Source organism: Melissospora conviva, from assembly GCF_049523535.1.
GTDB classification, from domain to species: Bacteria; Actinomycetota; Actinomycetes; order Mycobacteriales; family Micromonosporaceae; genus Melissospora; species Melissospora conviva.
Genome location: NZ_JBLLDT010000001.1, coordinates 160,180 through 215,446 on the forward strand (window position 1 = coordinate 160,180; position 55,267 = coordinate 215,446).

A 55,267-nucleotide genomic window follows, 5' to 3' on the forward strand; every position below is an offset into this window, starting at 1 on the left:
GGTCTGGCGCCCTGCGCCACTGCTGCTAACCGGCGCTTTCCCCGTCCCCCGCGGCGCCCGCCACCCCCGGGTGGGGGACGCGGCCCGCCCGGGGGGGGGTCGGGCCGCTTCCACGTTTCGTGCCGGGCGTTCTGCGGGCCGGCGTCCGGCTCAGTCGTCGAGCCAGTCCAGCGACCGGCGCGACCGGTCCTGCGGCTGCCCCGGAACGTCGGGGCGGGCCCGCTCACCCTGCGGGGCGCTGCCGTAGTAGCCCGGCTCGTCGTACCCACCGGGCCGCTGCGGTGCGCCGGTCTCTCCGTAACCACCCTGCGGCGGTACGGGGTCGTAGCCGCCCTGCGGTGGTACGGGGTCGTAGCCGCCCTGCGGCGGCGCGGGGTCGTAGCCGCGCGGGCCGTAGCCGGCGGGTTCGCCGTAGCCGCGCGCGGGCGGTGCCGGGTCGTAGCCGGTCGGTTCGCCGTAGCCGCGTTGCGGCGCTGCGGGGTCGTAGCCGCCGCGGGGGTCGTATCCCGTCGGTTCGCTGTAGCCGCCGCGCTGGTCGTAGCCGGCCGGGCTGCCGTAGCCCTCGGCCCGCTGCTCATAGCCGACGGGTTCGCCGTAGCCGCGCGAAGGCGCCGCCGTGTCGTACCCGGCCGCAGGCGCGGGGTCGTAGCCGCCGGCCGACGGTGCCGGGTCGTAGCCGCCGGGCTGGGGTGCGGGGTCGTAGCCGCCGGGTTGGGGTGCCGGGCTGCCGTAGTCGTCGCCGTACCCGCGCTGCGGGCTGCCGTAGCCGCCGCTCTCCGCCTCGCCGTAGCCGCCGCGCTCGCCGTATCCGCCCTGCGGCGTGGTGCTGCCGTACGCGCCGCCCTGGCCGGTGCCGTACGCGCCGCCCGCCGGGCTGCCGTAATCCTTCTCCGCGCCGTAGCCGCCGCGGCCGTACCCGGGCTCCGGGTTGTCGTAGCCGGGCTCCGGCTCGGGGCTGGCGGTGGGCCGGCCGTAGCCGCCCGGCTCCTGGCCGTAGCCCCGGCCGGACTGGCCGGCCGGTTCCTGCAGACCAGTGGCGTACGGGTCGGCGGCCGGGCCGTAGATCTCGGTGTTGGGGCCGTAGCGGCCGGTCGGTTCATCGCCCCGGTCGCCGTAACCACCCGGGGCCGGGGAGCTGTAGCCCCCGCCCGAGGCGGGTGAGTCGCCGTACCCCGCGCCCGAGGCCGGGGTGCTGCTGTAGCCGCTGCCCGAGGCGGGACCGCTGCCGTACTCCTCTTCGCCCCAGGCGCCGCGGGCCTGCTGGCCGTAGCCCTGGTGCTGCACGGGCGGCAGCGGGGCGCCGTACGGGTCGGGGAACTCGTCCTCGACCAGCGGCCGGCTGTGCATCATCGTCGGCGCGTCCGCCAGGGAGGTGCCGCCCACCATCGTCGCGTCCGCCACCGGGGCAGGCCGGACGATGCGGGTCTTGTCGTCGAGCCCGTTGTACGCGCCACGGGAACCCGGCACCGCCGCTGCGCCGCCACCGGCGCCGCCGTTCTTCGGGTCGTCGTCCTCGTCCGCGTCGTCCTCGCCGTTCTTGCGTCGCATCAGCAGCAGCACGATGGTGCCGACGCCGAGCGCCACGAAGAGACCGCCGACGACAATCATCCCGAGCGAGAAGCCGCCGCCACTGCTCTCGGCCGCCGCCTGGTCGTTGGTGGGAACCGCCTGGGTCGGCTCGGCGCTGAACTCCTCCTCCTCGTCGTCCGTGGCCGGCGTGGGGCTGGCCGACGGAGTGGGCGAGGGGGAGGGGGCGACCTGCATCGCCAGGATCACGCCGGTGACGTTCTGGCCGTTGGCGCCGTTGATGGTGGTCGACTTGGTCTTCCCGTCGTGGCTGGCTCCGATCTCGATCGGGCCCGGCGCGATCGGGTTCGAGCGGGAGCCGCGGAAGCTGAAGTTGCCGCTGTCGTTGGTCCCGGTCTCGTAGTTGTTGCCGGCCGAGTCCAGCAGCATGACCATGGCGCCGGGTACACCCGCGCCGGTGGCGATGTCGGTGACCTTGCCGGCGATCCCGCCGACGGTCTGCACCTCGGGGCCCTTGACGGTGATCCGGTGAGTGGCGCTCCCGCCATTCGCGGTGATGCGGATATCGCCGCGGGCGGTCTTCCCGCTGCCGACGGAGGGGGCGGTCAGGGTGACGGAGAAGGACTTGGGTTCACCGGGCGTGAGCTCCTCCGGCTGCCCGCAAGCGCCGGAGCAGGACCAGCCGGATGGCACGTTGACGCCGATGTCGACGTTCACACGCGGCACGGGCATCGGCACGGGCACCTGGCCCGGCGGGTCCTGGTCGTCTGCTGGTGCGGTGACGGAATAGGTCAGCTGGACCTTGCCGCCGGAGGTGACCGTGGTCGGCCCGGTGATGTTGACGGTGGGCTCGGCGGCGAGGGCGGGCGTTGCGGGAGCGGCGAGGAGCGCGCCGGCGATCAGGGCCGCCACCACACCGGCCCGCTGCTTCCAGGATCGGTGTGTTGACACGTCCACCGCCTTCCGGTCCGACCTCCCCGACCTGCCGGACGGCGGTCGGAGATCAAGTCCGTATGTCGAATACACCGCGGGCAACTATGCCTTGCCGACCGGGTCCGGCGCGACCCAGGGCCGCCGCTGGAGAAGGCGGTCACGAGTCGTATTGTCCGGGCATGTCCACTACCGGTAACGACGGGGCGGCGGTGGCCGTAGCGGTTGCGGCGCTCGACGCGGGACGCAGCCCGGACCGGACGCAGCTGCGGGACGCCGTTCGGACGCTGCTGGCTGCGCTTTCGCAGGCGGCGCCCGGCCGATCGGTGGAGGTGCGGGTCCCACCTTACGGTGCAGTTCAGTGCCTCGCCGGGCCGCGGCACACCCGGGGGACCCCGCCGAATGTCGTGGAGACCGAGCCGGTGACCTGGTTGCGGCTGGCGACCGGCCGCCTCGAATGGGGGCAGGCTGTTGCTGACGGGCTGGTACGTACGAGCGGAATCCGGGCGGATCTGGGCGAATTGCTGCCGGTGTGGCCGGACTCAGGGGCAACTTCCACTACGCACAGCGATAGATAAGCTACTATCCGTGCTGGTCGAAGGTCGCGTACACTGACGAAACAAGCAGCGTCCCCGGCGTGCCGACGGACGCGATCTGACCTCGTCAAGCGGTCCAGAGACAGCATTGAGGGAGCAACAGGTGCCCCGAGGCGACGGCCGGCTGAATCACAACCTCGATTCGGAGCAGCCCGGCCCCCAGGACGCATGCGGCGTCTTCGGGGTGTGGGCCCCGAAAGAGGAAGTAGCCAAGCTCACCTACTTCGGTCTCTACGCCCTGCAGCACCGCGGCCAGGAAGCCGCCGGAATGGCAGTGAGCGACGGCTCCGGGGTGGTGGTCTACAAGGACGTCGGCCTGGTCGCCCAGGTCTTCGACGAGCCGACCCTGGCCAGCCTGCGCGGACAGGTCGCCATCGGCCACACCCGGTATTCGACCACCGGCGGCTCGACCTGGGAGAACGCCCAGCCCACCATCCGCTCCAGCAGCTCCGGCACCACCATCGCGCTCGCGCACAACGGCAACCTCGTCAACACCGCCGAGCTGACCCGGGAACTCGCCGGCACCTCGCTCGACTCCGACGGCGCCACCAGTGACACCGCCCTGGTGACGATGCTGCTGGCCAGCCACCCGGACCTCTCCGTCGAGGCCGCCGCGCTGGAGGTGCTGCCGAAGCTGCGGGGCGCGTTCAGCTTCGTCTTCATGGACGAGACCACCCTCTACGCCGCCCGGGACCCGCACGGCGTACGGCCGCTGGTGCTCGGCCGGCTCGAGCGCGGCTGGGTCGTCGCCAGCGAGACCGCCGCGCTGGACATCGTCGGCGCCAGCGTGGTGCGCGAGGTCGAGCCCGGGGAGCTGCTGGCGATCGACGTGGAGGGGCTGCGCTCGTTCCGCTTCGCCACCCCCGAACCCAAGGGCTGCATCTTCGAGTACGTCTACATCGCCCGCCCGGACGCCACCATCGCCGGCCGCAACGTCTACGCCACCCGGGTCGAGATCGGCCGCCGCCTCGCCGAGGAACACCCTGTCGACGCGGACCTGGTCATCGGCGTCCCGGAGTCCGGCATCCCCGCCGCCATCGGCTACGCCGAGGCCTCCGGCATCCCGTACGGCTCCGGGCTGATGAAGAACCCGTACGTCGGGCGGACCTTCATCCAGCCGTCGCAGACCCTGCGCCAGCTCGGCATCCGTCTCAAGCTCAACCCGCTGCGCGAGAACGTGCGCGGCAAGCGGCTGGTCGTGGTCGACGACTCGATCGTGCGCGGCAACACCCAGCGGGCGATCGTGCGGATGCTGCGCGAGGCCGGGGCGCTGGAGGTGCACGTACGCATCTCCTCCCCGCCGGTCAACTGGCCCTGCTTCTACGGCATCGACTTCGCCACCCGCGCCGAGTTGCTCGCCAACGGTCTCGACAACGAGGGCATCCGCCGGTCGATCGGCGCCGACACCCTCGGGTACGTCTCCGTCGACGGACTGATCGCCGCGACCGAGCAGCCGAAGTCGCGGCTCTGCCGGGCCTGCTTCGACGGTGAGTACCCGATCGACCTGCCGGCGGAGAACCTGATCGGCAAGCACGTGCTCGAGGGGGTGGGCCGCCGGGTCGCTGTCAAGCCCGGCGCCGGTAAACCCGCGGAGCCCGTCAGCACCGCGGCCCTCGCAGCCAGCCTGGGCGTCAGCACCACACCGAACCGGCCGTAGCACCACGATCCGATGTGGGCCAGGACGGCAACCGCCGTCTCATGCCACCGGCGGGATCCGCACCGGAGTACCGAGACAAGCAAGGGGATTACCGTGACGCACGTGACTGAGCGCAATGGGGCAGCGAGCGGTCCCGCCGATGGTCCGGCCGGTGGCGACCGGCAGCCGTGGACCGGCGGCGCCGGCCGTGGCACCCGCAAGCGCTCCGCGTCGTACGCGGACGCCGGTGTCTCGATCGAGGCGGGCGACCGGGCGGTCGAGCTGCTGAAGTCGAAGGTGCGCCAGACCCGGCGACCCGAGGTGCTGGGTGACCTGGGCGGTTTCGCCGGCCTCTTCCGGCTGGACACCAAGAAGTACCGCAACCCGATCCTCGCCTCCTCCACCGACGGCGTCGGCACCAAGCTGGTCATCGCCCAGCAGCTCGACATCCACGACACCGTCGGTATCGACCTGGTCGCGATGGTCGTCGACGACCTGGTCGCCTGCGGCGCCGAGCCGCTCTTCCTGCTGGACTACATCGCCACCGGCGAGGTCGTGCCGGACAAGGTCGCCGAGATCGGCGCCGGGATCGCCGACGGCTGCCGCTACGCCGGCTGCGCCCTGCTCGGCGGCGAGACCGCCGAGCACCCCGGTGTGCTGCGCCCCGACGAGTACGACATCTCCGCCACCGGCGTCGGCGTGGTCGAGGAGAGCGACATCCTCAGCCGCGAGCGGGTCGAGGTCGGCGACGTCGTCATCGCGATGAAGTCCTCCGGCCTGCACTCCAACGGCTACTCGCTGGTGCGTCACGTGCTGCTGGGCGTTGCCCGGATGCGGCTGGACACCGTCATCGAGGACTTCGGCCGGCAGCGCACCCTCGGCGAGGAACTGCTCACCCCGACCCGGATCTACGCCAAGGACTGCCTGAAGCTGATCGCCGAGGCGGAGGTGCGGGCGCTGGCCCACGTCACCGGCGGCGGCATCCCCGGCAACCTGGTCCGCATCCTGCCGGAGAACGTCGACGCCATCGTCAACCGCGCCACCTGGAAGCCGCAGCCGGTCTTCGACCTGATCCAGGCCAAGGGGCGCATCGAGGACGCCGAGATGGAGTCGACATTCAACATGGGTGTCGGCATGTTCGCCATCGTCTCGGCCGAGGACGCCGACCGCGCGCTGGCCTGCCTGACCGGCTCCGGTGTCGAGGCGTGGCAGGCCGGCGAGATCATCGAGGGCTCCGGCAACGTGCAGATGGTCGGCCAGCACACCCGGGGCTGATTACTCTGCGTTGATCGGTAGAACACCTGATCAGGGGTTCACCCGGACGGTCGTCCCCGCCTAGCCTGAAGGGACACTTTCGCCGCTGGCGGGAAGGAGGGCTGGGTGGGTATTCCCGCACAGCGGGCCGCCGGGATGAACGGGCTGTCCACCGTCCCCTCGTACGTCGTGATGCAGCCAACCACGCTCTGCAACATGGACTGTGGTTACTGCTACCTGCCGCTGCGTGCGCAGGACCGCCGGATGCCGGTGGCGGTGGCGCAGGCGGTGGCCACCTCGGTCAACCCGTGGGCCCGGCGTGGCCGCTTCTCGGTCGTCTGGCACGGCGGGGAGCCGCTGGCGGCCGGCCGGAAGCATCTGGGCGAGCTGCTGGCGCCCTTCGGGCCCGAGGTGGAGCACCACGTACAGACCAACGCGACGCTGATCGACGACGAGTGGTGCGAGTTCTTCGTGGCGCACTCGATGCGGGTGAGCATCAGCGTCGACGGCCCCCGCGAGCGCAACACCGACCGGGTCGACCGGGCCGGGCGCCCGGCGTACGACAAGATCCGGCGCGGGGTGGACGCCCTGCGCCGGCACGGCCTGCCCTTCTCGGCGCTGGCGGTGGTCGGCCGCCCCGAACCGGGGCTCGCCACCGAGCTGTACGACTACTTCCTCGACCTCGGTTGTGAGGTGCTCGGCATCAACATCGAGGAGATGGAGGGGACGAACACCCGCGACAACGGGCACTCCGCCGAGTCGGTGCGTGGCTTCTGGGCGGAGCTGGTGGGCGCGTGGCGTCGTGATCCCCGGATCCACCTGCGCGAAATCGAATGGTCGATGCGGTACGCGGCGGCGGTGCTCGACGGCACCGCCGGCGAGTTGCTGCCGCGGCGGCTGGATCCGATCCCCACCATCGGTTACGACGGTTCGGTCGTGGTCCTCTCACCCGAGCTGGCGGGCTTCGACGATCCCCGGCACGGGGATTTCAGCAGTGGCAATGTGCTGCGGTCGCCGTTGGCGGAGATCCTCGACGGTGCGGCCGGCACCGGCTGGGTACGGGAGTTCCTCGGCGGGGTGGAGGCCTGCCGCTCTGGTTGTGGCTACTTCGGCTTCTGCGGGGGCGGGCACGCCGCCAACCGGTACTTCGAGCACGGGCGCTTCGACGGCACGGAGACCAATCACTGCCGCAACAGCAAGATCCACCTACTGGAGGGAGTGTTGGAGCATGCCCGAGAGCATCAGTGTGATCACGACGGGGCCCGTTGAGGCGTACGCCCCGGGCACGGTCGAGGAGCGGGTACGCAGTGCCGGCGCCGGACTGACGGCGCTGCTCGGCGAGGCCGAAGTCGCCCGCCGGCTCCGGGCGGAGGTGGCCGGCGGTGAGGAGACCGGCGCGGTCTGCGCCTGGAACCACTTCGAGAACATTCCGACGTTCTACAACTGGAACAACCGTCCGCGGTAGCTGTAAATGATCAGGGACCCGGAGCGACCGGCAGTTTCGCCGGCAACTCCGGGTCCCTGATCATTGTCGTCAGGTCATCCCCTGATCGGACATGCTGCGAGCACGCGGTCCTTACCGCGTGCTCGCAGAAGCCGAAGGGTCAACGTGCCGGAGACGGCCAGGATTTCGGCTCGTCGTCCGCGTCGTGATCCTCGTCGTCGTCGTCTACGTAATCTTTGTAGTCGTCGACGAAGTCGTGGTCAGACTTGCCGCTGCCGCCGAGTTCTCGCTGCAAGGCGGCGAGGTCGGTGTTCGGGGTCTGGTATTTCAGCTCCCGGGCCACCTTTGTCTGCTTGGCCTTAGCACGGCCGCGCCCCATGGCTCGACCCCCTCGCACAGAATTCGGGGCAGCCCGAAGGCGGGCCCCGATGACGTCAGGCATCTCTCGTGGCTCTTACGGTACATGGGAGGGCCCACCTTCGGCACCTCGGGTTACCGCCGACCGGCCCCCCGCGTCGCAGTGGTCCGGCCGGCACCGAGTCTACCCGGTAAGGAGCGCTGCTCCGGGCTGGCCGTAACGCATCTTGGCGACGCGAGGAGCGGCGGAAAGGCTCCCCGACGACACTCTACCGATAACCCACGATCAACGGTGCTAAGGCGCGGAACAGTTCGAACCGGGACAGAATCCGCCGACCCGACCCGACCCGACCCGACCCGACCCGACCCGACCCGACCCGACCCGCGCTCGCCGGAGCCGGCTCGTGTTCAGCCGACCCGGATGGTGCGCAGCCGCCCGACCTCCGCCATCCGCTGCTCCGCGAGCCGGTCCGCGGCCGCCGCCGGGGGCACCCCCTCGGCCTCGGCGCGCTGCAGGATCCGGCGGGTGGTCTCGAAGATCCCGCTCGCCTGCAGCTTGGCGCGGTCGAAGTTGAAGCCCTTGATCTCGTCGGCGACCTGGATGACCCCGCCGGCGTTGATCACGTAGTCCGGCGCGTAGAGGATGCCGCGTTCGGTGAGGAGCTTCCCGATGCCGGCGTGGGCGAGCTGGTTGTTCGCCGCACCCGCGACGATCCTGGCGCGCAGCACCGGCACGGTGGAGTCGTTGAGGGCGCCGCCGAGGGCGCAGGGGGCGTAGACGTCGATGTCGGAGGTGATCAGCGCGGTGACGTCCGCGACCAGGTCCATCTCGGGGTGGTTGCGCCGGGCCCAGTCCAGCGCCTTCTCGCTGACGTCGGTCGCCACCACCGAGGCGCCGTCGTCGAGCAGGTGCGCGACCAGGTAGCGGCCGACCTTGCCCAGTCCGGCGACGCCGACGCGGCGGCCGGCCAGGCTCGGTGTGCCCCAGGCGTGCTCGGCGGCGGCCCGCATCCCCTGGAAGACACCCCAGGCGGTCAGGATCGACGAGTCGCCCGCACCGCCGTACTCGACGCTGCGGCCGGTGACGTACCGGGTCTCGCGGCCGACCAGGTCCATGTCCGGCACGTACGTGCCGACGTCGCAGGCGGTGTAGTAGCGCCCGCCGAGCGTCTCGACGAAGCGGCCGTAGGCGCGCAGCAGCGCCTCGCTCTTGTCCTGCTCGGGGTCGCCCCAGATGACGGCCTTGCCGCCGCCGAGGTCCAGGCCGGCCATGGCGTTCTTGTACGCCATGCCGCGGGAGAGGTCCAGCACGTCCGCGAGGGCCTCGGCCTCGGTCGCGTACGGGTAGAAGCGGGTGCCGCCGAGGGCGGGACCGAGCGCGGTGGAGTAGATGGCGATGACTGCCTTGAGGCCGCTGCGCCGGTCCTGGCAGAAGACAACCTGCTCGTGCCCGGCGGTGGCCGGGTCGTCGGGGGTGGCGAATACGCCCATGACGTGCTCCTGGGGGTCGGGGGTGCGCCCTTGTGGGTGCGCGGGACCTGACGGACGAAACCGGCGGGGTGTTGCCGGCTGAGTCCGAGCCTAGTATCGGTGGCGACCCCGCCGGGGTCCGCGTGTGTCGGTATTCGATCTGATCAGCGGCGCTGCGGGCGGCCGGATTCCGTTTCGTGGGAGGATCACCCGGTGCCGCCGCTCTTCGCTTCATACCTGCGGGTGTACGAGCCGTTGACCGCCTTCGATCGTGACCGGCAGCAGTACTGGCGCCGGTACGTCGAACAGGGGCGGGCGGTGGCGCCTGCCGAAGGGCCGGGCCGGCAGCGGACCGCGGTGATCGAGGCGCTCGGCGCGGGCTGGACCCGGCTGCCCGACCCGCCCGAGGACGCGTATGTCCTGGAAACCGACGACACTCTTCTTGTCTGTCCCTGGAACCTGCGGGTGCGGGTCGCCGAGGCCGCGTTGAACGCGCGCGAGGGCGTGCCGCCGGTGCTCGCCGACGCGTTCGTGCCGCCGGTGCTCGCCGGCCAGGCCAAGGTGGTGGTCGACGACTGGCGCAGCGGTGCCCGGGTGCTGGAGCAGGGCGTGCCGCGGGTGCACGAGCAGGTCGCCACCTGGGGTGTTCCGCTGCGCTGGTTCGTCTTCTTCGACATCGGCGAGCGGGACCTGCAGCTGCATCCCGGGCGCCGGGCGCTGCGCTACCGCACCGAGATCTCCAAGGCCCGGCGGCGGGGGTCGCGGGCGCTGTCGGTGCTGCGCAAGTCCGTCGGCGACGCGCCGATCACCGAGGTGGTCGAGGAGGCGGCGCGCTGGCTGGAGGAGTTCCACCCGCGGTCGGTGGTGGAGCTCGACTACGGCGGTGTGGTGGCGCTGCTCGACGACGAGCGGTTGCGCGACGACGACTCGGTGCAGCTGGTCGGTGAGGCGCTGGCGGGGCTCTCCGACGGGGACCCGGATGTCGCCACCGGGGCTTACGAGCGGCTCGTCAGCCGGTGGCGCGCGGTCCAGTTGCTGGAACGTGCGAACTGAAACACCGTTTCCTGATGGGGAACCCGAGAAGGGCAAATCCGCCCGGAACTGCAAAAATTGTTCGTGGGCGAGTGGTCACCCAGCGTGTAAAGTCGTCCAAATAACGCCAGTTCTGGGCGTAAAAGCGCGATAATTCGGGCATTGTTCATCCGTCCATCCAATGACCTTCGGCCGTTCGGGCCATGTCGGACATCGGGGACTAGCCGGACCATGGGAGTCGCGTCGGCCGGCGGGACCCCGGCCGATGTCTTTAGGTACCTGTGGAGGAGTGACCGATGGCATCGCGAACGCACGAACCAGAGCCGCTACTCACGCCGGCCGAGGTGGCGTCGATGTTCCGTGTCGACCCGAAGACCGTGACCCGGTGGGCGAAGGCGGGCAAGCTCAGTGCGATCCGGACTCTGGGCGGCCACCGGCGCTACCGCGAGTCGGAGGTTCGCGCCCTGCTGCAGGGGCAGATTCCCCAGCAGCGCCAGGGCGACTGACGAACTGGTCGAGCCTCGTTCAGGGGGCGGTCACCGCGACATCCGTCGCGAGGACCGCCCCCTGAATCGTCTTCGTCAGCAGTGCAGTTGCCTGCCGGTCAGTCAGCCGGCTGCTCGTCGGCGCCGGTCAGCTCGATCCTGACGCCCACCGTGCCGGCGGAGCCGCGCCGCAGTTTGCTGCCGAGCAGCGACAGTCGGCCCAGCAGGCCGTACTTGCGCTTCAGCAACGCCTTGACCTCCTCGGTGCCGGCGGCGTCCAGCAGCTGCGCCCGGCCCGGCACCGCCGCGCCGTGGGTGCGGCCGCGGGCGTCGCAGGGCGCCACGGTCACCTGGGTGTTACGGCGCAGCCGCTTCACCTTTCCGGAGTCGGCGGCGGTCCAGACCGCGAGCGCGTCCCCGTCGCGCACCATCCAGACGGGGGTGGCCACCGCCCGGCCGTCACGCCGGTAGGTGGTGAGTGAGATGTACTTCTCGGGCGCAAGACGGTCGAGGTCGGTCACCAGGCCAGGATACGGGCCCTGTCGCCGACACGCCGGTGACAGGGCCCTCGCCATCCGTCAGACCGTGGTCGTCGGCGGCAGGTCGCTGGGCGTGTGCCCGCCGTCGCCGTCGACAACCTCGTCCGGGGTGCCGTCCTCGTCGCGGTCCACCATGGTGATGTCCACTTTGCCGTCACCGTCGGTGTCGAACTGGTACAGGTCGGGCTTGCCGTCGCCGTCGGTGTCCACCACCCAGACGTCGGTACGGCCGTCGCCGGTGGTGTCGGCCCGGAGCAGATCCACGTGCTCGTCGCCCCTGGTCTCGACGACCTCGTCCGGGTTCTGGGTTGCCTCGCTCATGGGATGTCGCCTCTCGCCTCTCCACGCGCCGCCACTGCGGCGTACCCGCCTACCGTAGGGCCCGGCGGCGATCACGGCGACCGGGACGGCGACCCGGTTCACGGCGCCCTGCCCGCCTGCGGCGGCACGGGCTAGGGTCGGCGCCATGGATGATCGATTCGTTGTCGTCGGGGCCGGCACGATGGGCCTCGGCATCGCCTACACGGCCGCCGGAGCGGGCTTCGCCGTCGACCTGGTGGAGGTCGACCCGGACCGGGCGCGGGCCGCCGGGACACGTCTGGACGAGCTCTGCGCCGAAGCCGTACGCCGCGGCAAGCTCGACGTCGACGCGGGACGTGCCCAGCGCGACCGGGTGACGCTGCGCGCCGGACTCGACCAGTGCGACCCCGAGCCGGCGGTGCTGGTCGAGGCGGTGCCCGAGCAGCGCGATCTGAAGAGGACGGTGCTCGAACGGGCCGAAGGGCTGCGGCCGGCGCTGCTGGCGAGCAACACCTCCAGCATCGCCATCGCCGACCTGGCCGCCGGGCTCGCCGCCGGTGACCGCTTCATCGGTCTGCACTTCTTCAACCCGGTCTGGGCGATGTCCCTGCTGGAGATCGTCGTCGGCGCGGCGACCGCGCCCGCGACCACCGACAGCGCCCTCGCGCTCGCCGCCCGCCTCGGCAAGGACCCGGTGGTCGTACGGGACCTGCCCGGCTTCGCCACCAGCCGCCTCGGGGTGACCCTCGGGCTGGAGGCGATCCGGATGGTCGCCGACGGGGTGGCCGCACCCGCCGACATCGACAAGGCCATGGTGCTCGGCTACCGGCACCCGGTCGGCCCGCTGGAGCTGACCGACCTGGTCGGGCTCGACGTCCGGCTGGACATCGCCCGGACCCTGCAGGCCGCGTACGGCGAGCGCTTCGCCCCGCCGCCGCTGCTGGAGCAGATGGTGGCCGACGGGCATCTCGGAAAGAAGTCCGGCCAGGGCTTCTACCGCTGGGAAGGCGGGCGGCGGCAGTGAGCGCGACGAGCGGACTGCAGGTCGAGGAGCTGCCGGACCGGGTCGTTGCCACGCTCGCCCGGCCGGAGAAGCGCAACGCCATCGACGCCGACCTGGTGGCCGCGCTGCACGCGCTCTGCGCCGAACTCGAAGCCCGCCCCCGGCTACTGCTGCTCACCGGCGGGGCCGAGGGCATCTTCGCCGCCGGAGCCGACATCGCACAGCTGCGCGACCGCGACCGCCTCGACGCGCTGGCCGCGATCAACGCGGGGATCTTCGCTCGGATCCGGGCGCTGCCGATGCCGAGCGTGGCGGCCGTCGACGGGCCCGCGCTCGGTGGCGGCGCAGAGCTGTCGTACGCCTGCGATCTGCGCGTCTGCACCGAGCGGGCGGTCTTCGGCCAGCCGGAGGTCCGGCTCGGCATCATCGCCGGCGCCGGCGCGACCCACCGGCTGCCGGCGCTGATCGGTGAGGCGCGGGCCAAGGAGCTGCTCTACACCGGACGGCGGATGGACGCCGCCGAGGCGCTGCGCGTGGGCCTGGTCAACCAGGTGGTCGCGGACCCGGCGGCGCTGCTGCCGACCGCGCACGGCCTGCTGGACGAGATGGCGAAGGCATCGCCGCTGGCGTTGCGGCTGACCAAGCTCGCGGTGGACGCGCCCGCCGCGGCCCACCCGGCGCTGGACCTGGCCGCCCAGGCGGTCCTCTTCGAAGACGAGGAGAAGCGGGAGCGGATGACCCGCTTCCTGGACCGCCGCGACCGGCGCTGAGCCGCCACGCGGTTGCGTGGCGGCCTCGGCGTCACTTGCCGAGCGCCACGCCCAGGCGGTCGAGCGCCAGGATGACCTCGGCGGACTCGGCGAAGCCGATGATCAGTACGGCGTCGGCGCCGAACTGCGTGATTTCCCGGGCCTGGTCGTCGAAGCTGATGGTCGCCTCGTCCTCGGTCACCTCGTAGGTGAGGAGCTTGACCTGGGCCGGGTCGATGCCGGCGTTCTCCAGTTCACTGCGGACGTTCTCCTGCAGGCCGGTGCCGTAGGAGTCGTTGCGGGCCACGATGGCGATCTTGTCGGAGCCGTCGCGGATGAGGACGTCGGCCAGTGCCCGTCCCTGCAGGTAGTCCGAGGGGGCGGTGCGGAAGTAGCGGCCCTTGTCGTCGAGCGAGGTGAACCCGGCATCGGTGTTGGCGGGCGAGAAGAGGATCAGCCCGGCCGCGATGACGTCCGGCAGCACCTCGCGGGAGATGCTCGACGCGCCCGCGCCGATGATCACGTGGACGCCGGCCGCGACGTGGCTGGCGACGGTCTGCTTGGCGACCGCAACGCTCGTGCCGTCGTCACCGTCGACCCAGACGACCTTCTCGCCGAGCACCCCACCCGCGGCGTTGATCTCCTTGATCGCCAGGGTGGCGCCGGCGGCGAGCGGCGGGTACGCGATGGCGAGGTCACCGGTCTTGGGCAGCAGCCCGCCGATCTTCAGCGGCGCGCCGGTCTGGGCCTTGCTCAGCCCGTCCTGCTTCGCGGGCCGGGGGGCCCGGGCGCTGCTGGCGTCCGACTCGTTGCCGGCACCGACGAATTCGCTCTTGGCGTCGTTGATGCGGCCGTTGTCGAAGTGCAGGGTGGCGTAGCTGGCGGTCGAGGGCTCGCCGACATCGGTGAAGCCCGCCCGCTGCATCGACACCCCACGGTAGGCGATGTCGGTGCCGCGCCGGGCCAGGGCCAGGCACTCCTCGACCGAGTCGCAGCGGGTTCCCCCGTTGGTCGCCGCCACTATCTGCTCGGCGATGCGGTCCGGGTCGGTGCTCCCCGCCAGCTGCGCCGCGAGGGCGCTGATCGCGACCGCGTCGTACGACTCGGCGGCGTAGAGGTAGTCGGCGACTTTCGAGTCCATCGACAGGACCCGGTTCTTGAACTCCCCGGAGAGTGGGGTCAGGGGCGTGGTGCCCTTCATCCCGTCGAGCAGTCCGGCCTTCTCCTTGAACGCCGATATGAAGGAGTTCTGCATGTTGCCGTCTGTGCCGTAGAGCCGGATGTGCTGCGGCTCGTCCGATTCGGTCTCATCCGTACCGCAGGCACTGACGGTCAGCAACAGCGCGGCGCACAGGGCTGCTGTGGCACCGCGGAAGCCGCGTGATGTGAACATGGTCGTCCTTCCTCCCCGAAGGTCCGTTGCGCACACTAGCGCGCCGACGGGCTCATGTGGGCCGGGGATGCGCATCAATGCGCAGGCAGCAGGGATCCATTACGGAGCGTGGTGGAATCGTCGTGCGGGACGAGGTTGACCCTCCCGCCTACGCTGCCGGTGTGGCGGACTCACCTGAGCAGGTCATGAACGACGCGATGGCGGTGCTCCAGGGCGCGTTGAGCGGCGACGGCGATGCGGTCGCCGGGACCTTCGACGCCGTCGTGGACCGGTCCGGAGTGGTCGGCGCGTACGACGTGGCCTGGTGCCTGGCCGCGACGATGGTGGGGCAGGAGGCGCCGCCGGGTGCCTGTGCGCTGGAGTTCCCCGGCATCGACGAGGCGGCGTACGACACCCGCTGGGTGGCCCGGTTCGTCAGCGCGTACGCCAATCACGATGCCGACACCGGCGAGGCGCTCTTCACCGCGGCGCTGGCCGACGGCCGGCTCAGTGACTGCCTGCTGACCCTGGCCGGTTCGACGATCGCCACCCTGCGGGACCGCACCGACTGACCGCCGCGACAGGAGGCGCTGTCGGCCTGGGCGATCATCGCCGCGACCGCGCCGACTGAGCGGTCAGCCGTGGTGGGTGGTGGGGCGGGTCGCGACCTCGGCGTAGCGGCTGAGCAGCTCCTCCCAGCCGGCGGTCAGCGCGGCCCGGTACTCCTGGGCGGCGGCGCCGTGCCGGTCGAAGTGCCGGTGCTCGACGCGTACCTCGGTGTGGCCCTGGACCGGGTGGAAGTGCGCCTCGACCTCGCTGGACCGGCCCGGGTCCGGCACCGGCGTGCGGTCCGGGCCGATCTGCCAGGTGAAGCGCAACCGGTACGGCGGCTCCCAGTCGAGCACCCGCCCCCAGTCCATTCGGAACCCGTGCGGCCCGATCTCGTAGAACATGCCGTCGGCGCGGGGCTCGACACCGAGCGCGACCAGCAGCTGACGGCCGGACCAGGTGTACTCCCGGACCCACCAGTCGCCGAGCCGGTCGGTGAAGGCGGCGAACGCCTCCTCGGCCGGCACCCGGAGCCGCACGGAGGTGGAGATTGCGTACGGCGACATCTGCTGGGTGTGGATGTTGCGGCTCTCCTGTCCCATGGTCCGGACCATACCGGCAGCGGACTCAGCGTGCATCAGTACGACGCGCTGCGTGATCACGAGGGCTCACTGCCGATGTGGGAGGTCGGGGTCGGGGGATGGATTTGGCCGTCCACATGAGCACCTACGGTTCGAGGACCGACGAGTACGAAAGCTGGGGAGGCATCAGGGTCTCCGAGCAAAGTGGCGCCGTCGGTGCGGGGTCAGCCGGATCCGTCTGGATGGCTCGCCACGGCAGATCAGCGGTCTTTCGTGCGATGCGGGGGCGGACATGGGGGCATTCCGGGGTCAACCAGGGGCAGACCGGATCCGCCGAGCCAGCGGGTACAAAGCAAAGCGCCGACCCGCGTTTCCGCTGATCGGCGTTGCTGTAGCCCGGCGAAAGGCTATGTGGCCAGAGGCGGGGTCGAACCGCCGACCTTCCGATTTTCAGTCGGACGCTCGTACCAACTGAGCTATCTGGCCGTGTTACCCAGGTCATGTTACCCGCTCGGCGAGGTTGTCACCGAGGAGGGGCGAACCTGGAACGCAGAACGCCGCGCGGATCACGCGCGGCGCTCGGCGCTGGCGGTCCTGACGGGACTTGAACCCGCGACCTCCGCCTTGACAGGGCGGCGAGCACTCCAACTGCTCCACAGGACCTTGCTCTTGCTCCGACTCGCGCCGGTACTGCTTCCGGCTTGCGCCGGTCGTGCCCCCAACGGGATTCGAACCCGTGCTACCGCCTTGAAAGGGCGGCGTCCTAGGCCGCTAGACGATGAGGGCGGCCCCGCAATCATTGCACATGCGTCTCGCTCACTTGCACGTGGCAACTCTGTGCGGACTTGCTCCCATCCGGCCCCGCCGGAGGCTTGGAAAGCATACGTGATCGAAGGCCAGCCCACAAAACCGGTACGCCGGTGGGCTCCGGCACGGCCTCTACCAGGCAAAACGCGCTCGGATCAGCGGCTTGTGCCCAGGATGTCGCCGATCATGGCGAGCGCCTGGCTCAGGCGGGCCGGGTGGAGCACGCCGCTGGGCAGCGCCGGGACGTCCCAGCCGGGGCCGGCGGCGAGCAGCAGCACGGGACGCCGTGGCACGTCCAGGACCGCGCGCAGCTGGGCCGGGTCGGCCGTGAACGGCGCGTGCGACCAGAGCATCACCACCTCCGGCCCGGTGCGGTTCACCGCGTCGACCAGGGCGACGAGGGGCACCCGGGCGCCGAGCAGCCGGCAGGGCGCCCCGGCCTCGGCGAGCGCGGCGGCGAGCGCCTCCAGTGGCAGGCTGTGCTGCTCCTCCTCGGCGCAGGCGAGCAGGACGCGCGGCACGCCGTCGGGGGCGGCGGCCCGGGTCGCGGCGGCGAGCGCCTCCGAGACACAGCGGGAGAGCAGGTGCTCGACCTCGACCAGCACCCCGGAGGCGGCGTGCCGCTCGCCGATGGCGATCAGCACGGGGCAGAGCAGCCCCTCCCAAGCGGCGACGACCCCGTCGGTCTCCAGCGCGTCACCGATGAGCCGGACCATCGCCATCGAGTCCATCCGCATCGCCGCTCGCGCCAGCCCCCGCCCCGAGGGGCCTGCGGCGCCGACCGGCAGGGTGTGCCGGCCGCCGTCGCGGACCACCTCCGGGCGTACAAGAGTCGGGGCGAGCAGGTCGTCGGCGAGCGCCGGCGGGGCCTCCCGGGCCCAGCGGGCCGCCTCGGCCGGCGGGAGCCCGTCGGCGGTGAGGCGGCGCATCACCTCCAGACGGGCGAGGTCCTCGCCGGTGTAGCGGCGGTGCCGTCCGGGCGCGTGTCGACTGGGGCCGAGGCCGTAGCGCTGGTGCCAGCTGCGCAGGGTGGTGACCGCCACCCCCAGCCGGCGCGCCACGGCCCCGGCGCTCAGTTCGTCATCGTCCAACCGGCCGCTCCGGTGCCTGTGCGGGGAGACCGGTGGTGGGGTGCAGCAGCCGGTCGAGCACGCCCGCCAGCCACGGCGCGTACCGCTGGGGTTCCCGCTCCAGGTCGGTGAGCAGGTCGTCCGGGGCGATCCAGCGCAGGTCGGCGACCTCGGTCGGGTCCGGGGAGATCGGAGCGTCCGGGGCGTAGGTGGCGCGCAGCACGTGGTCGTACTCGTGCTCGATGCGCCCGGTGTCCGGGTCGGCAGCCTGGTAGAGGTGCACGCCCACCTCAGTGAGCTCCAGCGGCGCCACGCCGAGCTCCTCGCCGAGCCGGAGGTTGGCGGCCTCGGCGAGCGGCTGGCCGGGCAGCGGGTGGCCGCAGCAGGCGTTCGCCCAGCGCAGCGGGAAGCGGGTCTTCACGGCGGCCCGCTGCTGGAGCAGGATCCGGCCGTCCGGGGCGACCAGCAGCACGGAGAAGGCGCGGTGCAGCCGGCCGGGGGAGCGGTGCGAGTCGGCGACGCTGGCCTCGCCCACGGCGTTGCCGGTGACGTCGACCAGCTCGACGAGGTGGGACTCCCGAACGCTCATCGCTGCCCCCCGGTGACCCGCGCCGCCGCCAGCTTTCCAGAGATCAGCACCATCGGAACTCCCACCCCCGGCTGCGTGCCGGATCCGGTGAACACCACATTGGACAAGGTTCGATGCAGGTTAGCCGGGCGGAACGGGCCCGTCTGGAAGAGGTTGTGGGCGGCGGCGAAGGGCGTGCCGGCGGCCATGCCCTGGTCGGCCCAGTCCGCCGGGGTCACGATCCGCGACACCTCCACACCGTCGGCGAACCCGACGTAGCCGCGCTGCTCAAGGGTGCGCATCAGGTCGTCGGCGTACGTGCGGGCCAGGTCACCGCGCCAGTCCAGGGCAGCTCGTTCCAGGTTCGGGGTGGGGGCGAGGACATAGTAGGTGTGGCGGCCGTCCGGGGCGACGGTGGCGTCGCTGCGGCTGGGGTTGCAGACCAGCAGCGACGGGTCGCTCATCAGCTCGCCGCGGCGGATCACCTCGTCGAAGGTGCCCTTCCAGGCGCGGCCGAAGTGGATGTTGTGGTGGGCGATCTGCTGATAGCCCTGCTTCGAGCCGATGTGCAGCACCACGCAGGAGGGGGAGTAGCGCAGCTTGCGCTGCCGGGTCGGCGGCAGCAGATCCCGGTAGGCCACGGGCAGGTCCGGGTTGAGGACCACCACGTCCGCGCCGATCCGCTCCCCCTCGGTGGTGATCACCCCGGTGGCCCGGCCGTACGCGGTCTCGACCTGCTCCACCGTGGTGCCGTACCGGAACTGCACGCCGTGCTTTTCGGCGGCGTCGGCCAGCGCACGGGAGACGGCGTGGATGCCGCCGCGCGGGAAGTAGACCCCGGCGACCGAGTCGAGGTACGAGATCACGGTGTAGATGGCGAGCGCGTCGTGCGGGGCCATCCCGGCGTACATGGCCTGGAAGGAGAAGATCCGCCGGGTACGCGGGTCGCGGAAGAACTGGTCGATCTTGGTCTGCAGACGGCGCAGGCCGCCGGCGGCGATCAGGCGTACCAGGTTGGCGGTGAGTAGATCGGTGGGGGCGTCGAGGTTGCGGTCGATGAAGTCGTTGCGCTCCAGCTGCCAGAGGTGGCGGGCGTAGTCGACGAAACGCAGGTAACCGTCGGCCTCGCGGGGACCGCAGACGCGGGAGACCTCGGCGGCCATCCGCATCGGGTCGGTGAGCACATCCAGGGTGGAGCCGTCCGGGTAGTACGCCCGGTACGCCGGGTCGAGCGGTTCGAGCTCCACCCAGTCGGTGAGCTTCTCACCGACCGCGCCCAGTGCCTCGTCGATCAGCTCCGGCATCGTCAGCACCGTGGGGCCGGTGTCGAAGGAGTACCCGTCGACGCTGAGCCGGCCGGCGCGTCCGCCCGGCAGCAGTTCGCGCTCGACGACGGTGACCTGACGGCCCTGGCCGGCCAGGTGCAGCGCGCACGCCAGGCCGCCGAGCCCGGCGCCGACGACCACCACGTGGTCGGTGGGTCCCTGCACGGTTCGCACTGAATCGTCTCCTCGGTTTGCAGCCGTGGCGGCCCACGTCTTCCCGCCCGCGTCGGGTCCGGATTCTCCCGCCGCCGTCGGCCCACCTTCCCGGCGCGGGGGCGCCGGTACGGCCCACGTCGCGTCGTTTCGGTGGCCTGGTGGGCGAGCATACCCTAGGCTGAAGCTGTTGCGTCGATTCTTGCGTCGTTTCTGAAGGGGAGTGTGTCGTGGCGGACGACCTCAACGCGGCCTACGAATACTGTCGTGAGCTGCACAAACGACACGGGCGCACCTACTATCTCGCGACCCGGCTGCTGCCCGCCTGGAAACGCCGACACGTGCACGCCCTCTACGGCTTCGCCCGCTACGCCGACGAGATCGTCGACCGCACCGGCGAGCTGAGCCCGGCGCGGCGGGCCCACCTGCTGCACGACTGGTCGGCCCGCTTCACCACCGGCCTGCACGGCGCACCGATCGACGATCCGCTGCTGCCGGCGGTGCTGCACACCATCGCGGTCTTCAACCTCGACCGCAGCGACTTCACCCTCTTTCTGCGCAGCATGGAGATGGACCTGACCATCCGGTCGTACCGGACCTACGACGACCTGCTCGATTACATGGAGGGCTCGGCGGCGGTGATCGGCACGATGATGCTGCCGATCCTCGGCAGCGACGACCTGGCCGCCGCCCGGGAGCCGGCCCGGCAGCTCGGCCTGGCCTTCCAGCTGACCAACTTCATCCGCGACGTCGCCGAGGACCTGGAGCGCGAGCGGGTCTACCTGCCGGAGGAGGACCTGGACCGGTTCGGGCTGACCGCCGCGGACCTCTTCGCCGCCGCCCGCGACGGCGCCACCCCGCCGGCGGTGCGGGACCTGATCGCGTACGAGGTGGGGCGGGCCCGCAGCCACTACGCCGCCGCGGCCGCCGGGGTCACCCTGCTCACCCCGGCCTCGCAGGCCTGCATCCGCACCGCGTACCTGCTCTACGGCGGCATCCTCGACGAGGTCGCCGCCCAGGGCTACGACGTCTTCGGCCGACGGGCCGTGGTGCCGAACGCACGGCGGCTCGCGGTGGCGGCCCGAGCCCTGGTCACCCCGGCCGGCACTCCGGTCACGGTGCCCGGTCCCGGCGCGCCGGTTCCTGGTTAAAAGTCGGGTTTTCGGCTATTGCCCCATTAGCCTTGGCCAATGGCCGGAATGCATCGTTCGGCGCGGCCGAGCCGGTTCCCGCTCCCCTACCGGCTCCTGCTCGGCCTGCTGCTCGCCCTGGTGATCGCCGTCAGCGCGACCTGGTACCTCGGCGCGCCGCGACCACCCCGGCCGGCCGACACCGCCGGCAGCACCTCGACCGAGACCGGCGGCAGCTCCGCCGACACCGGAGCCGACGCCGGAGCCGACGCCGGAGCCGACGCCGGAGCCCCGGTCGCGGCCGCGACGACCCCGGCTACCGCCACCGCCCAGCCCGGGACGGCCGACCCGACGGACGCCGACCGCCGGATCAGCATCCTCGCCGCCGGTGACGTCCTGGTCCACCCGCCGGTCTGGGAGCAGGCACTGGCCGACGGCCGGAACGACCGGCCCGACTTCGCGCCGATCTTCGCCGGCCTGCGCCCGGCCGTCGGCGGCGCGGACCTCGCGCTCTGCCACCTGGAGACCCCGCTCGCCCCGCCCGGCGGGCCGTACCAGGGATATCCGAGCTTCGCCGCCCCGCAGGAGGTCCTCGGCGGAATCCGCAGCGCCGGCTACGACGGTTGCTCCGTGGCCTCCAACCACACCCTCGACCAGGGGTACGACGGCGTCGTGCGCACCGTCGACGCCGTCGAGCGCGCCGGACTGGGCCACAGCGGGGCGTACCGCAACGCTGCCGAGGCCGGCCGCCCCACCATCTACCGCATCAAGCAGGTGCCGATCGCGCACCTGAGCTACACCGAGAGCCTCAACGGCCTGCGGCCGCCACCGGAGGCGCCCTGGCTGGTCAACCGGATCGACCCGGAGCGCATCCGCCGCGACGCCGCCGCCGCCCGCGACGCCGGCGCCCAGATCGTCATCGCCAGCCTGCACTGGGGCACCGAGTACGCCCACCAGCCCGACGACCGGCAGCAGGAAGTCGCCAGACAGCTCGCCGCCCTCGGCGCCGTCGACCTGGTCGTCGGCCACCACGCCCACGCCGTGCAGCCCGTCGAACGCGTGAACGGCACCTGGATCGCGTACGGGCTCGGCAACCAGCTCGCCCGGCACGCCGAACCGGCCGACGCCAACCGGGACGGCGCGATGATCGAGGCGAGCTTCGCGCCGTCGGGCCGGGACGGCCGCTGGGAGGTCGCCGGACTGCGGGCGCTCCCCACCTTCGTCGAACTCGACCCGCGGCTGCGGCTGATCGACCTGAGCCGGGCCCTCGCCGACCCGGCGCTGACCGACGACCAGCGCCGGCGCTACAGCGCCGCGCTCGACCGGATCAGCGGACACCTGCTCGGCCGCGGCGGCGCGCGGGCCGGCCTCGAGATCGCCGGTGACGGCAGCCAGTGACGCCGCCGTCACCGTTCGCCGGTTTTGAAGGCCGCTTACGGGGAATCCTCGCCGTATGTCCGTCTTGACGAAGATCGAACAGGCCAAGGGCCTGGACCGGATCAGTGATCGACTGCAGCAGCGGGTTCTCGGCGTGATCCGCTCGCGCAAGGTGCGGGACGCGCTGCACGGCGTGTGGCTGGGCCATGCCCTGCACCCGGCGCTCGTCCAGCTGCCGGTCGGCGCCTGGGCGTCCAGTGTGATCCTCGACCTCCTGCCGGCCCGCAAACCACAGGCCTCCGGCCAGCGGCACGCCGCGACCGTGCTCGTCGGCGTCGGCGTCGCCAGCGCCGTGCCCGCCGCGCTGACCGGCACCAACGACTGGTCCCATCTGAACTCCGAGCAGCGCCGCGTCGGCCTGGTGCACGCGGTCGCCAACAGCATCGGCCTCGTCTGCTACACCGGGTCACTGGTCGCGCGCCTGACCGGACGGCACCGCCTCGGCCGTACGCTCGGCTTCGTCGGGTTCTCCTCCGTCAGCGCCGGGGCGTACGTCGGCGGGCACCTGGTCTACAAGCAGGGTGCCCAGGTCAACCAGAGCATCGCCGAGCTGAACCGGATCGACGAGGGCTGGCACCCGGTCATCGACCTGGCCGACCTGCCGGAGCGGACGATGGTCACCCGGGAGGTCGACGGCGTATCGGTGATCGTCTACCACGACGGCGACGACATCACCGTGATGCTGGAGCGCTGCCCGCACGAGAGCGGCCCGCTCGGCGAGGGAGACGTCGTCGAGATCGACGGCAACCCCTGCGTGGTCTGCCCCTGGCACGGCAGCACCTTCCGCCTCGGCGGCGGCGAGATCGTGCACGGCCCGGCGAGCACCGACCAGCAGGTGCTCAGCACCCGCGTCGTGGACGGCATGCTCCAGGCTCGCGTCTGAGCGTCAGTCTCGTCGCGGCCGCTGGCGGCGGCGCAGCCCGAGCAGTGCTCCGGCCTGCGCGCCGATGATGGCCGCCACGGCGAGCACCGCGGAGATCGCCAGCGGTCGGTTGAGCTGCGGGTCGGCGCGCTCGGCGGCGTCGTACCGGCCGGCGGGGGCACCGGCGGGCGCCCCGGACGTCGACGGCGCCCCCGAGGTGGTGGGTGCCCCTGAGGTGGTGGGAGTTCCTGCGGTGGTGGGTGCTCCCGGCGTGACGGGCCTTTCCGAGGGTGCCGCCGACGCCGTCGGCTGGACCGGGTCCGCCGGTGGTGGGGTTGCCTGCGACGGCGGCTGCTGCGGCCGGGTCGACGGCGGACGCTGCGGTGGCGGGGCCGGCGTGTTGCGGATGGTCCGGCCTCCGGCGTGCCGCGCGGGCCCGGCGTCCTCGGCCGAGGCCGGAAGGCGTACCTGCTGTCCGGGGTGGATCAGATCCGGGTCGCCGATGTCGTTGAGCTTCGCCAGCTCCGGATAGCGGTCGAAGTCGCCGAGGTAGCGCTGCGCCACCCCGCCGAGGTAGTCGCCACGCGCCACCCGGTACACCAACCGCCCCTCCTGATGGGCCCGCACCGGTACGCCCGCACCCGCCCCGGCCACCCCCGCCCCACCCGCAGCCACCCCCGCTGCGGTGTCGGCGCTGCCGACGGCCGTGGTGCCCGCGAGCGTGCCGGCCGCCGCCCCGAGCGGGGCGAGCAGCGCCAGCGCCCCCAGCAGCGCCGCCGCCACCTGCTGCTGCCGGGCCAGCCCCGGCAGGCGCGGCGCGGAGCGCCGGCCCAGCAGCGCGACGGCCTCGGCCGCTACCGAGACGGCGAAGGTGCCCCAGCCGAACCAGCCCGCCAGGGCGAGCACCCGCAGAAAAAGCTGCCCGTCGTCGCGGCTGGTCAGCCCGGCGGCCACCTCGGCGAAGGTCGGCACGTGATCGGGCAACGGGTTGCCGCCGAAGGCCACCAGTGCTGCCGGTGCGCCGGCGAGGAGCACCACCAGCAGGGCCAGCGCCCCCAGCCCGGCAATGAACCGCCCGATCCGCCGGGGCGTCGAGATCCGGGTCGGCATCACGATCTTCTCCTCCTGCTGCGGCACGGCGTACGAGGTCAGGGGCGTTCGGTGAGCAAGCGGGCGGTGGCGCTGCCGGTGGCGGTGAGGTCACCGGCGCCGAAGAGGCTGAGCATCACCGGCTCGTAGGTCAGGATCACTGTCACCTCGAGGCGGGTGGGCGCGCCGCCGTCGGGGTCGGGCACCTGGCGGGCGCTGCGGGTCAGGTGCACGTTCTCCGGCAGCGTCACGCTGTCCAGATAGCGGTAGGCGGCGGCTGTCGCCGCCGCCGGGTCGATGGCCTTCACGCCGCCGCCGACGGCGGCACCACGGTCGATCTCCTGGCCGCCGGTACGGGCCGCCTCCGCGGCCAGGTTCTCCGCACGCTGGGTCATCCGCAGCTGGGCGGAGCCGTCGTAGGTCAGTCCGATGACGGCGAGCACCGCCAGCAGCGCGATGGCCAGGAAGACGCTGACCCGGCCGGCGTCCCCGCGCCCGGCGCCGCTGCTCATGGCCGCTCCGGTGCGACCACGGCCGGTCCCCGGCTCTCCTGGGTGACGCCCCGGGCCCGGTAGCGGTCCATCGGGGAGACGAACGACGCCTCGACCCGCCGACTGCCGGGAGCGCCGACCAGGTCGTCCAGGGCGACGTCGCAGACGACCGACGAGCTGATCGACACCGGCTCGCCGACCGGGACGGCGAACGCCTCCGCGAGGCTGATCACCCGGCCGGTGCGCCCGTCGATACCGCCGAGCGTCACCTCCAGATAGCCGCAGTTCAGCCCGGCCTCGGCCAGCCGGGCGCGGGCCTGCACCTCGCCGTCGGCCCGGGCCCCCTCCAGGGTCCGGGAGATCGAACCGGCCCGGGCCGCGTCGTGGGCGGCCAGGTCGACGGCGTTCTGCGCCACCGCCGTACGCCCGACGACCGCCGCGAGCACGATCAGCATCAGGAAGGCCGGCGCCAGAATGGCGACCTCCACCGTCACCGACCCGCGCTCCCGACCGGGTACGGCGCCATCCCCTCCGCGCCTCGCGGCGCTGTCCTTTTCGCGCTTGGCGGCGCTGTCCTTTTCACGCCTTGCGGCACCGTCCGCCCCGGGTTCGCCGAGGTGCTCCACGTCGGACTGCGAGGACGTCACGGGGCCGGCTCCGTGAAGCGCTCCACCGGGCCGTGGGCCGTCTGGGAGATCGGGAAGCGCACACCGGGCAGGATCGAGAGCGCCTCGCCGCTGACGGTCACCGTCACCTCGCGCTCACCCCGGCTGGCCTCGACGGTGCCGAGGGTCAGCCAGTCACCGGCGCCGGCGACGAACTCCCGGGCCTGTGCCTCCCCTTCGGCCTCGTCGACCCCGTCCAGGACCCGGGTGGCGTTCACCCCGATCTGTGCCGCGTTCAACGCCACCGAGCGGGCCAGGAAGACCGCCGCCACCTGGATCGAGGCGAAGAGCAGCAGCAGGATCGCCGGCATGGTGATCGCCAGCTCGACCGGGCTCGCCCCCCGGTCCCGCTGGGCCGGTGTACGCCGTGTCATGTCAGGGCTTCGGCACCGACGGCGTACCGCCGATGGTGGTGTCCATGAACTCGTTGACCAGGCCGAGCGCCCAGGCGACCACGCCCACTGCGAGGACCGCCAGGCCGGCGATGATGATCGCGGTCGGCACCGGGCCGTCGCCGCGTTCGGGCTCGCGCCGCAGCTCGGCGAGACGGGTGACGAGCAGAACGTGCAGGTACGAGATCAGCGCCATGGTTCGCGTCCGTTCACGAGTCAGATCCGGGTGAGGAATGGATAGAGGACGAAGCCGACGAGGATGAAGACCAGCAGCGCGCCGGGAATGTCGAGCCGGCCGGTGACCGCCTCGGCGCGGGCCAGGTTGTCGGTGCGGATCTGGTCGCGCAGCGAGTCGGCGCGCTGCCGCAGCGTCTCGTGGACCTGCGCGCCCTCCGTGCCGGACGACTGCATGATCGCCCCGACGTCCCCGAGCTCCGGTACGCCGATCTCCTCGGCGAGTTCCCGCAGCTCCGCCCAGGGGGCGTGCATCTGCAGCTGGGCGATCCGCAGCGAGTCGCGGATGCGTTCGAAGACCCAGCCGTCGCAGACCGCCGCGGCCTGCTCCAGCGCCTGCACCGGCCCGTGAGCGGCGGCCAGCTGCAACGCCACCAGATCCAGGTAGGTGCAGACGGCCCGGGCGAACTCCCGTCGGGCCCGCGTCGCCCGGGCGAGTACGTCCCGGTGCGCCAGCAGGGCGGCCAGGAACGCCAGCCCCAGCCCGGCGGCGACCGGCAGCACCACCGGTAGGCGCCAGCCGCCCGCGCTCGCCAGCGCCGTCGCCACCCCGGGGGCGGCGAGCCCGATCAGCGCGGAGAGCAGCAGCGACAGCGCGTACTGCTCGGGGGTGCGGCCGAGCAGCGCGAGGTCCCGGGTGGGCGGGCGCAGCCAGCGGGTGGCACCGGTCAGCCAGTCCAGGTTGGAACGCGCGGCGGTGGCACTGGTGCGGATCGGCCGGTGCAGACGGCGCAGCGCCGGGGCGAGCGCCGGGCTGCTCGGCAACGCCTCGCGGACCAGCAGGAAGAGGCCCAGCCCGGCAGTCGCGCCGGAGATGACCGCGATCGTCAGCGGCGGGTTGGCGATCACCAGTGCACCTCCCCGGCCCCGACCGGACGCAGGAAGCGCGGCGCCGGCGGCGGCAGGCTCATCGAACGCACCCAGGCCAGCAGGGCGACGAAACCACCGCCGAGGACCACCATCACCGCCTGCCCGGCCGGTGTGCCGTACGGGCGCATGTACTCGGGGTTGAGCAGGCCGTAGCCGAGCACCAGCAGGGTCATCCCGGTCAGGAATCGCACCGCGAAGCGCGGCTGGGTCCGCTTGGCCTCCACCTCCCGCCGGGTCCCCACCTCGGCCGCCGCCGCGCTCGCGATCGAGGCGAGTACGTCGCCGAGCCGCTCGCCCCGGTCGCTGAGGTGCAGGATCAGCGCCGCCACCACCTGGTCGCAGACCGGGTCGGCGATCTCGTCGGCGAAGGCCAGCAGGGCGTTACGCGCCTGCCAGCCCGCCTGCAGCCGGGCGGCGAGGGTGCGTACCTCCTCGGCGATCTCGTCGGGGACGGTGTGGATGGTGCCGACGATCGCCTGTTGCAGCCCCTGGCCGGTGCCGGAGACGTCCTTGAGCCGGCGGGTCCACTCGCCGACCGCCTCGATGCGTGAGATGGCCCGCTGCTCGGCCCGCCCGACGGTGAACAGCCACGGCGCGCCGGGCACCGCGAGCGCCACCAGCAGCCCGACCACCGGCAACCCGGTCAGCAGGAAGGCCAGCGCCCCGGCGGTGGCGGCGACGATCAGCAGCCAGCGGCGGGCGGACGCGTCCCGGCCGCCGCCGTGGCGCATTCGCTGCAGCCGGGCGGCGACCCGCCCCGGCGGGCGGGGCGGACGGCGGGTGCCGGTGAGCGCGACGAGGGCGAGCAGCAGCCCGGCCACCGAGGCGGTGCCGGAGAGGACCGCGATGAATCGGAGGTTCTCCAGGCCGCTCACCGGGCCGGCTCCGGCCGTTGCAGCCGGCTGTGCCGGGGACGGCGCCAGGCGCCGGTGCCCGCCTCGACGTACCGGGCCAGGGCGCGCAGGTCGTAGCCGGCCCGCAGCAGCTGGTCGCGGATCCGCTCGGGCAGGTGCCGCGGCACCGCGCGCCCGTCCGGGCCGGGGCCGAAGACGGTGGTGGTGATGATCCGGTTGCCTTCGCCGACCCCGACGACCTCCTCGATCTGGGAGACGAAACGGTGCTTGCGTCCGCCGATGGCGCTCTCGTCCTCGACGGTCACGTAGACGATCAGGTCGAGGGCGTTGCCGGCCATCCGCCGGGCCTGCTCCACGGTCATCTCCCGGCCGTGCGACAGCGCCAGCTCGATGATCCGTTCGCTGACCCCGGCCGGGGTGCGGGCGTGGATCGTGCACATCGACCCGCGGCTGGTGGTCATCGCCTGCAGCATCGGGACGATCTCCCGGGAGCGGACCTCGCCGACGATGACCCGGAGCACCCCCATCCGCAGCGCCAGCGGGATCAGGTCGGCGATCGTCACCTCGCCCGCCGGGCGGCCGTCGGGGCCGCGTTCGCCGTGCCCCTCCCGGGACTCGAAGCTCAGCACCGCCCGGTGCCGCTCACCCCGCCGGGCCGGCAGCAGCTCGCGGCTCTCCTCCAGCAGCACGTACGGCTCGTCGGCGGGGATCTCGTTCATCAGCGCCCGGATCACCGTCGTCTTGCCCGCTCCGGCGAGCCCGGCGACCATGATGTTCAGCCCGCCGGCGGTGGCGGCGCGCAGGAAGTCCCGGATCAGCGGGTCGATCATCTCGTCGAGGTCGGGGCGGGCGCCGCTGATGTCCTCCAGCGACACATCGAGGGTGTTGTGACGGCGGATAACCGCGTACGGGCGGTGGCTGACCAGGAAGACCGCGGCGAGCCGGCTGCCGTCGGGCAGCTGCAGGTCGAGGGTGGGCTTGGCGGTGGAGAGGGAACGTTCGGTGGCGCCGGCCCGGCGGGCCACCGCCTGGAGGATCTCCACCAGCTCCTCGTCGCTGTCGGCGATCGGGTCGGACCACTCCACTCCGCCGCCGTGCCGGGCGATGCGCACCTGGTCGCAGCCGAGGATGTGCACCTCCTCGATCGTGGTGTCGACAAGCAGGGTCTGCAGCCGGCCCAGGCCGGCGAGTTCGGCGATGACCTGGTCGAGCAGGAGCCGCTCCTCCCCGGCGGGCATCGGGGTGCCGGACCGGCGGACGCTGTCGGCGTACTCGCTGACGACGGTGACGGCGAGCCGGGCCCGTTCGGCGTCCTCGGCGCCGGCGTCGTGGTCGCGGCCGCGTTGCCAGTGGGTGAGGCGTTCGCTCAGGTCCCGGCGCAGCTCCCGGACCAGGGCGAAGTCCACCCGGGGCCGGGGGCGGGGCGGCGGGTTCGGCGCCGCCGGTTGCGGGTCCGGGCGCAGCGGTGCGGGGATGGCGACGGCCGGGTCGGCCGCCGGCCGGGGATCGTGGGAGACGGCCTCAAACCGCATCGCTGACCTCCGCGACGGCCGGGTGCCCCAGCCGGGCGGCGCGCCGCTCCAGCAGGTCACCGACCGGGTTCTCCAGCGCGGCCGCGGCGCGCAGCAGCGGCCGGTTCGGGCGCACCGTCCCGCCGTGGCCGAGGACCTGGGCGCTGCGCGGGTCGTCGGGCAGGTGGCCGATGACCGGCAGCCGCATCGCCTTCGCCACCTCGAAGCGCCCGTGCCCCGCCCCGACCAGCAGCAGCCGCAGCGAGTCCGTCGGCACCCGCTGCGCGACGAAGTCGCGTGCGATCGCGCGTACGGTGGCCCGGGCCAGCGCCAGGTCGGGCAGGCGGGGGGCGGTCACCACCAGGACCAGGGCGGCGGCCCGCAGCACCGGCCACGGTGGCGAGGCGACGCTGAGCCGGCCGCAGTCGGCGAGCACGTCGTACGCCGGGCGGCCCCGCTCCAGGTCGGCGAAGAAGTCGGCGAAGCGGTGCCAGAGCGGGGCGACGCTGCCGGCCTGGACCGGGTCGAGGACGCCGGGCAGGAGCAGGCGCTCCCGGCGCGGGGCGTCCAGGTCGACCAGCTGGGACCAGAAGTGGCGCTCCAGGTTGCCGTCGCGCAGTTCCCCGACGGCGAGTTCGCCGAGGCCCCGCGGGCCTTCGAGCGCGCCGCCGAGGTAGCCGGCGAGGACCGAGCCGCCGGCGGGGTCGCATTCGGCGAGCACCAGCCGGCGCTGCCAGGTCAGCGTGCAGGCCAGGGCGGTCGTGGTGACTCCGGGGGAGCCCTTGGCGGAGACCAGGGCGATGATCGCCACAGGTCAGCCCGCCGTGGTGAGGACTACGGCGATCCGGTTCTCGGCGGCGAGCGCGACCACCGCCGGCACATCCCGGGCGGCGAGCGCCACGTAGACGACGACGTTGCCCCGGTCCGGCGCGTCGCTGTCGATCACCGTCGCCTCGAAACGGGTGGCGGTGGTCTGCGTCTCGCCGCTGCGGGGGGTGCTGACCAGCAGCAGCGGGTCGCCGGGTTGCAGGCGGCGGGCCGGGACCTGGGTGGGTTTGAGCCCGAGCGCCACCTGCTGCTGGCCGGGGGCGAGCAGCGGGGCGTCGGTGAGCTGCGCCATCGTCAGCAGCGTGCCGGGCACCAGCGCCACGGTGGCGCGCTTGCCGAGCACCTCGTCGATCCGGTCGGCGGGGACCGGGGTCAGCCCCTGGCCGCCGGCGAGCTGGACGGTGGCCAGGTCCTCGGCGGTCAGTGCCGTGCCGATGGGCAGCGGCCGGGCGATGGCGAGGTAGCTGCCGGTGGCGCGGACCGAGGTGACCGCGAAGGCGGAGCCGAGTCCGCCGAGGACCACCAGCAGCACGGCGAGCCCGAGCAGCCCGGGGCGCATCCGGCGCTGCCGCAGGATCCGCGGTGGGGCGACCGGGGCGTCCACCGGTTCGTCGTGGGTCACCACGCTCACTGCGTCACCACCTGAAGTTCGTCGATCCGGATCGGTGTCGGGTCACTGGTGCGGACCTGCGGGGGCAGTTCGCCCCCGGCGCCGCTGCTGCTGCTCCAGCGCACGGTCCAGTGCGTGGTGGCGTGGATGGCGTAGTCGCCGGGGCGCTGGTAGCCCTGCGGGAGTCCGCATTCGGGGGTGCGCCCGGCGTCGCGGGCCGGGTCGTACGCGGTGCCGCCGCCGGGAGGACAGGTGACCTGGTCGCCGTTGCCGAGGTCCCAGACGATCTTCGTGACCTCGGCGGTGATCCGTACGGTCAGTCCCCGCTCGGTGTCGCTGGCGCTCAGCTGCCACCAGCGGCTGTCCCGGTCGGCCCAGAGCCAGACGGGCAGGCCGACCAGGCCGGGCCCGGCGGCCGGCCGGGGTGCGACCGAGATCGGTGGCGCGGCCAGCGTGATCTTGGCGTAGGCCCGCCAGGCGAGCTCCTGCGGGTCGGGGGGTGCGCCGAATCCGTCCGGCGGGGTGTCGAGCTCCACAGTGTCGAGTTGGCCGTTGCAGCTGCGGAGGTACCGCTTCTTGCCCTCGGCGACATCTTCCGGCTGCGGTTCCTGCAGCTTGTAGTAGCAGCCGTCGGAGTTGTTGAACCAGCCGAGCAGCTCGTCGTAGCACTTGACGGGTTCCCCGTCACGCATGCAGACGGCCGGTTTGCCGCCGCCGCCACCGTCGCCGGGTTTGCCGTCGCCGGGGTCGCCGGGGCGTGGTCGCGGTTTCTGGTCGTCCCAGACGTGGCAGTCGGGCTCGGTCGGGGGGCAGGAGCCGCCAGGGTCGGCCTGCGCGGCCGGGGCGGGTGCGACGAGGAGCGAGAGCAGCAGGAAGAGCAGGGCCGCGAGCGCGTACGCGCGGCGAGGGAGTGTCAGCATGGTTGGTCCCGGTGGGCGGCGCCGGTATTGATCAGCCAGCGATCGTGGTAGCGGGTGGCGGTAGCGGTGACCAGGTAGCGCTGCCCGGCACTGCCGGGGACGGCACGATCGCCGTCCACATAGATCAGGCGGTAGCCGGTGGCGTCCAGACAGTCCTGGATCTCGACCGTCGGCGGGCTCCCCTCCAGGCTGACCAGGGTGACCGTCGGGTCACTGGTGAGCGTGCCGGTCCGGCGGGCGCCGTGGTCGTGGGCGTCGCGGATGGCCAGGCGCACCTGGGTCAGCAGTGGATCGGCGAGGTAGTCGGTGAGGGCCGGGTGCAGTGGGTCGCCGGCCCGGTTCGCCTCCCGCGAGGCGCGCAGATAGCCCGCGTACGCATCGAGGGCGGCGCGTTCGGCGGCCTGCCGGTCGGCGGCGTCCACGGTGGAGACGGGGGCGGCCCGGGTGGGGTCGGGGAGCGGTCCGGGTCCGGGGGTGCCGCAGCCGGTGACGAGGAGGGCGCCCGCGAGGATCGCGCCGGCGGCGCGGAGCGGGGATCGTGCTGGCAACGGTGCGTCCCCTCCTCTGCTTGCTCCGGCCGGGCCCGCGGGTCCGGCGGCGAGCGGGGCGCAGGGCGTCAGGGCCCGGCCCGGGACCGGAATCCAGTTGAAGTTGACCAATTGCTGGTGTCGCCGTTTGACGGGTGCCGAAATTGTCGATCCGGGTCGTGGAGCGGGCTTTCAGGGTGTGCGCCGTCCACGGGGCGAGCATAGGCTGAGCTTGCGAAATGCAAAAGATGTAGCGAAGGCGAGTACGCTGCGTGATGACGTTTTTCAATGATCAATTGGCGGCCCGGAGGCGGCTCGCGTGGCGATTTCCGGAGCATGCGAGCAGTTTCCCGGGGTCGCTTTCCGCGTCATCCGCGAGTTCATTGTGACGACATCATCACAGTGTGTCACCAACTCGGCGCTGGTCGACGTCGGCCGGCGGCGGTGGCCGCGCCGGGTCGCCACCGTGCTCACGGTCGCGCCGCTGCTACGGGACCGGATCATCGCCTGGTCGGTGCCGACCGGTACGCCCCAGCGCCGTGCCTGCGACCGCTGCGCCGCCCCGATCGGGCTGGACCGTCCGCTGCGCCCCCTCACCCCGGTCGCCCGCTGCGCGCGCTGCGGCGGCCGGGCCGGTGCGCCACCGCTGACGGTCGAGGCGGCGCTGATCGCGGTGCTGGTGCTGCTCTGGGCGAGCGGGCTACCGCCGTTCGAGCTGGCCGCGGTCGGGGCGTGGCTGCTCTGCGCCGTTCCGCTGGGCTTCATCGACGTCGCCGTGCACCGGCTGCCGGACCGGCTCACCTGGCCGGCGAACGCCGCGGTGGCGCTGCTGCTCGGCGCGGCCGTGCTCTGGGGCCCGGCCGACGGTGGCGGCTGGCTACGGGCCGCCGCGGCCGGGGCCGGCCTGGCGGCCTGCTTCGCCGCCAGCGCGTTGCTGCTGGGGCAGCGCGGATTCGGGCTCGGCGACGCGAAGCTGGCGCTCGGCGCGGGGGCGATCCTCGGCTGGCTGGGCTGGGGCGCGCTGGTCTTCGGCCTCTTCGTGACGTTCCTGGCGGCCGGACTGGCCGGCGTGGTCGGCCTGGTCGCCGGCCGGCTGCGCTGGAGCGGTCACCTGCCCTTCGGCCCGTTCCTGATCCTCGGGGTGGCGACGGCCGTGGCGCTGCTCGGCTGAGTCCCTGCGGTCGCCGGGCCCGCCGTGGTCAGCGGTTGACCGGTTCCTTGGCGCGGTGGGTGGTCTTGCGCAGCAGGGCGGTGAACGGCTTGGTGAGCAGCAGCGCGACCAGCGACGCGATCACCACGCCGTAGAGGAAGCCGAAGACCACGTCGTGCGGGTAGTGCACACCCACGAAGACCCGGGAGAAGGCCGAGAGCATCCCGATGAGAAGGGCGATCCAGCCGAGCCGGCGGGAGAGGAGGAAGACCGCCGCCGCGAGCGCTCCGGCGATCGTGGAGTGGTTGCTGGGGAATGACCAGTCGCCGGTGGGCGGGCACTCCGAGGCGACGATGACCGCGTCGGCGAAGACACGGCAGGGCCGCTCCTGGTCCACGATCACCTTGAGGCCTTCACTGGCCGCGTACGCGATGACGACGCCGATGCCGGCGGCGCCGATCCGGGCCCAGCCGGGCGCCCCGCGTCCGAGGTACGGCCAGGCGGCCACCACGAAGAAGAGGGCGAGCAGGACGATCGAGAGTTCGGTGAAGTGCCCCATGGACCACTGCACCCACTCCGGTGTGGAGTTCGCCCAGTCGACGATGTCCCGGTACCACTCGCCGCTGATCTCGGGTACGTCGTCGCCGGGGTTCTCGCTCACCATGTCCTCCGTCGCCTCACCGCTGGAAGTGACGATCGTAATGCGCGCGGCTGGGCACCCGGCTCCGGGCCACGCGCCCGGAGCCGGACGGTTCAGTCGATCTCGAAGGAGCGCTTCGCGAGCCCGAACTGGTAGCCGTCGATCATCGTGCGGATCCGGGCGTCGGCGCGGTCGGCCGCCCCGAGGGTCACGAAGATCGGCGTGAAGTGCTCGACGGTGGGGTGCGCGTACGGCATGCCGGGTGCGGCGGAACGGTAGGCGGCGAGGGTGTCGACGTCGCCGCGGGCCAGCGCGTCGGCGGCCCACTGGTCGAACTCGACCGACCAGCCGGCGACTCCCCGGCCGCTGAACTGCTCCCGGGTCAGGAACGGCAGGCCGTGGGTGAGGAAGCCGGAGCCGATGACCAGCACCCCCTCCTCGCGCAGCGGGCGCAGCCGTCGGCCGATCTCCATCAGCCGGTCCGGCTCGTGGGTGGGCATGCTCATCTGGAGCACCGGTACGTCCCCGAGCGGGTACATGACCTTCAGCGGCACCCAGGCCCCGTGGTCGAGTCCGCGGCGCGGGTGCTCGTGCACCGGTTCGGTGTCGGGCATCAGGGCGGCGACGCGGCGGGCCAGGTCACCGGCGTCCGGGGTGGGGTAGGTCATCCGGTAGTAGGCGGGGTGGAAGCCGCCGAAGTCGTAGACGAGCGGGGTGCCGGCCGCCGACGCGGAGAGACTCAGCGGGGCGGACTCCCAGTGCGCGCTGACGATCAGGACGGCCTTGGGCTTGGGCAGCGACTGGCCCCAGGAGAAGAACTGCCGGATCCAGAGCGGGTCGTCGAAGACCGGGGGCGCGCCGTGGCCGAGGTAGAGGGCGGGCAGCGCCCCGTCGTCGGGCGTCCAGCGTCGCTGGGCGCGGCTGGCGGTGATCGCCTCGTCGAGGAACTCGGCGTAGGCGCCGGCCGGGACGGCGGGGTTCAGCAGGTCATTCATGGTGCTCCTCTCGCTGCTGCCACCAGCGTAGCCGAATAACTTGAAGCGTCAAGTAACCGGGTAGACTGGCGGCATGACGACGCCCACACCGCCCGGCGCGGAGCCGTCCCGCTGGCTCGACGCCGAACAGCAGCGGCACTGGCGGGCGCTCGCGGCCCTGCTGATCCGGCTGCCCGCAGCGCTCGACACCGACCTGCAGGAGCAGGCCGGCATCTCACACTTCGAGTACCTGGTCCTCTCCGCCCTCTCCGAGGCACCGGAGCGGACCCTGCGGATGAGTACGCTCGCCGGGTACACCAGCGCCTCGCTGTCGCGGCTGTCGCACGTCGTACGGCGGTTGGAGCAGCGCGACTGGGTGCGGCGCAGCCCCTGCCCGGACGACGGCCGCGCCACCAACGCCACCCTCACCGACGCCGGGTACGCCAAGGTCGCCGCGACCGCGCCGGGACACGTACGCACGGTCCGGGAACTGGTGATCGACGCCCTCGACCCGGAACAGCTACGCGACCTCGGAACGATCGCGGTCCGGGTCCTGGCCCGCGTCGACGGCGAACCCGACCCGGGCGGCCGCTGACGTCTCTCGTCGAGGCGGATGACTGCTGCGCGGGGAGCTGAGCCCTTTCCGCTCAGTCGTCAAGATTTTCAAGGAGCTGCGCAGCTACAGCTGGCGGCAAAATGGTTGACCAGATAATTTCGCCAGGTTCGGGCTTCAAATCTGCCACGCCATTAGGCTCTGGCATCCAGCTGTGGGGATCCACGCCTGGAACTGCATTGATGATAACCGCGAAGATTTTAGGGTCGGCAACGTTTTCTGCGCCGACCGCCAGGTAAGTTTCACCATCAGCAGCCCTGGCCAGAGCTGTGACTTTGTAGTTGTGCAGCTCTGCCTGGTAAGCGCAGCCGGTGCGAAGGGAGCGCGCGATTAGCTCGCAGATGATCCTGCGGATCTCTTTTTCCCAAGCGAACGCATGCTCTAGTTTAAGGCGTTTCCAGTCCCAGTCGTTGGGCAGCCATTTGTCGGATGAGCCGCCGGTGCGGCCGACAGTTGCGGCAAGGGCCGCATAAAAGTCGGCGGGATCGCCTTCGCGTCGATACCCACCAGCGCCAAGCCACCAGGGAGCAGCGCGGATCTGCGGGCCGGCATTCGTGTGGTCTGCTTCTGGAAGACGAGTTGCTGCCCCCCGCCAACGACCTTTCTTGACCTTGAAACATACGCGGTCTTTGAGGGTGGCGATCCTTTCAACACCGCCAGCCGCATGTGCTTCGGGCAGGCGCTGAGCCTCTGCGATCAAGTCGTGATTGAGGTTGCAGAGGGCCTCGGTAATTGGTGGAACTCGAACCTCAAGATCAGCCATGCAGGCACGCGTTGGCCGGACGGGCCTGGTCTCACTGCTCATTCTGATGAGCTTAGATGTCAAGCCCATTCAAAGCTAGCCATGTGTTCTAGCCGGCGTCGGGCATGCCGCCGTACTCGTCGAGTTGCTCAACTGGCACATCGGTAAGGAGTGAGACGGCGGACTTGGATGAACCGTCGAGTCGACTCAGAGCGGCTCGAATGCCCTCGTTGATCTCACTGCGGTGCGCATCGATGTATTCACGCACGGCGGCGTCGACAACATCCTTCTTGGCCTTGCCCAGGAAGTGAGCAGCGTGAGAGATGAGTTGATCAGTATCAACATCGACCTTGATGGGAGCGGACGTAGCGGCCATGGGCCCTCCTTCCGGTGATCACAGTACCTGGGTACCGAAGTACCCAGCAACACCGTTGACCAACGGGCCCAACGATACCGAGTAGGAGCGGATGCGGCGACCACGTTGCCAGGATGGGTACGGCAACAGGCGGGGTTCCAGGGTGAGAACGCCGAGTCGTAGTGACTTGTACGGGACGGTGCGCCTGGGGCGTTTGCGCCTGGTGAGGAAGTGGGTCGGCGACGTAGACGCCCTTTGCCCTGGCGGCCGTCGAGGAGTCCTTCGGCCTTCAGTAGAAGCATGGCGGAGCGGATGACCGTGTTACTGGCGTGGTAGTGCTCGCAGAGGGCGGCGAACGACGGCAGCTTGTCGCCCGGCTTCAACTGGCCGGAGCTGACCTGCTCGCGGATATCTCGGGCGACCTGCAGGTACGCGGCTTCAGGCATTGGTGGTGCTCCCAGCTTGGCGGCCGGGTCGTCCTGCCGTGGGTGCCCAGTCGCCGGGAACGGCAGATCGGGCGCCCACGGGACCTCAAGCGTCGGCAGGGAGGCGTGGTGACCAGGCCAAACGATGCAGCGGGCTCGACCGCGGATCCCGCGCGGGATCCGGACGACCACCAGCGGCAGGACAACAGCCGCCGGCGGGTCTCCTACGACGAGTACGTCCTGGCGGTGGCACTGACCCTCGCCCGCCGGCATCGGTCCGTCTGGTCATGGCAGCACTGGCGGCGCATCTAGGGCTGCGGAGGCGACCTCCCCTGTCGACAGCGGCACCGCATCCCGATCAACCGCGGCCACTGGCCGAGCCAGGATTTGCCACGATGACCACACACCTGCCGATCACACCGTCCTGGACGTGCGGCGGTTGCGGTGCCGACTGGCCCTGTCACACACGGCAGCGCGAACTGCGAGCGGAGTACGAGCGCGGCCCGGTGTCGTTGACCGTCTACCTGGCGGCCCAGTTCGTCGACGCGGCAGAAGATCTGGCCCACGTCCCCGCCGGTCGCCTGCGTCATCGCTTCCTCGGCTGGACCCGATGAGCATCCTCCGTCTCGGCGACGAGAGGTTCCACTACAGCGACGGCTCGCACCGATGGATCCCGCCGAGTCCTGATTACGAGCAGGAGGTCTGGGACGAGCAGGTCCGTCGGCACAAGCATGCCCACCTCAAGAACGAGCGCCCGAAGGTGCACATTCAACGTCTCGTCTGATCGGCGCGGACCGGCGCTCGTGACTCTGCGGGGCAGTGATGGTGATCAGAAGCGACTACCTTCGCGGCATGGGAATGCTCAAACCATGGCAACTGGTCGTCTCCACCCTGTGCTGCTTGCTGCCGATCGCCGCGGCGATCGCTGGTCGAGTCTGGGCGGTCCGACGAAACCGTTCTCCTCGTTGAGCCTGGCGACATGAAGGCGCCCTGAGGGTTGGCGCCGCCATCCGAACGGGAGTTCCCGGGATGGTGTCGTATCCGGGTGTGGCCGCTCGTGGAACCAGTGTGCGGCGGCCGGCCGGGTCGTCGGGAGGAGTCGGCAAAGGCCCTCGTCCGGGGGCTGGGAGGGGACAACCATGACTGAGTACCTGATCGCGTTCAACGACGAGTGGGTGGCCGAGCACACGGCGGAGCAGTTGCGCGCGAAGGGTGTGGCCGGCCGGGCGGTGATCGAGGAGATGCGGGCCGACGGCGTGCTGATCTTCAGCAACGGCGGGCTCGACCGGTCCACCGCGCTGTGCAGTGTCGAGGCGGTCGACGGCAAGCCTGTCTTCAGCGACGGCCCGTACGTCGAGACCAAGGAGCACCTCGGCGGTTTCGCCGTCGTGGACGTGCCCGACGATGCGACGGCCCGGTACTGGGCCGGCCGGCTCGCGACCGCGCTCGACTGGCCGCAGGAGGTGCACCGGTTCCGCGGCCCCGGGGAGGCCCGGCGCGACTGACTGAGCGCGGCCCTGAGACTCCGCCCGGGCGGCGACGGTAATCAAGAACGATCACCGTCGTCGCCCGACCAGCACCAGACTGCCCGAGGACACGCGGGCCGGCGGGAGCGCGGCCGGGTGAGGATCCGGAATCTGCGTTCGGCGAGACTTGTTCCGGTTTACCGTCATTTTCATGTTTCATTCACATTTGGTGGTGAAGCTCGCCGCGACCCTCCTCGCCCTCGCCGGCCCGCTCGCCCTCGCCGGCCCGCCCGCGCTCGCCGCCACTGCGGCCGCCGCGGAACCGGCACCGACTCCCTGCCCGTCCCTGGCCGTGGGACGCCCCGGCGCCTCGGCCACGCCGGCGCCGCCGGCGTTGGAGCAGTCGCGGCGGGAGGTCGGCGGGGCCGCGCTGGCCACCTCGGGCCTGGCGACGCCACCGGAGGCACCGGTGCCGCCGAAGGTCACCGCCACCTCCTGGCTGGTGGCCGACCTGACCAGCGGTGACGTCCTCGGCGCCTGCGGCCCGCACGAGTACGCCGTCCCCGCCAGTGTCCAGAAACTGCTCCTCGCCGCGGCCGTGCTGCCGAAGCTCGATCCGCAGCAGGTCGTCCAGGTGACCCGGGAGGACCTCGACTACGAGCCGGGCAGTTCGTCGATGGGGCTGGTCGAGGGGGGCCGGTACACCGTCGAGACGCTCTGGCTCGGACTGCTGCTCAACTCCGGCAACGACGCCGCGAACGTGCTCGCCCGGCTCGGCGGCGGGACCGGCGACGTCCGCGGCGGCCTGGCGGCGATGAACGCGAAGGCCGAGGAGCTGGGGGCGTACCAGACTCATGCGGCGACCCCGTCGGGCCTGGACGGGCCGGGGCAGTACACCAGCGCCTACGACCTGGCGCTGATCGCCCGGGCCTGCTTCGCGCAGGAGGACTTCCGCCGGTACGCCGCGACCCGCTCGGCGCAGGTGCCCGCGCAGCCGGCGCAGAAGGCCGAAGGGTACGAGATCTTCAACGACAACCAGCTGCTGCACCGCTATCCGGGGGCACTGGGTGGCAAGACCGGCTTCACCGACCTGGCCCGGCACACATTCGTCGGCGCCGCCGAGCGCGACGGCCGTACGTTGCTGGTGACCGTGCTCGGTGCGGAGTCGAATCCGGCGCGGGGCTGGCAGCAGGGGGCGGCGTTGCTGGACTGGGGATTCGGCCTGCCGGCCGATCTGTCGGTGGGGGAGCTGACGGGACCGCCGGGCGCATCGGTGAGCGCCGCGCCGGGACTCTCCGCGGTAGCCGGGGGGCAGGGCGAGCCGGGTGAACCCGCCGGGTTCGACCGGGCCGGGGTGCTCAGCCTCGCGGGGGTCGCGGCGGCGGCGGTCGCGCTGGTGCTGGTGCTGGCCTTCCGGATCCGCTACCCGCGGTAGGCCTCGGCCGGCGGTGGGCCTGACAGCGGTTCGTCCTGACCTGGCCGGCGGTTGCCACGCCCGGCGAGCGGTGGGCGTGGCAACCGGGGCGGTTCTCCTAGTGGGAGAAGGTGAAGCCCTCGCTGCGCAGCTTCGCCGAGGAGATCGGCACCAGCGGGGTGCGGATCTCCGCGCGGTAGGTCAGCTCCGGCAGCCCTTCGGCGGCGCAGATCTCGGCGAAGAACTCCCGGTTGGTCGGGGGCACTTCGGCGTCCGGTACGGCGTTGTAGACGCCGACCAGGTCGTTGCTGACCACGAAGTCGATCGCGGCCGCCGCGTCGCGGTAGTCGATGCGGTAGAGCAGGGCGTCACCGTCGAAGGGGACACTGCCGCCGAGCAGCTCGTGCGCCATCCGTACCCGGGCGGGGTAGTCGATGTCGCGCGGGTGGCCGTGCACGTCCGGGATGCGGATGGCCGCGCCGCGCGGGGTGGCGAGCACGGCGTCCTCACCGGCGATGAAGTTGCGCGGGGAGGCGTCGGCGTCGTCGGTCGTCGGGGTCGACTCGTCGATGACCAGACCGGTGCCGGCGCCGTACGACGAGACCGAGCTGACGAAGATGACCCGCGGGTGCACGGAGGCCGCGGTGGCCGCGGTGGCGGTGAGGGTGTCGGCGTACTCGGCGATGCGGGACTCGGCGTCGAACGAGCGGTTGAGCCGCGGGCTGACGGTCAGGACGACGGCGTCGGCGTCCTTGGTGGCGGCGGCGACGGCCTCCTTGTCGCTGCCCCGCAGGACGGCGACCTCGGCGCAGATCTGCTTGAGCTCGTCGACCCGGCTCGGGGAGGTGGTGGTGCCGGTGACGTGGTGCCCGGCGGCGCTCCAGCGTCGGGCGAGCTCCATGCCGACGTTGCCGCAACCAATGATGACGTAACGCAAAGGTACCTCCCAGGGAAACAGTGTTTCCAATCTGCCTGCTGCGCGCTCTGCGGGCAACCCCCCTTCCGTCTTGACGAGAGGGCCACAAGATGGAAACACTGTTACCAGAGCTGGTGGGCGCGTCCGAGGAGCGGTCGTCCCGTGCCGGTGTGACCTCGAGGGTGCCACGGGAGACCCATGGGTGTCACGACGAAGCCCAGGGTTGTCACGAGGCCCGCCGGCGGGGAGGGCCCACAGACCCGCGGTGGGCGAATCCCAGATGCAGAGACGCCGGAGCGGAATTCGACGACCACTTTCACCGCTCGGACCCGGCCACCGCAGGGATGGCGGATGGGCCCGCCCTTCGGCTGCGGTGAATTCCCGGCGGGATCGCCCGCGAGCCTCCTTTGCGTGGTGGCTGCGCTAAGTATCGGTCAATAGGAGCAACCCGTCACGCCCAGTGAACAGCGGCCCCCGGGTGGGCTGGATTGGGACACCGCTAAAGATCGCCTGGGTGGCATTCGTTTCCCGTCATTCGCGATTACCGACCATTCGGCCGGACCGATGCCCGCGCGCCGTACCTGCGCCCCATCGTCCCTGGTGGAGGAGGCTGCGCGCTGGATCCCTTGCGCTGTAAGGGTTTGCGCTCGAGCGCCGTCCGCCCGGCCCGATCGCCGTCGCGGAGAAGGCAAGCGCGGGCGGGGCCGATACGTCACGATGATCGAACTATCGTCGCGGGTAAAGGAGTTTTCCGGTCACGCGTAGTGTCACCCCGGCCGGCCCGCGCCGCCGGTGCGGACAAACCCGGAGCGGGCGGCGGGGGCGCCCGTTCTGCTTCGGATTTGTTTCTGCATGTGAGATGGGGTTTCTTTTCGCCCGTCCGGTGGTTGACAAGTTCCCCCGGTGGCGAGTTTATTAGCAACATCACAAGTAGAACGTTGTTCCACCATGGGAAACGACCTGTTCATCTTGTTGACGTTCCGACCCTCACCCCCGCACGAGAGGAACAACGGGCATAGATGAGAAACAGAGCGAGAGCTGCGGTGGTCGCCGGTGGGGCGCTTGCCGTCGGCCTGGTAGTCGGTAGCACCCCCACCCTGGCCTACGGTCCCACCGCAGGCGCCCTGGGCTGCGCGATCTACTTCGGAGACGGTAACAGCCCGTCGTCTCCGACCACCTGGAACGACACCTACAGCCTGACCCAGTCGCCGGCCACCCCGGCCCCGGGTCAGTCCGTAACCGTCACCTTCACCGCGCAGACCGGCTCGGCCAACGGCCCGGTTCCGCTGGAGGCCGGGATGGTGCCGGTCACCGTCAAGGTGGCGCTCGGCGGTTCCCAGAGCGGGACCGTCACCCTGAGCCACACCAACTACCCGAGCGCCACGGTTCCGGCCGGCGGTAACCTCGGCACCATCACCGCCACCGGCACGTACGTCGCCGGCGGCGCGGGTGCGGCCACCGCCACCGTCAACCAGGTGGTCATGTTCAACGCGCAGGCGGCGACGTACTGCTCGAAGGCGGGTGTCGCGAACCCGAAGGGTGCGCCCGAGGCGACCCAGATCGTCGAGGAGTTCAACGTCTTCGGCGGCAGCGCCAGCGTCAGCTCGATCACCGGCCAGAGCGTCACCACGCACGCCCGGGTCGGCAACACGATCAACTTCTCGGCGAGCGGCCTGAACGCGAACGCCAACCTCACCGCGAACCTGCAGGCCGTCGGCGGCGGCGGTACCCCGCAGGGTGCCGGCACCGGCACCACCGACGCCAGCGGCAACGGCACCGGCACCCTCCAGGTGCCGACCGGCGCCACCACCGGCGCCCGCAGCATCGTGGTCTCCGACGGCACCAACACGGTGACCGCCCCGATCACGATCCTCGGCGCTCCGACGCTCTCCATCACCCCCAACGGTGGCGGCTCCGGCACCGCGATCGCGGTCAGCGGCACCAACTGGAACCCGGGCTCCACCATCACCGTCGGTGGATACCAGGCCTTCCAGGGCGTTCCGCCGCCCCCGGCCACCTCGGACCCGTCGGTCACCGCGACCGCCTCGGCCAGTGGTGGTCTGACCACCACGTTCACGGTGAACGACCCGGCGACCAAGTACATCGGCGCGATGTCCGGCGCACAGTTCGCCACCGCGAACTGGGCTGCCTCGTCCGACGACTGCACCGCCAAGACCGGGTCGGCGACCACCGGGCAGTGCTCGCTGGACTACAACCTGTCCCAGACGATCAACGCCGGTAACCTCGCCATGTCCCGCGACGCGGGCAGCGGCAACGTCACCTTCTCGACGATCACCCTGAACGGCTCCGAGCAGGAGACCACCGGCAGCCTGCCGACGGTCACCGTGACCGACTTCCGCGGCAGCACCTTCGGGTGGAGCCTCACCGGTACGGTCACCGACTTCACCGGTACCCCCGGCGGAAGCATCAGCAAGGACAACCTCTCCTGGACGCCGTCCTGCGCGGCCACCGCGGGGGCGACCAACGCGGTCGTCGCCGTGGCCGGCAGCGAGGGTGCCGTGGACGGTGCCACGCTCTGCTCCGCTCCGATCGAGACCGACGGCACCGGTGGCAGCTTCGACGCCTCCGCCGCGCTCTCGCTGAACGTCCCGGCCCACCAGCTGGCCGGTAGCTACAGCGCCAAGCTCACGCTGACGCTGAGCTGATCGCAGCGTGGGCGGGGAGCGTCTCGACGCTCCCCCCCCACGCCACGTGACACCACCGGACGCCGTAGGCACCCGGTGCTCTCCTGGAAGGCGGATCAGACGTGCGGTCCCCCACCGTCGCGCTCCGACGACTCACCCTCATCCTGCTGGCCGGCGCCATCGCGCTGGTGGGCGCGCCGCTCGCGCCGGCCCACGCCGCCGGCAACGGCGAGTGGGCCGTCACCCCGACGCCGCCCAAGAAGCCGAGCCCGGCCCCGCGCCAGTACTTCTTCCTCGACGCCCGCCCCGGCACCACCATCACCGACTCGGTCCGGATCCAGAACCTGACCAAGGAGTCCAAGACCTTCGAGGTGTACGGGGCCGACGCCTACAACACCGAGCGCGACGGCGGATTCGGACTGCGGACCAAGATCCAGACCCACATCGGGATCGGGATCTGGACGAAGCTGCCAGTCGAGACCGTCACCGTGCCGCCCCGCCGCCAGGCCGACGTCCCCTTCACCATCACCGTGCCGCCCAACGCCACCCCCGGCGACCACGTCGGGGGCATCGTCGTGCTCGAGGCCGAGCCGAAGGGCCAGGTCGAACGGGACGGCGTCAACGTCGCCATCCAGCGCGCCGTCGCCGCCCGCGTCTACCTGACCGTCGCCGGCCCCGTCGTCCCGGGCCTGGCCGTCAGCGAACTCGAGGCCCACCGGCCGACGCCCCTGCTGCCGACCGTCGGCGACGGCACCATCGACTACCGAATCGAGAACACCGGCAACACGCACATCGCCCCGAAGATCACCATCACCTCGTCCGGCCTCTTCGGACACGAGGTACGCCAGACCACGCCGCTGCCGCAGCTCGACCTGATCCCCGGCGCGTCGGTGCAGATGACCGGCAAACTCGCCGGCATCTGGCCCGTCGACCTGGTGAAGGTGACGGTCGAGGCAGAGGGCTCGGAAGGCATCAGCGCCAGCCGTACCGACCGGGAGCTCGTCGTCGCCTGGCCGGTCCTGCTGCTCTTGCTGCTGATCGCCGCCGCCACGGCCTGGTGGATCCAGCGCCGCCGCCGCGCCCGGCGTCCGGTGCCGCGGGGCATGCGAAACAACAAGCAACTTGTGGAGGCGCGTTGAGAAACGCCGTACGAATGACGGTCCTGGGGACGTTGCTGCTCTCCCTGCTCTGGTCACCGACGGCGGCCGGAGCCGACGGCCTGCAGGCCCAGGTCTCCAAGCCCTCGGCCAGCGCCGGTGACGTGGTGGAGGTGACCGGCTCCGGCTGGCCCAGGAACGCCCTCATCCAGCTGACAACCTGCGGTGAACTGGCGGTGACCGGCTCGAGCGCCTGCGACATGCCCAGCGCCCTCGCCACCGGCATCCGCGACGACGGCACCTTCGCCGTCGACCTGCGCATGGGCACCCCGCCCCGGCCCTGCCCCTGCGTCATCCACGTCGCGGTTGTCGGCACCACCACCGTGGGCAACAAGACCCCCGCCCAGGTGGACATCCCGATCGAGATGCCCGACCAGCCCACCGCGCCGGTGCCGCAGGTCGGCACCGCCCCCGCCCGGCTGGAGGTGCTGGACGCCCGCCTGACCGGCGGCAACTCCGTCGCTGCCTGGTTCGGCGGATCGGTCACCCGCAAGCTCGTCTACACGGTCAAGAACCCCGGACCCGAGGCGCTGCAGAACCCGCCGCTGCAGGTCACGCTCGGCCGCAGTGGCGACGACGGCGGCCTGCCCACGCCGGCCACCACCAGCCTCGGCGCGGGCCAGACCCAGACGTACGAGGTCCCGGTCGAGTTCCCCTTCGCGGCCTTCGGCCGGTACGACGTCAAGGCCAGCCTCGCCGGCATGGGCAACGCGACGGTCACGCACCACGCGTACCCGTGGGGCCTGGTCCTGATCAACATCCTCGGCGTGGCGCTGGTGATCGGCGGAATCGTCTACCGGCTGCGGCTGAACCGGCCGGTGCAGACCGCGGTGCCGACGGCCGCCGGCGGCCAGCTGCTGCTGCCGTCCGTGGTCCGGCTGCCCTCGCTCGGGGCGCACCTGGTCTTCGACGACGCGCCGGGCAACTGGCGCCTGCGGCGACTCTCCGCGGGGCGGATCAGCAACGCCGCCCTGCTCGAACTGCTCGGCCTCCACGGCCAGGCCGTCCCCGGCGCGACCGGCGCCACGGCGGTCGACGTCGCGGAACCCCCGGGCAGTGGTGGTGACGAGGGCAGCCGCGCGGTGATCGACCTCGACGCCCTCGACGGTTTCCTCGCGAACCGGGGGGCCCTGTCCTGGGCCACCCCGACGCAGCTCTTCAAGGTCCCGAAACTCCGCTCCGCTAACGGAGTGGCGCCGGTGGATCCGGCCGGCGGAAAGCAGGAACAGTGAATTTGCGAAAGCTCGACATCTCCATCGCCACCCGGGCCGTCGCCGCGGCCGCGGTCGTGGTCATCGCCTTCGTCGGCTGCGACGCCGCGATGCCCGGTGCCATCGGCGGCAAGGGCGGCACCGGCGGCCTGGCCGCGGGCCCGGCGCCCGGCGTCAGCCAGGACTCGATCAAGGTGGTCTTCGTCGGCACCGACCTGACGGCGACCAAGGAACTCACCGGCTTCACCACCGCCGACACCGGCGACGGCAAGGCCCAGGTCCAGGCGATCCAGGAGTACATCAACGCCAACGGCGGCATCGGCGGGCGCAAGCTCGAGGCCATCTACCGCAACTACGAGGCGAGCAACGACTCCCCGGCCGAGGAGGAGAAGCTCTGCAACCAGATCACCCAGGACGACAAGGCGTTCGCGGTGGTGTTGACCGGTCAGTTCCAGAGCAACGCCCGGCCCTGCTACGCCCAGCGCAACACCCTGGTCCTCGACGCCACGCTGCTCGCCAGTGACAAGTCGACCTTCGACAGCCTGGCGCCGTACCTCTGGTCGGCGAGCTTCCCGGTCTACGACGACTTCGTCGGCGCGTTCATGACCAGCCTCAAGACCCAGGGCTTCTTCGAAGGCGCCTCGACCGTCGGCGTGGTCGCCGTGGACAACCCCGGCAACCGCAACGTCTACGCCTCGCTGGTGCAGCCCAAGCTCGCCGAGTACGGCGTTACCCCGACCATCGGCTGGGTCGACACCACCGACCTCGGCACGCTGAACATGGGCACCTCGCAGGCCGCCCTGGAGTTCCGCACCAAGGGCATCAAGCAGGTCTTCTTCCTCGGCGGCGCGCGGCTGGCCCCGTTCTTCATGACCTCCGCCGCCGCCCAGGAGTACACGGCCCGGTACGCGGTCAGCAGCTTCGACAACCCCACCTGGATGGTCGCCAACACCGCGACCGTGCCGCCGGCGGCGCTCAAGGGCATGGTCGGCATCGGCTTCAACCCGGGCCAGGACGTGCCGGACAGCCAGTACCCGTTCCCGTCCACCGACGCCGAGCGGGAGTGCGTGGGCATCTTCGCCTCGGCGGGGATCTCCTTCGAGACCCGCGAGAACGCCCGTGTCGCGCTCACCTACTGCGACTCGGCGCGCCTGCTGAAGGCGGCCGCGGCGAAGATCAGCGGTGACCTGAACGCGGCGACCTTCTCGTCGGCGGCCCAGTCGCTGGGCAACGAGTACCAGCCCTCGAGCAACTTCGGCGGCAGCGCCGGCCCCGGCCGGTACGTCATCGCGGGCACCTACCGGCAGATGGCCTACGACGAGCAGTGCAACTGCTTCACGTACAACGGTCCGGAGGTGCCCTTTGTCTCCTGACTCGCAACCCGCCCTCGCCTGCGCCGGCATCAGCAGCTCCTACGGGCCCGTACAGGTCCTCTTCGACGTCGACCTGCGCGTCGGCGAGGGGGAGATCGTCGGCGTCTGCGGCCCGAACGGGGTCGGCAAGACCACCCTGCTGCGGGTCCTCTCCGGTGTGCAGCGCGCCTCCGGCGGCGTGGTGCACCTCAACGGCAACGACATCACCACCACCTCGGCGACCCGCCGGGTCAAGCTCGGACTGACCACTGTGGTGGGGCAGGCCGCGTTCGGCTCCCTGTCGGTGCACGAGAACCTGCGCGCCCACGGGCACGCCCTCGGCCGGGAGCGCGGCGAGCTCAACGACTCCATCGACGCGGTCTTCAACATCTTTCCCCGCCTCGACGAGCGCCGCGACCAGGCGGCCGCGACGCTCTCCGGGGGTGAGCGGCAGATGCTGGTGCTGGCCAAGACCCTTATCCAGCGGCCCCGGGTGGTGCTCATCGACGAGCTCTCGCTGGGGCTGGCGCCGGTCGTCGTCGGCGGACTGCTGGAACTCATCCGTCGCATGGCCTCGCTCGGCACCTCCTTCGTGGTCGTCGAGCAGTCGGTCAACGTGGCCCTGTCGCTGGTGGACCGCATGTACTTCATGGAAAAGGGCGCGTTCATCGCCGAGCACACACCGGCGGAGCTGCGCGCCCAGCCGGGCCTGGTGGAGAAGCTGATGCTCGGCGGTGGCCACTGATGACCCTCGCGGGATTCGACTTCGGCCTCGACCGGATCATCATCGGCCTCTTCACCGGTCTGACCTACGGTCTGCTCGCCGTCGGCCTGGTGCTGGTCTACCGGTCCAGCCGCTTCATCAACTTCGCGCACGCCTCGATCGGTGTGCTCGGCGCCGCGGTGCTCGGCCGGCTCGTCAACGACGAGGGCATGAACTACTGGCTGGCGTTCCCGCTGGCGATGCTGGTCTCCGGCGGGGTCGGCGCGCTGATCGAGGCCGGGCTGGTCCGGCGGCTCAAGGGCCGCCCCCGGGTGATCGGCATGGTCGTCACCCTGGGCCTGTCGCAGTTCGTGCTGGTGCTGGCGCTGCTGCTCAATCCGCAGGGACTCAGCGGCCTGACCTTCCCGAAGCCGCCGGCGATGCCGTCGTTCACGATCGGCAACACGCCGGTGGGCCCGGCGTACATGGCGATGCTGCTCCTCACGCCGGTGCTCCTGGTCGGCCTGGCGCTCTTCCTCAAGCGCACCCGGTTCGGCATCGCCATCCGGGCCGCCGCCGACAACCCGGACGCCGCGACGATCAACGGCATCAGCGCGCCCCGGATGGCCACCCTGGCCTGGGGCCTCGCCGGTGCCGTCGCCGCCTTCTCCTCCATCCTGGTGATGCCGAGCCAGGGCACCCAGTCGATCGACACGCTCGGCCCGGACCTGCTGCTCAAGGGTCTGGCCGGTGCGGTCATCGCCCGGCTGGCGTCCATCCCGATCGCCTTCGCCGCCTCGCTCGGCATCGGCGTGATGGAGCAGATCCTGCGCTCCTCGCCGACCGGCGCCGGCCTGGTCGAGGTGGTTCTCGGACTCTCCATCCTGATCGTGCTGCTGCGCCAGCCGCGGCTGGGCCGGATGGAAGAGGTGGAGAGCTGGGGCCTGCTCGGCGCGGCCCGCGCCAAGCCCGGCGTCCACAACCCGTACACCCTGCCGCTGACCATGGCCGGTTTCGCGCTCGCGGCCGGCCTCGCCTACCTGGTCAGCAACGAGACCGCCTCGGCGATGACCAGCGTCATCGGGTACGCCCTGGTCGGCCTCTCGGTCCTGCTGGTCACCGGCGTCGCCGGTGAGCTCTCCCTGGGTCAGTTCGCCTTCGCCGGTATCGGCGCGACCATCTCGGTCCGCGTGGGGGAGGCGAGCGGCAACTTCTTCATGGGGGTGGTCGCCGGCTGCACCGCGGCGGCGCTCGCCGCGGCCATCGTCGGCATTCCGGCGCTGCGGCTGCGGGGCCTGGCGCTGGCCGTCACCACACTGGCCTTCGCGCTGGCGACCAGCGCCTGGCTGCTGCGGCAGGACTGGATGCTCGGCTCCGGCCAGCCCAGCCCGAAGCCGAGCTGGACCGGTTACACCCTGGACCTCGCCAAGGACTACTACCTCTTCGCCCTGCTGATGCTGGCGCTGGGGTTGTGGCTGACGGCGAACCTGCGGCGCAGCGGCTTCGGCCGGGTGCTGGTGGCGATGCGCGACAACGAGGACGCCGCCCGCGCCTTCACCGTCGCCGCCCCGGTGCGCAAACTCCAGGCGTACGCGGTCGCGGGTGCCATCGCCGGCCTCGGCGGCGTGGTCATCGGCCACGGCCAGACCTCGCTGACGGTCAACAGCTTCCCTGCCAACGCGAGCATCGACGTGGTGGCGCTGGTCGTCGTCGGCGGCATGGGGCTGCTCGCCGGTCCGCTCCTCGGGGCGCTGATCATCATCGGCATTCCGGCCTTCCTGCCGCTCGGCATCCTCGGGCAGGCGGTGCTCACGCTCGCCTGGCTGCTGGCGGTGGTGCTGCTGCCGACCGGTGTCGGCGGCGCGCTGATGGGGCTCAAGGAGTCCTGGGCGAGCCGGTTCCGCAAGCGGCGTCCGGCCGTCGACGCCGATGCCACCCCGGCCGCCCCGGCTGCCGGCAGCACCGACACCGCCTGGCGGATCAACGCGATCCCGGAGCGGACCGAGCCGCTGCCGAGGATGGTGGCGAACAAGCCGCTGCTGCAGGTGCAGGGCATCAAGCGTTCCTTCGGCGGTGTGCACGCCGTCCGCGGGGTGACCTTCGACGTCCGTCAGGGCGAGGTGGTCGGCATCATCGGCCCGAACGGCGCCGGCAAGACCACGCTGTTCGAGATCATCGCTGGCTTCACCGACCCGGACGGGGGGTCGGTCACCTTCAACGGCAAGCCGGTGACCCGGATGACCCCGCAGAAGCGGGCCGGTCTCGGCCTGGCGCGTTCCTTCCAGGACGCCCGGCTCTTCTCGACGCTGACGGTGCTGGAGACGGTGATGACCGCCGGCGAGCGCACGGCGCCCAGCGGCCTCGGCGTGGCGGCCCTGGGCGCCCACGGCAACGAGACCGTCAAGGCGGAGCGGGCCCGGGAGCTGATCGACCTGATGGGCCTCGGCGCGATGGTCGACAAGCAGGTCGGCGAGCTCTCCACCGGCACCCGCCGGGTCGTCGAGCTGACCTGTCTGCTCGCCCTGGACCCGGTGCTGCTGCTGCTCGACGAGCCCTCCTCCGGTGTGGCGCAGGCCGATGGCCCGGCCCTCGGCGAACTGCTGCGCCGGGTCAACAAGGAGACCGGCGTCTCGCTGGTGGTCATCGAGCACGACCTGCCCCTGCTGGCGCACATCGCGGACCGGCTCATCGCGATGGACACCGGCCGCATCATCGCTGACGGCGAGCCCGACGAGGTCCGCGCCCACCCTGACGTGGTGCGCTCCTACCTCGGTACGGACGACGCCGCCGTGCAGCGCTCGAACCCGATTCTCGTTCCATAACCAGGAGGTGAACGTGAAGGCAACCCCCATGCGGCGGCTCGCGGCGCTGGCCGCAGCGGTCGTCGTGCTACTGGGCCCGGCATCGCTCTTCGGAGCTGCGCCGGCCTACGCGGCAGCCAGTCTGACCGTCAGCAAGACCACTGGGCTCAAGGACGGTGACCGGGTCACCGTCAACGGCAGCGGCTTCAGCCCCAACATGAAGCAGATCGCGGTCGGTCAGTGCAAGGCCGGGATGAAGGGCCCGAGCGACTGCAACCTCGCCGGTGGTGCGACGTTCGTCAACGCCGACGCCAGCGGCAAGATCCCGACGGTCACCCTGTCGGTGAAGGAGAAGTTCGGCTCCTTCGACTGCACGCAGATCAAGTGCATCATCGGGGCGCAGATCCTGCCCCAGGCCGGCACCCCGGCCGAGGTCGCGGCGAACACCTCGATCGTCGAGATCAGCTTCGGTGGCGCCGCTCCGGCGCCGAAGAAGACCACTCCCGCTCCGGACAAGACCACGCCGACCGCCGCCGGCGGCGGCAAGAACGACGACACCCTGCCCACCACCGGCCCCGGCGACGAGTACATCGTCGTGCTGCTCGCCGGCACCGCGCTGCTGCTGCCCGGTGTTGCAATGCTGCTGATGATGCCGTCGCGGCGTCGTACCGCCTGAGGGAGAGTCAATGAGACCTACTTTGTTGTCCAGCGGAGCGGCCGGTGTGGCTGCGCTGCTGCTGGCGATGGGCGGACCGGCGCTCGCCAACCCGGGGGATCCCACGGGGGAGCCGATGGAGGCGGCCGCGGAACCCGCGGGCGTCGCCGCCGCTGCCGCCGGGCCGTACGGTCCGACATCCCTGCAGTTGAAGTGCAAGACGCTCAGCAGTCTCTCCGACTGGACCGCCGAACACACCCTGACGGTGTCGCCGGCGAATCCGACCACCGATGACGACATCGTGGTGACCTACAGCTTCACGGCGGGCCCGACCAACGGTCCGGTGCCGGTGCCGGCCGGCGATCTGACGCCGAAGGCCACGCTGGTGGCCGGGGGCGAGTGGGATGCCGAGACCCAGCTGACCGGCCCGGCCTACGGCGCGATCGGGTCGTTCGAGGCGATGCCCGGTGCGACGTTGACCGGGAGCTTCTGGGTCGAAGAGCCGGGGCAGATGACCCTCACCGTGGCGAACGTCCTGTTCGACCACAGTGTGGTGGACACCCACTGCAACAGCGGGGCGGACCCGGTGACCTCGCCGCAGGCGACGCCGATCTCGATCAGCCTCACCATCGGCGAGGGAAGCGGCGACCCCCGCCCGACCCCGACCCCTACGCCGACCGGGGAGCCCACCCCCACCCCGACCGCGTCTGCCTCGCCCACCGCCGCCCCGAAGCCCACCGAGGAGGAGGAAGCGGACACCCCCGCGAAGCCCTTCGGGCCGAAGAAGGTGGCGTTGAAGTGCAAGACGCTCTCCTCGCTGTCGGACTGGGAGGCGACGCACACGCTGACGATGTCGCCGGAGAACCCCGGCCGCAACGCCAACGTGAAGATCACCCTCACCTACGACAAGGGCCCGACCAATGGTCCGGTCCCGGTCGGTGCGGGTGAGCTGGTGCCGAAGGCGACCGTGAAGGTCGGCGGTGTCTCCGGTGGCACCGTGGAGCTGGCTGGTCCGGCGTACGGATCGATCAACCCAGAGACGGCGATCCCGGGCTCTACCCTGACCGGCAACTTCGTCGCCAAGGACCCGGGCCTGGTCACGCTGACCGTCGCGACGTTCCTCTTCGACCACGCGGTGGTGGACACCTTCTGCAACAGCGGTGCCGACCCGGAGACGGGCCCGAAGGACACGGAGATCGTCGCCGAGTTCACGGTGAAGAAGAAGGAAGCCGCCAACCCGGGTACGCCCGGCGGCGGCGGCGGTGGCGGCGGCAACGGCACGCTGCCGGTGACCGGTGCCGGTGGCCCGTGGATGCTGCTGCTCTGGGCGACGGCGCTGCTGCTGCCCGGTGTCGGGCTGATGCTGTGGCTTCCGACGCGCAAGCGGCGGACGGCCGGGATCTGATCCCACCCCGCTGATCCGGCGCTCGTCGCCGGTACGTGACAGACGGCGGCGGTTCCCCTCGGGGAGCCGCCGCCGTCCGGCGTTCGCCGACGGACAGCCGCCGGCCGATCAGTCCTCAGTCGACGACGTAGTCGACGACGACGCGACTGGTGAGCAGCGGGCGCAGCCAGCCGCCGAACTCCACGTGCGCCGGGTGGGCCTGATACGCCTGCAGCTCCTCGACGTCACGGTGCGTGGTCGTCAGGCACAGGTCGTACGAAACCGGACTGCGTACGACGTCGATTCCGACGTGAAGCGAGCGGATCTCAGAAATCTTGGCCGTCAAGACTTCCAATCTGGCCTTGGCTTCTGGGATGTTGGCAGTGTCGGCGAACTTCATCAGCACCACATGGGTCAGCACTGGCGCGAACCTCCTTCTCGGGTCGGGTTGTCCCCGCCGAACGGCTCTATTGCGAACGGCCCGGCGAGTGTATGTTTGGGAAACAGTGTTTCGCTAGGGGAACCAAGCCGGGGTGCTGGTCGCCGAGAGGGGAAACGTATGGCACGGGTCAGGGTCGCCGCCGTCCAGTACGCAGCAGGGCAGGACGTGGCCGCCAACCTCGCCACCACGCTCCGCATGATCGATGAAGCGGCGGCAGCGGGAGCGCAGCTCATCGTGCTGCCGGAGTTCTGCAACCACCTGTCGTGGTACACCGACCGGCAGCAGGCGCACGAGATCGCGACACGGCCCGGGGACGAGTTCCTCACCGCCGTTGCGCAGCGCGCCGCGCAGCACGGGGCCTACATCAAGGTCAACGTCACCCACGCGTACCCGGACGGGCGCACCGGCGGCACCAACTTCCTCTTCGACCCGGCCGGCGAGATCATCGGCAGCTGCGACAAGCAGTCGCTGATGGGCGCCGAGAACGACCACCTCGACCCCGGCACCGAGATCGGCCCGGTCGTCGACACCCCGCTCGGCCGCCTCGGCATGTACGCCTGCTTCGAGGGCGTCATCAACGAGGTCACCCGGGGCATGGCGCTGCGCGGGGCCCAGGTCCTGCTCAACAGCCTCAACTCCTTCGCCCTCGACGAGGCCGACCTGCACATCCCGGTCCGCGCCGCCGAGAACAAGGTCTGGGTCGTCGCAGCCAACAAGGTCGGCTCGCTGCTGCCCGAGGAGCACCTGCCGGCGATGAGCGCCAACCTCGGCGTGCCGCCGGAGTGGCTGCACGGTGCCGGCGAGAGCCAGATCGTCGCCCCCGACGGCACCGTCGTGGCGAAGGGCCCGCGCACCGGCGAAGCCGTGGTCATCGCCGACATCGACCCCGACGCCGCCGACGACAAGCGTCGCCCCGACGGCCTCGACATCTTCGCCGGCCGCCGCCCCGAGCTCTACGGCCCGATCGCCGCCGAGCCGCTCGGCCGTCGCCGCCCCGCCGGCGCCGCCGCGCTGCCGGTCGCCGTGGTCCGCACCGACGACCCCGCACAGACCGAGAAGCTCGTCGCCGCGGCCGCCGCCGACGGCGCGCAGCTGCTGGTCCTGCCGGCCGGCGACCCCGAGTCCGTCGCCCGCGGCCTGGCCGGCACCGACGCGTACGCCGTCACCACCGTCGACGGCGGCCGCACCGGCGTGCTCGTCAACGCCGCCGGCGAGCAGGGCCGGCAGCGGCAGCTGCACAGCGCCGACGGCGCCGACGAGCTGGAGATCTTCGAACTGCCCTGGGGCGCGCTGGCGATCATCGCCGGGGAGGACTCCATCTACCCGGAGACGTTCCGGCTCGCGGCCATCGCCGACGCCGACGTCGTCGCGGTGCCGTTCACGCCGGTCGAGGAGTGGGAGCTGAGCCTCGGCCTGCCCGAGCGGGCCGCCGAGAACCGGCTCAACGTGATCGCCGCCAGCCCGCTGGGCAGCCCCGCCGCGATCTACGCGATGAGCCCGGACTTCACCCTCTGGACCAAGTGGGAAGGGCCGTTCACCGGCCGGATCAGCTCGCCCGTCACCACCACCGTGCCGGCCGACGCGGCCGTCGCGCACGCGAGCGTCGCACCGGCCCAGGCCACGAACCGCAACGTCTCCCGCCGTACCGATCTCGTCGACGGCCGCCCGTGGCGGCTGCTCGACGCCCTGACGACCAAGTAGAGGAGCACGAGGGTGACTGAGACCCTGAAGCCCGTCGAGGACATGATCGACGATTCCCCCGTCGTCGACGTGCGTGAGCAGTTCGAGCAGTTCCGGGAGATCCTCGCCGAGTTGAAGGCGAAGATCGAGTCGCGGTTCGAGTTGACCCGTGACCCGTCCACCGTGGAGCTCGACAGCTACGGCACGAACGACGGTGGCCGGGGTTCGCTCGAGGGCTACACCGGCCCGGAGATCGACTGGATGGTGCACTCCTGGCTGGGCAACCCCAACGCCAGCTTCGCCAACCTCCACCTGACCGTCTGGCTCGGCCCGCAGGTCAAGGTGCCGCACCTGGGCATCGCGCTGCTGCTCTGG

The 55,267-nt window shown here is 71.6% G+C and carries 58 protein-coding genes, 3 tRNA genes and 1 pseudogene (1 of these 62 cut by a window edge); 30 read left to right on the forward strand and 32 right to left on the reverse strand.

Features of this window, described 5'->3' with window-relative positions; all coding sequences use genetic code 11:
* Positions 1–150 precede the first annotated feature (150 nt).
* Positions 151–2,478 (reverse strand): carboxypeptidase regulatory-like domain-containing protein, encoded by a 2,328-nt coding sequence (locus ACK8GG_RS00815; protein ID WP_440355280.1) that lies wholly within the window; start codon positions 2,476–2,478, stop codon positions 151–153.
* 161 nt (positions 2,479–2,639) lie between these two features.
* Here ACK8GG_RS00815 and ACK8GG_RS00820 point away from each other — a divergent pair, with 161 nt between their 5' ends.
* The 5 genes from ACK8GG_RS00820 to amcA all read left to right on the forward strand — a co-directional run bounded on the left by ACK8GG_RS00820 (position 2,640) and on the right by amcA (position 7,408).
* On the forward strand, positions 2,640–3,035 hold the full coding sequence (locus tag ACK8GG_RS00820) for a sterol carrier family protein (RefSeq protein ID WP_440355281.1): 396 nt from the start codon (positions 2,640–2,642) through the stop codon (positions 3,033–3,035).
* 121 nt (positions 3,036–3,156) lie between these two features.
* Positions 3,157–4,710: an amidophosphoribosyltransferase gene (purF, locus tag ACK8GG_RS00825; RefSeq protein WP_440355282.1), complete on the forward strand. Its 1,554-nt coding sequence runs from the start codon at positions 3,157–3,159 to the stop codon at positions 4,708–4,710.
* 93 nt (positions 4,711–4,803) lie between these two features.
* Positions 4,804–5,964 (forward strand): phosphoribosylformylglycinamidine cyclo-ligase, encoded by a 1,161-nt coding sequence (purM, locus tag ACK8GG_RS00830; RefSeq protein WP_440351467.1) that lies wholly within the window; start codon positions 4,804–4,806, stop codon positions 5,962–5,964.
* Between the two features lie 135 nt (positions 5,965–6,099).
* Positions 6,100–7,212, forward strand: a complete 1,113-nt coding sequence (gene amcB, locus ACK8GG_RS00835) for a cyclophane-forming radical SAM peptide maturase AmcB (protein ID WP_440354723.1) — start codon at positions 6,100–6,102, stop codon at positions 7,210–7,212.
* Positions 7,172–7,408 carry a multiple cyclophane-containing RiPP AmcA gene (amcA, locus tag ACK8GG_RS00840; protein WP_440355283.1) on the forward strand — a complete coding sequence of 79 codons (237 nt, stop codon included), beginning with the start codon at positions 7,172–7,174 and terminating at the stop codon, positions 7,406–7,408. Before amcB ends, amcA begins: the two co-directional genes overlap by 41 nt.
* Positions 7,409–7,547: 139 nt before the next feature.
* Here amcA and ACK8GG_RS00845 read toward each other — a convergent pair whose 3' ends face one another.
* Complete coding sequence (locus ACK8GG_RS00845) at positions 7,548–7,766, reverse strand: DUF3073 domain-containing protein (protein WP_440355284.1); 219 nt, start codon at positions 7,764–7,766, stop codon at positions 7,548–7,550.
* A 386-nt stretch (positions 7,767–8,152) separates the two neighbouring features.
* Entirely contained in the window at positions 8,153–9,235 is a 1,083-nt protein-coding gene (locus ACK8GG_RS00850; protein WP_440355285.1) for a Glu/Leu/Phe/Val family dehydrogenase, read from the reverse strand.
* 192 nt (positions 9,236–9,427) lie between these two features.
* Here ACK8GG_RS00850 and ACK8GG_RS00855 point away from each other — a divergent pair, with 192 nt between their 5' ends.
* On the forward strand, positions 9,428–10,267 hold the full coding sequence (locus ACK8GG_RS00855; protein WP_440351471.1) for a DUF8083 family protein: 840 nt from the start codon (positions 9,428–9,430) through the stop codon (positions 10,265–10,267).
* Between the two features lie 275 nt (positions 10,268–10,542).
* Positions 10,543–10,752 carry a BldC family transcriptional regulator gene (locus ACK8GG_RS00860; protein ID WP_007073996.1) on the forward strand — a complete coding sequence of 70 codons (210 nt, stop codon included), beginning with the start codon at positions 10,543–10,545 and terminating at the stop codon, positions 10,750–10,752.
* 98 nt (positions 10,753–10,850) lie between these two features.
* On the opposite strand, the gene ACK8GG_RS00865 is transcribed toward ACK8GG_RS00860, so the two are convergent.
* Positions 10,851–11,252 (reverse strand): PPOX class F420-dependent oxidoreductase, encoded by a 402-nt coding sequence (locus ACK8GG_RS00865; RefSeq protein WP_440351472.1) that lies wholly within the window; start codon positions 11,250–11,252, stop codon positions 10,851–10,853.
* A gap of 57 nt (positions 11,253–11,309) precedes the next feature.
* Positions 11,310–11,591, reverse strand: a complete 282-nt coding sequence (locus ACK8GG_RS00870; RefSeq protein ID WP_440351473.1) for a hypothetical protein — start codon at positions 11,589–11,591, stop codon at positions 11,310–11,312.
* Positions 11,592–11,736: 145 nt separating this feature from the next.
* On the opposite strand from ACK8GG_RS00870, the gene ACK8GG_RS00875 reads away from it, so the two are divergent.
* Positions 11,737–12,594 (forward strand): 3-hydroxyacyl-CoA dehydrogenase family protein, encoded by an 858-nt coding sequence (locus ACK8GG_RS00875; protein WP_440351474.1) that lies wholly within the window; start codon positions 11,737–11,739, stop codon positions 12,592–12,594.
* Positions 12,591–13,343 carry an enoyl-CoA hydratase/isomerase family protein gene (locus ACK8GG_RS00880; protein WP_440354471.1) on the forward strand — a complete coding sequence of 251 codons (753 nt, stop codon included), beginning with the start codon at positions 12,591–12,593 and terminating at the stop codon, positions 13,341–13,343. The genes ACK8GG_RS00875 and ACK8GG_RS00880 overlap by 4 nt, the downstream gene beginning before the upstream one ends.
* A gap of 31 nt (positions 13,344–13,374) precedes the next feature.
* Here ACK8GG_RS00880 and ACK8GG_RS00885 read toward each other — a convergent pair whose 3' ends face one another.
* Positions 13,375–14,715 carry an ABC transporter substrate-binding protein gene (locus ACK8GG_RS00885; protein ID WP_440351476.1) on the reverse strand — a complete coding sequence of 447 codons (1,341 nt, stop codon included), beginning with the start codon at positions 14,713–14,715 and terminating at the stop codon, positions 13,375–13,377.
* A 185-nt stretch (positions 14,716–14,900) separates the two neighbouring features.
* Here ACK8GG_RS00885 and ACK8GG_RS00890 point away from each other — a divergent pair, with 185 nt between their 5' ends.
* Complete coding sequence (locus tag ACK8GG_RS00890) at positions 14,901–15,266, forward strand: hypothetical protein (RefSeq protein WP_440355670.1); 366 nt, start codon at positions 14,901–14,903, stop codon at positions 15,264–15,266.
* 63 nt (positions 15,267–15,329) lie between these two features.
* On the opposite strand, the gene ACK8GG_RS00895 is transcribed toward ACK8GG_RS00890, so the two are convergent.
* The 7 genes from ACK8GG_RS00895 to crtI form a co-directional block, all read right to left on the reverse strand.
* Positions 15,330–15,845, reverse strand: a complete 516-nt coding sequence (locus ACK8GG_RS00895; RefSeq protein ID WP_440355286.1) for an SRPBCC family protein — start codon at positions 15,843–15,845, stop codon at positions 15,330–15,332.
* 391 nt (positions 15,846–16,236) lie between these two features.
* Positions 16,237–16,310: transfer RNA gene (locus ACK8GG_RS00900), tRNA-Phe, on the reverse strand.
* Between the two features lie 100 nt (positions 16,311–16,410).
* A tRNA-Asp gene (locus ACK8GG_RS00905) sits at positions 16,411–16,487 on the reverse strand.
* Between the two features lie 50 nt (positions 16,488–16,537).
* Positions 16,538–16,610: transfer RNA gene (locus tag ACK8GG_RS00910), tRNA-Glu, on the reverse strand.
* A gap of 176 nt (positions 16,611–16,786) precedes the next feature.
* Complete coding sequence (locus ACK8GG_RS00915; RefSeq protein WP_440355287.1) at positions 16,787–17,722, reverse strand: MerR family transcriptional regulator; 936 nt, start codon at positions 17,720–17,722, stop codon at positions 16,787–16,789.
* On the reverse strand, positions 17,712–18,290 hold the full coding sequence (gene idi / locus ACK8GG_RS00920; RefSeq protein ID WP_440352189.1) for an isopentenyl-diphosphate Delta-isomerase: 579 nt from the start codon (positions 18,288–18,290) through the stop codon (positions 17,712–17,714). Before idi ends, ACK8GG_RS00915 begins: the two co-directional genes overlap by 11 nt.
* Complete coding sequence (crtI, locus tag ACK8GG_RS00925; RefSeq protein ID WP_440355288.1) at positions 18,287–19,768, reverse strand: phytoene desaturase family protein; 1,482 nt, start codon at positions 19,766–19,768, stop codon at positions 18,287–18,289. Before crtI ends, idi begins: the two co-directional genes overlap by 4 nt.
* A gap of 209 nt (positions 19,769–19,977) precedes the next feature.
* Between crtI and ACK8GG_RS00930 the strand changes: the two genes are divergently transcribed.
* The 3 genes from ACK8GG_RS00930 to ACK8GG_RS00940 are packed head-to-tail and all read left to right on the forward strand — an operon-like array spanning position 19,978 to position 23,197.
* Complete coding sequence (locus ACK8GG_RS00930; protein ID WP_440352187.1) at positions 19,978–20,898, forward strand: phytoene/squalene synthase family protein; 921 nt, start codon at positions 19,978–19,980, stop codon at positions 20,896–20,898.
* A 39-nt stretch (positions 20,899–20,937) separates the two neighbouring features.
* Complete coding sequence (locus ACK8GG_RS00935) at positions 20,938–22,275, forward strand: CapA family protein (RefSeq protein WP_440352186.1); 1,338 nt, start codon at positions 20,938–20,940, stop codon at positions 22,273–22,275.
* Between the two features lie 55 nt (positions 22,276–22,330).
* A complete protein-coding gene (locus tag ACK8GG_RS00940) occupies positions 22,331–23,197 on the forward strand; it encodes a Rieske (2Fe-2S) protein (RefSeq protein ID WP_440352185.1) in 867 nt (288 codons plus the stop codon).
* Between the two features lie 3 nt (positions 23,198–23,200).
* Here the strand turns inward: ACK8GG_RS00940 and ACK8GG_RS00945 are convergent, their stop codons facing one another.
* The 12 genes from ACK8GG_RS00945 to ACK8GG_RS01000 form a co-directional block, all read right to left on the reverse strand.
* Entirely contained in the window at positions 23,201–24,313 is a 1,113-nt protein-coding gene (locus ACK8GG_RS00945) for a LysM peptidoglycan-binding domain-containing protein (RefSeq protein ID WP_440352184.1), read from the reverse strand.
* A gap of 11 nt (positions 24,314–24,324) precedes the next feature.
* A complete protein-coding gene (locus ACK8GG_RS00950; RefSeq protein ID WP_440352183.1) occupies positions 24,325–24,777 on the reverse strand; it encodes a pilus assembly protein TadG-related protein in 453 nt (150 codons plus the stop codon).
* Positions 24,774–25,250 (reverse strand): TadE family protein, encoded by a 477-nt coding sequence (locus tag ACK8GG_RS00955; protein WP_440352182.1) that lies wholly within the window; start codon positions 25,248–25,250, stop codon positions 24,774–24,776. The genes ACK8GG_RS00950 and ACK8GG_RS00955 overlap by 4 nt, the downstream gene beginning before the upstream one ends.
* Positions 25,251–25,399: 149 nt before the next feature.
* Positions 25,400–25,795: a TadE/TadG family type IV pilus assembly protein gene (locus tag ACK8GG_RS00960; RefSeq protein WP_440352181.1), complete on the reverse strand. Its 396-nt coding sequence runs from the start codon at positions 25,793–25,795 to the stop codon at positions 25,400–25,402.
* Between the two features lies 1 nt (position 25,796).
* Positions 25,797–26,009, reverse strand: coding sequence for a hypothetical protein (locus tag ACK8GG_RS00965; protein WP_440352180.1), 213 nt, complete (start codon positions 26,007–26,009; stop codon positions 25,797–25,799).
* Positions 26,010–26,029: 20 nt separating this feature from the next.
* On the reverse strand, positions 26,030–26,893 hold the full coding sequence (locus ACK8GG_RS00970; RefSeq protein WP_440352193.1) for a type II secretion system F family protein: 864 nt from the start codon (positions 26,891–26,893) through the stop codon (positions 26,030–26,032).
* A complete protein-coding gene (locus tag ACK8GG_RS00975) occupies positions 26,893–27,840 on the reverse strand; it encodes a type II secretion system F family protein (protein WP_440355671.1) in 948 nt (315 codons plus the stop codon). The genes ACK8GG_RS00970 and ACK8GG_RS00975 overlap by 1 nt, the downstream gene beginning before the upstream one ends.
* Positions 27,789–29,303: a TadA family conjugal transfer-associated ATPase gene (locus tag ACK8GG_RS00980; RefSeq protein WP_440352179.1), complete on the reverse strand. Its 1,515-nt coding sequence runs from the start codon at positions 29,301–29,303 to the stop codon at positions 27,789–27,791. Before ACK8GG_RS00980 ends, ACK8GG_RS00975 begins: the two co-directional genes overlap by 52 nt.
* Entirely contained in the window at positions 29,293–30,093 is an 801-nt protein-coding gene (locus ACK8GG_RS00985) for a CpaE/TadZ family protein (protein WP_440352178.1), read from the reverse strand. The genes ACK8GG_RS00980 and ACK8GG_RS00985 overlap by 11 nt, the downstream gene beginning before the upstream one ends.
* Before the next feature lie 3 nt (positions 30,094–30,096).
* Positions 30,097–30,741 (reverse strand): SAF domain-containing protein, encoded by a 645-nt coding sequence (locus tag ACK8GG_RS00990; protein ID WP_440352177.1) that lies wholly within the window; start codon positions 30,739–30,741, stop codon positions 30,097–30,099.
* A complete protein-coding gene (locus tag ACK8GG_RS00995; protein ID WP_440352176.1) occupies positions 30,738–31,640 on the reverse strand; it encodes a hypothetical protein in 903 nt (300 codons plus the stop codon). The genes ACK8GG_RS00990 and ACK8GG_RS00995 overlap by 4 nt, the downstream gene beginning before the upstream one ends.
* Positions 31,634–32,188: a hypothetical protein gene (locus ACK8GG_RS01000; RefSeq protein WP_440352175.1), complete on the reverse strand. Its 555-nt coding sequence runs from the start codon at positions 32,186–32,188 to the stop codon at positions 31,634–31,636. Before ACK8GG_RS01000 ends, ACK8GG_RS00995 begins: the two co-directional genes overlap by 7 nt.
* Before the next feature lie 364 nt (positions 32,189–32,552).
* Between ACK8GG_RS01000 and ACK8GG_RS01005 the strand changes: the two genes are divergently transcribed.
* Positions 32,553–33,338, forward strand: coding sequence for a prepilin peptidase (locus tag ACK8GG_RS01005; RefSeq protein WP_440352174.1), 786 nt, complete (start codon positions 32,553–32,555; stop codon positions 33,336–33,338).
* 28 nt (positions 33,339–33,366) lie between these two features.
* On the opposite strand, the gene ACK8GG_RS01010 is transcribed toward ACK8GG_RS01005, so the two are convergent.
* Complete coding sequence (locus ACK8GG_RS01010) at positions 33,367–33,978, reverse strand: phosphatase PAP2 family protein (protein WP_440352173.1); 612 nt, start codon at positions 33,976–33,978, stop codon at positions 33,367–33,369.
* Between the two features lie 92 nt (positions 33,979–34,070).
* The gene (locus ACK8GG_RS01015; RefSeq protein ID WP_440352172.1) at positions 34,071–34,952 is read right to left on the reverse strand and encodes a dioxygenase family protein; all 882 of its coding nucleotides are present in this window, start codon (positions 34,950–34,952) and stop codon (positions 34,071–34,073) included.
* A 73-nt stretch (positions 34,953–35,025) separates the two neighbouring features.
* Here ACK8GG_RS01015 and ACK8GG_RS01020 point away from each other — a divergent pair, with 73 nt between their 5' ends.
* Positions 35,026–35,526 (forward strand): MarR family winged helix-turn-helix transcriptional regulator, encoded by a 501-nt coding sequence (locus ACK8GG_RS01020; RefSeq protein WP_440352171.1) that lies wholly within the window; start codon positions 35,026–35,028, stop codon positions 35,524–35,526.
* Between the two features lie 52 nt (positions 35,527–35,578).
* Here ACK8GG_RS01020 and ACK8GG_RS01025 read toward each other — a convergent pair whose 3' ends face one another.
* The 3 genes and pseudogenes from ACK8GG_RS01025 to ACK8GG_RS01035 form a co-directional block, all read right to left on the reverse strand.
* Positions 35,579–36,307 (reverse strand): hypothetical protein, encoded by a 729-nt coding sequence (locus ACK8GG_RS01025; protein WP_440352170.1) that lies wholly within the window; start codon positions 36,305–36,307, stop codon positions 35,579–35,581.
* A gap of 88 nt (positions 36,308–36,395) precedes the next feature.
* Positions 36,396–36,662 carry a hypothetical protein gene (locus ACK8GG_RS01030; protein WP_440352169.1) on the reverse strand — a complete coding sequence of 89 codons (267 nt, stop codon included), beginning with the start codon at positions 36,660–36,662 and terminating at the stop codon, positions 36,396–36,398.
* A gap of 205 nt (positions 36,663–36,867) precedes the next feature.
* Positions 36,868–37,087, reverse strand: a pseudogene (locus ACK8GG_RS01035) (winged helix-turn-helix domain-containing protein); the annotation flags it as partial.
* A gap of 108 nt (positions 37,088–37,195) precedes the next feature.
* Between ACK8GG_RS01035 and ACK8GG_RS01040 the strand changes: the two are divergent.
* The 5 genes from ACK8GG_RS01040 (at position 37,196) to ACK8GG_RS01060 (ending at position 39,967) form a co-directional block, all read left to right on the forward strand.
* Positions 37,196–37,378 (forward strand): hypothetical protein, encoded by a 183-nt coding sequence (locus ACK8GG_RS01040; RefSeq protein WP_440352168.1) that lies wholly within the window; start codon positions 37,196–37,198, stop codon positions 37,376–37,378.
* Positions 37,379–37,461: 83 nt separating this feature from the next.
* Entirely contained in the window at positions 37,462–37,680 is a 219-nt protein-coding gene (locus ACK8GG_RS01045) for a flavin reductase (RefSeq protein ID WP_440352167.1), read from the forward strand.
* Positions 37,677–37,850, forward strand: coding sequence for a hypothetical protein (locus tag ACK8GG_RS01050; protein ID WP_440352166.1), 174 nt, complete (start codon positions 37,677–37,679; stop codon positions 37,848–37,850). Before ACK8GG_RS01045 ends, ACK8GG_RS01050 begins: the two co-directional genes overlap by 4 nt.
* Positions 37,851–38,205: 355 nt before the next feature.
* On the forward strand, positions 38,206–38,571 hold the full coding sequence (locus tag ACK8GG_RS01055) for a YciI family protein (protein WP_440352165.1): 366 nt from the start codon (positions 38,206–38,208) through the stop codon (positions 38,569–38,571).
* A 172-nt stretch (positions 38,572–38,743) separates the two neighbouring features.
* Entirely contained in the window at positions 38,744–39,967 is a 1,224-nt protein-coding gene (locus ACK8GG_RS01060; RefSeq protein WP_440354459.1) for a D-alanyl-D-alanine carboxypeptidase family protein, read from the forward strand.
* A 97-nt stretch (positions 39,968–40,064) separates the two neighbouring features.
* On the opposite strand, the gene ACK8GG_RS01065 is transcribed toward ACK8GG_RS01060, so the two are convergent.
* Positions 40,065–40,883, reverse strand: a complete 819-nt coding sequence (locus ACK8GG_RS01065; protein WP_440355289.1) for an NAD(P)-binding domain-containing protein — start codon at positions 40,881–40,883, stop codon at positions 40,065–40,067.
* A 998-nt stretch (positions 40,884–41,881) separates the two neighbouring features.
* Here ACK8GG_RS01065 and ACK8GG_RS01070 point away from each other — a divergent pair.
* From ACK8GG_RS01070 to ACK8GG_RS01105, 8 genes are all read left to right on the forward strand, one after another.
* A complete protein-coding gene (locus tag ACK8GG_RS01070) occupies positions 41,882–43,528 on the forward strand; it encodes a WxL domain-containing protein (RefSeq protein WP_440355290.1) in 1,647 nt (548 codons plus the stop codon).
* A 101-nt stretch (positions 43,529–43,629) separates the two neighbouring features.
* Entirely contained in the window at positions 43,630–44,646 is a 1,017-nt protein-coding gene (locus tag ACK8GG_RS01075; protein ID WP_440355291.1) for a WxL protein peptidoglycan domain-containing protein, read from the forward strand.
* Positions 44,643–45,896: a hypothetical protein gene (locus ACK8GG_RS01080; RefSeq protein WP_440355292.1), complete on the forward strand. Its 1,254-nt coding sequence runs from the start codon at positions 44,643–44,645 to the stop codon at positions 45,894–45,896. Before ACK8GG_RS01075 ends, ACK8GG_RS01080 begins: the two co-directional genes overlap by 4 nt.
* Positions 45,893–47,248 carry an ABC transporter substrate-binding protein gene (locus ACK8GG_RS01085; protein WP_440352159.1) on the forward strand — a complete coding sequence of 452 codons (1,356 nt, stop codon included), beginning with the start codon at positions 45,893–45,895 and terminating at the stop codon, positions 47,246–47,248. The genes ACK8GG_RS01080 and ACK8GG_RS01085 overlap by 4 nt, the downstream gene beginning before the upstream one ends.
* Entirely contained in the window at positions 47,238–47,972 is a 735-nt protein-coding gene (locus ACK8GG_RS01090; protein WP_440355293.1) for an ABC transporter ATP-binding protein, read from the forward strand. Before ACK8GG_RS01085 ends, ACK8GG_RS01090 begins: the two co-directional genes overlap by 11 nt.
* The gene (locus tag ACK8GG_RS01095; RefSeq protein ID WP_440352157.1) at positions 47,972–50,752 is read left to right on the forward strand and encodes an ABC transporter permease subunit; all 2,781 of its coding nucleotides are present in this window, start codon (positions 47,972–47,974) and stop codon (positions 50,750–50,752) included. Before ACK8GG_RS01090 ends, ACK8GG_RS01095 begins: the two co-directional genes overlap by 1 nt.
* A gap of 13 nt (positions 50,753–50,765) precedes the next feature.
* Complete coding sequence (locus ACK8GG_RS01100) at positions 50,766–51,407, forward strand: neocarzinostatin apoprotein domain-containing protein (protein WP_440354455.1); 642 nt, start codon at positions 50,766–50,768, stop codon at positions 51,405–51,407.
* A gap of 10 nt (positions 51,408–51,417) precedes the next feature.
* The gene (locus ACK8GG_RS01105; RefSeq protein WP_440355294.1) at positions 51,418–52,791 is read left to right on the forward strand and encodes a hypothetical protein; all 1,374 of its coding nucleotides are present in this window, start codon (positions 51,418–51,420) and stop codon (positions 52,789–52,791) included.
* A 115-nt stretch (positions 52,792–52,906) separates the two neighbouring features.
* Here the strand turns inward: ACK8GG_RS01105 and ACK8GG_RS01110 are convergent, their stop codons facing one another.
* Positions 52,907–53,191 carry a Dabb family protein gene (locus tag ACK8GG_RS01110; RefSeq protein ID WP_440352154.1) on the reverse strand — a complete coding sequence of 95 codons (285 nt, stop codon included), beginning with the start codon at positions 53,189–53,191 and terminating at the stop codon, positions 52,907–52,909.
* 138 nt (positions 53,192–53,329) lie between these two features.
* On the opposite strand from ACK8GG_RS01110, the gene ACK8GG_RS01115 reads away from it, so the two are divergent.
* A complete protein-coding gene (locus ACK8GG_RS01115; RefSeq protein WP_440352153.1) occupies positions 53,330–54,913 on the forward strand; it encodes a nitrilase-related carbon-nitrogen hydrolase in 1,584 nt (527 codons plus the stop codon).
* A 12-nt stretch (positions 54,914–54,925) separates the two neighbouring features.
* Positions 54,926–55,267, forward strand: partial view of an oxidoreductase gene (locus ACK8GG_RS01120; RefSeq protein WP_440355295.1) — the 5' end (the start) only. Its footprint extends 465 nt past the window's final position; only the first 342 of its 807 coding nucleotides appear in the window; its start codon is at positions 54,926–54,928; its stop codon lies beyond the right edge, outside the window.

Excerpts from the sequence above, each read along its gene's own strand:
- ACK8GG_RS00820 (WP_440355281.1), top strand. The coding sequence starts at position 2,640 with ATGTCCACTACCGGTAACGACGGGGCGGCGGTGGCCGTAGCGGTTGCG.
- amcB (WP_440354723.1), top strand. The coding sequence starts at position 6,100 with ATGAACGGGCTGTCCACCGTCCCCTCGTACGTCGTGATGCAGCCAACC.
- amcA (WP_440355283.1), top strand. The coding sequence starts at position 7,172 with ATGCCCGAGAGCATCAGTGTGATCACGACGGGGCCCGTTGAGGCGTAC.
- ACK8GG_RS00845 (WP_440355284.1), bottom strand. The coding sequence starts at position 7,766 with ATGGGGCGCGGCCGTGCTAAGGCCAAGCAGACAAAGGTGGCCCGGGAG.
- ACK8GG_RS00850 (WP_440355285.1), bottom strand. The coding sequence starts at position 9,235 with ATGGGCGTATTCGCCACCCCCGACGACCCGGCCACCGCCGGGCACGAG.
- ACK8GG_RS00860 (WP_007073996.1), top strand. The coding sequence starts at position 10,543 with ATGGCATCGCGAACGCACGAACCAGAGCCGCTACTCACGCCGGCCGAG.
- ACK8GG_RS00870 (WP_440351473.1), bottom strand. The coding sequence starts at position 11,591 with ATGAGCGAGGCAACCCAGAACCCGGACGAGGTCGTCGAGACCAGGGGC.
- ACK8GG_RS00875 (WP_440351474.1), top strand. The coding sequence starts at position 11,737 with ATGGATGATCGATTCGTTGTCGTCGGGGCCGGCACGATGGGCCTCGGC.
- ACK8GG_RS00885 (WP_440351476.1), bottom strand. The coding sequence starts at position 14,715 with ATGTTCACATCACGCGGCTTCCGCGGTGCCACAGCAGCCCTGTGCGCC.
- ACK8GG_RS00890 (WP_440355670.1), top strand. The coding sequence starts at position 14,901 with ATGAACGACGCGATGGCGGTGCTCCAGGGCGCGTTGAGCGGCGACGGC.
- ACK8GG_RS00895 (WP_440355286.1), bottom strand. The coding sequence starts at position 15,845 with ATGGGACAGGAGAGCCGCAACATCCACACCCAGCAGATGTCGCCGTAC.
- idi (WP_440352189.1), bottom strand. The coding sequence starts at position 18,290 with ATGAGCGTTCGGGAGTCCCACCTCGTCGAGCTGGTCGACGTCACCGGC.
- ACK8GG_RS00935 (WP_440352186.1), top strand. The coding sequence starts at position 20,938 with ATGGCCGGAATGCATCGTTCGGCGCGGCCGAGCCGGTTCCCGCTCCCC.
- ACK8GG_RS00940 (WP_440352185.1), top strand. The coding sequence starts at position 22,331 with ATGTCCGTCTTGACGAAGATCGAACAGGCCAAGGGCCTGGACCGGATC.
- ACK8GG_RS00950 (WP_440352183.1), bottom strand. The coding sequence starts at position 24,777 with ATGAGCAGCGGCGCCGGGCGCGGGGACGCCGGCCGGGTCAGCGTCTTC.
- ACK8GG_RS00960 (WP_440352181.1), bottom strand. The coding sequence starts at position 25,795 with ATGACACGGCGTACACCGGCCCAGCGGGACCGGGGGGCGAGCCCGGTC.
- ACK8GG_RS00965 (WP_440352180.1), bottom strand. The coding sequence starts at position 26,009 with ATGGCGCTGATCTCGTACCTGCACGTTCTGCTCGTCACCCGTCTCGCC.
- ACK8GG_RS00980 (WP_440352179.1), bottom strand. The coding sequence starts at position 29,303 with ATGCGGTTTGAGGCCGTCTCCCACGATCCCCGGCCGGCGGCCGACCCG.
- ACK8GG_RS00995 (WP_440352176.1), bottom strand. The coding sequence starts at position 31,640 with ATGCTGACACTCCCTCGCCGCGCGTACGCGCTCGCGGCCCTGCTCTTC.
- ACK8GG_RS01015 (WP_440352172.1), bottom strand. The coding sequence starts at position 34,952 with ATGAATGACCTGCTGAACCCCGCCGTCCCGGCCGGCGCCTACGCCGAG.
- ACK8GG_RS01020 (WP_440352171.1), top strand. The coding sequence starts at position 35,026 with ATGACGACGCCCACACCGCCCGGCGCGGAGCCGTCCCGCTGGCTCGAC.
- ACK8GG_RS01025 (WP_440352170.1), bottom strand. The coding sequence starts at position 36,307 with ATGGCTGATCTTGAGGTTCGAGTTCCACCAATTACCGAGGCCCTCTGC.
- ACK8GG_RS01030 (WP_440352169.1), bottom strand. The coding sequence starts at position 36,662 with ATGGCCGCTACGTCCGCTCCCATCAAGGTCGATGTTGATACTGATCAA.
- ACK8GG_RS01045 (WP_440352167.1), top strand. The coding sequence starts at position 37,462 with ATGACCACACACCTGCCGATCACACCGTCCTGGACGTGCGGCGGTTGC.
- ACK8GG_RS01050 (WP_440352166.1), top strand. The coding sequence starts at position 37,677 with ATGAGCATCCTCCGTCTCGGCGACGAGAGGTTCCACTACAGCGACGGC.
- ACK8GG_RS01055 (WP_440352165.1), top strand. The coding sequence starts at position 38,206 with ATGACTGAGTACCTGATCGCGTTCAACGACGAGTGGGTGGCCGAGCAC.
- ACK8GG_RS01060 (WP_440354459.1), top strand. The coding sequence starts at position 38,744 with ATGTTTCATTCACATTTGGTGGTGAAGCTCGCCGCGACCCTCCTCGCC.
- ACK8GG_RS01070 (WP_440355290.1), top strand. The coding sequence starts at position 41,882 with ATGAGAAACAGAGCGAGAGCTGCGGTGGTCGCCGGTGGGGCGCTTGCC.
- ACK8GG_RS01095 (WP_440352157.1), top strand. The coding sequence starts at position 47,972 with ATGACCCTCGCGGGATTCGACTTCGGCCTCGACCGGATCATCATCGGC.
- ACK8GG_RS01105 (WP_440355294.1), top strand. The coding sequence starts at position 51,418 with ATGAGACCTACTTTGTTGTCCAGCGGAGCGGCCGGTGTGGCTGCGCTG.
- ACK8GG_RS01115 (WP_440352153.1), top strand. The coding sequence starts at position 53,330 with ATGGCACGGGTCAGGGTCGCCGCCGTCCAGTACGCAGCAGGGCAGGAC.